Origin of the sequence: Nocardioides sp. NPDC051685, assembly GCF_044453405.1 — a bacterium.
In the GTDB taxonomy this organism is placed as follows: Bacteria; Actinomycetota; Actinomycetes; order Propionibacteriales; family Nocardioidaceae; genus Nocardioides.
The window spans coordinates 10405-68075 of the sequence record NZ_JBITCR010000001.1; the positions used below are offsets into that span (position 1 = coordinate 10405).

Below are 57671 nucleotides of genomic sequence, written 5' to 3' on the forward strand. Positions count from 1 at the left end.
ACCGTCGACGTACGCGGCGAGCTCGCCGAGCTCAAGACCACCGTCAACACCATGGTCGACCAGCTCTCCGCCTTCGCCGACGAGGTCACCCGCGTCGCCCGCGAGGTCGGCACCGAGGGCATGCTGGGCGGCCAGGCCGAGGTGCCGGGCGTCGGCGGCCGGTGGAAGGACCTCACCGACTCCGTCAACTCGATGGCGACCAACCTGACCAACCAGGTCCGTAACATCGCCCAGGTCACCACCGCGGTCGCCGGCGGCGACCTGTCGCAGAAGATCACCGTCGACGTACGCGGCGAGCTCGCCGAGCTCAAGACCACCGTCAACACCATGGTCGACCAGCTCTCCGCCTTCGCCGACGAGGTCACCCGCGTCGCTCGTGAGGTCGGTGGCGAGGGTCAGCTCGGTGGCCAGGCGGCGGTGCCGGGCGTCTCCGGCACCTGGCGTGACCTGACCGACTCGGTCAACTTCATGGCCGGCACGCTGACCGCCCAGGTCCGCAACATCGCCCAGGTCACCACCGCGGTCGCCCGCGGCGACCTGAGCCGGCAGATCACCGTCGACGCACGCGGCGAGATCCTCGAGCTCAAGTCGACCATCAACACGATGGTCGACCAGCTGTCGAGCTTTGCCGACGAGGTCACTCGCGTCGCCCGTGAGGTCGGCACCGAGGGCCGCCTCGGCGGCCAGGCCGACGTGCACGACGTCTCCGGCACCTGGAAGGACCTCACCGACTCGGTCAACTCGATGGCCTCCAACCTGACCTCCCAGGTCCGCAACATCGCCCAGGTCACCACCGCCGTCGCCCGCGGCGACCTCACCCAGAAGATCACCGTCGACGCACGCGGCGAGATCCTCGAGCTCAAGTCGACCATCAACACGATGGTCGACCAGCTCGGGTCGTTCGCCGACGAGGTCACCCGCGTCGCCCGCGAGGTCGGCACCGAGGGCGCGCTCGGCGGCCAGGCGCAGGTGCCCGGCGTCGCCGGCACCTGGCGCGACCTGACCGTCTCGGTGAACTCGATGGCCTCCAACCTGACCAACCAGGTCCGCAGCATCGCCCAGGTCTCCAAGGCGGTCTCCCAGGGCGACCTGTCTCAGAAGATCTCCATCGAGGCCCGCGGCGAGGTCGCCGCCCTGGCGGGCACCCTCAACGCGATGGTCGACACGCTGCGTACGTTCGCCGACGAGGTCACCCGTGTCGCCCGTGAGGTCGGCACCGAGGGTTCGCTGGGTGGTCAGGCGCACGTACGCGGCGTGGCCGGCACCTGGAAGGACCTCACCGACTCGGTCAACTCGATGGCCTCCAACCTGACCTCCCAGGTCCGCAACATCGCCCAGGTCACCACCGCCGTCGCCCGCGGCGACCTCACCCAGAAGATCACCGTCGACGCCCGCGGCGAGATCCTCGAGCTCAAGTCCACGGTCAACACCATGGTCGACCAGCTCTCCTCCTTCGCCGACGAGGTCACCCGCGTCGCCCGCGAGGTCGGCACCGAGGGCAAGCTCGGCGGCCAGGCCGAGGTCGCCGACGTCTCCGGCACCTGGCGCGGGCTGACGGAGAACGTCAACCAGCTCGCCTCGACGTTGACGACCCAGCTCCGTGCTATCGCCGAGGTCTCCGCCGCGGTGACCCAGGGCGACCTGAGCCGGCAGATCACCGTCGGGGCCGAGGGCGAGGTCGCCGAGCTGAAGGACAACCTCAACGAGATGATCGACTCGCTCCGCGAGACCACGCGTGCGAACGAGGACCAGGACTGGCTCAAGACCAACCTGGCCCGGTTCACCGGCCACATGCAGGGCGGGCGCGACCTGCTCGAGGTCGCCCGGCTGATCGTCTCCGAGCTCACCCCGCTCGTCGGCGCCCAGCAGGGCTCGATCTTCCTCACCGACCAGACCTCCGAGCACGGTGGCCCCAAGGTCCTGCGCCGGATCGCCTCCTACGGCTACCAGCCGAGTGCCGACGTCCCCGACGTCTTCGCCGTCGGCGAGGGTCTCGTCGGGCAGGCGGCGTACGACCGCCAGCCGATCATCGTGCGCGACGTTCCCGCCGGCTTCCTGCGGATCTCCTCCGGCCACGGGTCGGCGGCGCCGACCTCGATCGTGGTGCTCCCGGTGGTCTTCGAGGAGAAGGTGATCGGCGTCGTCGAGCTCGCCTCCTTCCGGCCGTTCAGCGCCGTCCACATGCAGTTCCTCGAGCAGCTCGCCGAGTCGATCGGGGTCTCGCTCAACGCGATCATGGCCAGCTCGCGCACCGAGGAGCTGCTGGTCGAGTCGCAGCGCCTCGCCGCCGAGCTGCAGGACAAGCAGGACGAGGGCGAGCGCCAGCAGGTGGAGCTGCAGCAGACCAACGCCGCGCTCGAGGAGAAGGCCCGCCAGCTCGCCGACCAGAACCAGGCGATCGAGATCAAGAACCTCGAGATCGAGGAGGCCCGGCGCGGCCTGGAGGAGCGCGCCGAGCAGCTCGCCCTCTCCTCGCGCTACAAGTCCGAGTTCCTGGCCAACATGTCGCACGAGCTGCGTACGCCGCTCAACTCGCTGCTCATCCTGGCCCGGCTGCTCTCCGACAACGTCGACGGCAACCTCAACCCTCGCCAGGTGGAGTACTCCCGCACCATCCACGGCGCCGGCACCGACCTCCTCCAGCTGATCAACGACATCCTCGACCTCTCCAAGGTCGAGGCCGGGAAGATGGATGTCCACGTGACCGACGTGGACGTGACCTCGGTGGTCGAGTACGTCGAGGCGACCTTCCGGCCGCTGACCGCGGAGAAGGACCTGGACTTCATCGTCGCCGTCGACCCCGACGTCCCTCGCCTGCTGCGCTCGGACCAGCACCGTCTGCAGCAGGTGCTGCGCAACCTGCTCTCCAACGCGGTGAAGTTCACCGACAGCGGCGGCGTACGCCTGCTGATCCGCAACGCCTCCGGCGAGCGCTTCTCCACGCGCAGCCTGCAGCAGGCCGACGCGGTGCTGGCGCTCTCGGTGGTCGACACCGGCATCGGCATCCCGCCCGAGAAGCTGAAGGTCATCTTCGAGGCGTTCCAGCAGGCCGACGGCACCATCAGCCGCAAGTTCGGCGGCACCGGACTGGGCCTCTCGATCAGCCGTGAGGTCGCCCATCTCATCGGCGGCGAGATCCAGGTCAAGAGCGAGCCCGGGCACGGCAGCTCCTTCACCCTCTACCTCCCCAGGATCAGCTCCGAGAGCGTCGACGCCCAGCCCGCACCCCCCAGCTCCTGGGAGCAGGAAGCGGTCGGCCGCAGACCTGACCAGCTCCTGCTGGTCCTCAGCGACGGCAGCGACGAGCCCGGCCCCGGCACCAGCGCCGTCGTGGAGGCCCTGTTCGGTTCGGCCGACGAGGTCGAGACCGTCTTCGGCTCCTCCCCCGAGGAGGCCCAGTCCGTCCTCGCCGACCGCGAGGTCGACTGCGTCCTGCTGGATCTGCCGCTCGCGGACGGTGGCTTCGAGGTGCTCCGCTGGATGCGCACCCACAAGCGCAGCAAGGACATCCCCGTCGTGCTGAGTAGGGTCGGCGAGGTGACCAAGGCCCAGCAGAGCCGGCTGGACAGGTACGCCGAGGCGATGACCCTCAAGATGCCGGCCACCATCGAGGAGGCGATCGACGACGTGAGCGTGCTGCTGGGCCGCACCGGGGTGCAGCTCCCCAGGACGTACGTCGCCGAGCCGCCCGACACCACCGGCCAGTTCGTGGGCCGGCGGATCCTGATCGTCGACGACGACGTACGCAACGTCTTCGCGCTCACCAGCGCGCTCGAGCAGCACGGCATCGATGTCCTCTATGCCGAGTCCGGCGAGGCCGGGATCGAGGCGCTGCAGCGGGAGCCGGGTGTCGACCTCGTGCTGATGGACATCATGATGCCGGGCATGGACGGTCTGACCGCGATGCGCCTGATCCGCGACATCCCGCAGTTCAAGAGCCTGCCGATGATCGCGCTGACCGCGAAGGCGATGACGGGTGACCGGGAGGACAGCATCGCCGCCGGCGCCTCGGAGTACATCACCAAACCGGTCGACGTCGCCGACCTGCTCTCGCTGTTCCGGGTGTGGCTCTCGTGAACGAGACATCTGCTGCCCCGATGGGGGTCGCCACGAGCTCGCGGGCCAAGATCCTGCTGGTCGACGACCGGGCGGCCAACCTGGTCGCGCTCGAGGCCATCCTCGGTTCGCTCGACCAGACCCTCGTCCGCGCCGGCTCCGGCGAGGACGCCCTGCGCGCCCTGCTCCACGACGACTTCGCGCTGATCCTGCTCGACGCGCAGATGCCGGGGATGGACGGCTTCGAGACGGCCACCCGGATCAAGGCTCGGGAGCGCACCAAGGACGTCCCGATCATCTTCCTGACCGCCAACGACTTCGACACCCATCTCGCCTATCGCGGCTACGCGACCGGTGCCGCCGACTTCCTCGCCAAGCCGTTCGACCCGTGGCTGCTGCGCGCGAAGGTCCAGGTCTTCGTCGACCTCTGGCACGCCAGCCGCAAGCTCAGCACCCAGGCCGACCTGCTGAGGCGGTCACTGGACGAGCGCCTGTCCTCGGTGCCCGGCCTGGTCGACGTCGATGTCGTCGCCGATCTCCGTTCCCGCCTCGCCGGCGTGGAGGAGGCGGTCGCCGACCTGGACGTAGCCGCCGACATGGGCCCAGGTGGCGATGCCCGCCGTCGGCTCGGACAGCGGATCGACGACCTCAGGCAGGCCCTCGAGGCGCTGGGCTGATCAGACCGGGGTCAGATCTTCGACCGGTACTCGGCGAGGATCTTCTCCGCCTTCTCCTTGTCGGCGTCCTGCAGCGGGATGAGCAGCTCGGCGATCACGTCGGTCAGCTCGGCGACGCGCCGGTTGAGCTGACGCTGCTCCTGCACCTCGGCCTCGAGCGCCTCGATGCGGCGGACCAGCGAAGCACGCGTACGAGCCGCGTCGCGGGCACCGCGGGCGATGTTCTTGATGCCGGAATCGTCGGACATGTCAGTTTCCTTCTGCAGACTTGAGGGAGGGCCAGGAGGCACGCATCCGCGCGACCCGCGGCAGCGGGTCCTCGAGCATGTCCCGGCCGTCGATGATCTCGAGATGCTCGACCACACCGCCGGCCGCCTCGATCTCGGCCTGGACGAGCGCGGGGTCGACGCGGCGTACGAGGCCTTCGGGCTTCGGCTCCGGCAGGTTCTCACCGGTGGCCGCGAACTCGAGGTAGAGCTTGCCGCCGCCGGGGCGCAGCGCCATCTTCGACAGGGTCCAGAGCTGGTGCCGGGCCGCCTTGTCGAGGCAGCCGATCAGGTCGCGGGCATAGAGGTGGTGCGGGTCGCGGGCCAACCGCGCGCCCAGCGTCAGCGTCGAGCGGAGCTCGCCGAGGATGAGCTGGTCGGAGACCAGCGGGAGCTGGTGGCGCTCGGCCCGGCGGCGTACGGCTGCCACCGCGGCGCGGGAGAAGTCCACCGAGCGCACCTGGTGTCCCTTGCGGGCGAAGAAGCGACCGTCGCGGCCGACCGCGCCGGAGCCGAGATCGACGATCTTGGCGTCCTCGGGAAGCTGCTTGGCGACCTGCGTCGCGAAGTAGGACTGCTTGGTCTCGAGCTCGCTGCCGTGGGTGTTGTGGAACTCGGTCCAGAACCCCATGTCGGTGCGGAAGCCGCGCAGCCAGCCGTCCAGGCGACGTACGCCGGCCGGCGGGTCCGCGTACTTGAACGACGGGTCCGGGGTGCGCCACTTCGGGCCGTAGATGAAGGCCAGCATCTCCTCGGGCTCGGCGGGAGCCGGGAAGTCGTAGCCGTGCAGGTTGATCGTCGAGACCGGCACGATCGCCTCGCGGCGCAGCCGGCCGGAGCGGTTGCCGAGCTGGTAGAAGACCGGCTCGCCGTCCTTGTCGGGCACGTAGAACGCCACGAAGATGTCGATGTGCACCTTGCGGCCGTCGGAGACCGGGAGCAGCACCTTGATGTCGCCGCCGGACATCCGCAGGATGCTCCAGCCGCGCTCGCGCATGGTGCGCTCGATGGCGTACGACTCGGTGATGATGTCGGCCGGGACGGTGTGCTTGGAGAGGTAGCAGACGTCGGTGTCGGAGTCGTGGCCGAGCATCCGGCCTTCGCGGATCGCACCGAGCAGCGCACCATAGTTGAGGTAGGCCTCGACGCCGACGACGTCGCGGAGGTCGGCGAGGACGCGCTGGGTGCCCTCGAGGATCTCCGCGCGGATGCTCTCGTCGGTGGCTTCGAACGAGCGGGTCAGGTGGCCGACCTTGTCGACGCTGAGCGGGTGGCCGCTGCCGTCGACGATCGAGATGGCGCCTTCCCCGGTGCCGAGGGAGACCTTCTCCTCGAAGAGCACCTCACCGTCGTAGTCGGTGATGGTGACCGTCGCCGAGCCGTTCAGGAACCGGGTGAGGACCGTCGGCCACGGCACCATGGTGCCGCCGGCGACCGAGTGTCCGTCGCGGTCGGGGGTGAGGGACCAGACGTACTGACCGTCGACGGAGAGGATCAGGACCGACGTCGAAGAGCCCCGGACGAGGACCCCCTCGTCGGAGACCTCGAACTGTCCGCCGGAGGTGGGGGCACTGACGGTCACGAGACCTGGGCGCCTTCTCGCGCGATCGCCTTCCGCAGGGCGGTGCTGCTGGTCTGGAGCGTGTAGGGGAAGTAGACGACCTCGACACCGACCGACGCCATCTTCTTCTCGAGCGCGTCGCCCTTCTCGGTGCCCTTCCAGTCATCGCCCTTGAAGAGGTGGGTGAACCCGACCTCACGCCAGGAGTCGACCTTGTCGGTGGTGCGCTCGGCGTAGACCGCGTCCACGATCCCGATCGCCTCGACGATCTCCAGCCTCTCGACGAGCGGGACGGTCGGGATGATCCCCTTCGTCGTCTCGCAGACCTCGTCGGAGACCACACCCGCGATCAACGTGTCGCAGCGCTCACGCGCCTGGCGCAGCATGTTGAGGTGACCGATGTGGAAGAGATCGAACACGCCAGGTACGTAACCGATGACCGGCCCCATGCCCACGCTTCCTCCAAGTGTTTGTCGATTAGTTTGGGCGACTTTACACCCTGCTCCCCCACGACCTCGAGATGAGGCCAGTATCCATACCACCGTGCGCATCCCTGCAATCACCAACACGACACGCGGGCGTTCGCAGGAAGCCCGGTGACCTTACACGAAGATGAACGGCGAATGGCCATTGTTGCCCGATGTGTCAAGCCGAACCGCGGCTGCTGAGCTAGCGTCGGGTCCATGGATGTCGTCGAGATCGACGGGTCACGCATCGCCTTCCGGCGGGCCGGGAACGGCCCTGCGGTCGTGTTCGTCCACGGCGGCGCCGAGGACGGTCGCACCTGGTCCCCACAGCTCGACGCCCTCGCCGACGAGTTCACCGTCATCGCCTGGGACGAGCCGGGCGCCGGCGGCTCCTCCGACGTCCCCGCGGGATTCGGGCTGAGCGACTACGGCGACTCCCTGGCCCGGTTCCTTCGCGCCCTGGACGTCGCCCCCTGCACCCTCGTCGGGCTCTCCTGGGGCGTGACCGTCATCCTCGAGCTCTACCGCCGCCATCCCGGTGTCGTCGGCGGCTTGGTCCTGGCGGACGGCTACGCCGGCTGGCGCGGCTCGCTCGGACCCGATGAGGCCGACGCCCGCCTCGCCGGCCTCCGCAACCAGCCCGAAGGCACCTTCGACCCGACCCTCCCAGGTCTCTTCGCCGGCCCTCCGCCCGCGGAGTTCGTGCCGTTGCTGGAGGCGATGTCCGCCGACGTACGCCGCCACAGCATGCTCACCGCCCTGACCGCGATGGCCTCTGCCGACCTGAACGACGTGCTCGGGACGATCGCCGTGCCCACCCAGCTCATCTGGGGCGCCCTCGACGCGCGCTCACCCCTGTCGGTCGCCCACGAGTTCGAGCGCCGCATCCCGGGCGCGGACCTCGCCGTCATTCCCGGCTGCGGCCACGTCAGCAACCTCGAGGCTCCGGAGACGTTCAACGACATCCTCCGCTTCTTCCTCCGCCGCCACAGCTGACTCGGTGACCCGCCTCTCACGCGCGGGCGCTCATGGCATCCTCAGCCAACGGCGAACAGCAGGACAACGAAGGCCACCAGGCCGGCCCCCGCGATGGATAGACCGATCCGCCCGCGCCGCCGCCCCGAACCGGTACGGGCGAGCACGTAGCAGATCGGCGCCCCGAAGAAGCCGACCGGAAGCCATACCAGGCCCAGGACCCTTATCCAGTGCGGAGGATTGAAGTCCTCGCTCAGACTGAGCACGTACACGAACACTGTCGCGGCGCCCGCGAGCAGACCCAGCACGAACGTGACCGTTCCGAAAATATCCGACACCCTGTCGCGGGAGCCCCCGGCATCACGTGTCAACGCGCTCGCTCCCTTCAAGCCCATATCAAAGACAACTGGAGACTGCAGGAAGGCTGCCGGATCTCCTTGCGAGATACCTCAGATTGTCGAGCCTCCCCGACGGCCCGTACAGGGCAGGTTGTCCCGGATCGCAGCGAGGTCGGCCATGCGGGCTTCGACTTCGACGAGCTTCTCTCGGGCGCGCGCCTGGAGCCCGGAATCACGACCGCGCCGACGGCCCACCTCGATCAGGTCCGCCACCTCGTCGAGGGTGAACCCGAGCCGTTGGGCGGCCTTGATGGTCCGCAGCGTCTGCACGGCCCGTTCGTCGTAGAGGCGGTGGCCGCCGGGGCTGCGGTCGGGCTGCTCGATCAGACCGCGTCGCTCACCTATCTGGTGGTCAAGAGCGCCTCATTGCTGATCGCGCCACGTACCGGTCCAGTCATAGAGCGGGGCGGTGGTGGCGTACTCGCGGAGGTAGGCGATGCGATCGTCGTGGAGCCTCGCGACGGAGCATCCCTCGAATCGGCCGGCCTGGCCTCGCCAGGTGCACTCGAAGCTCCATTCGGCCATCAGGAACTCACCGGCGGCGGCATGTGTCGTGATGTCCCAGGCGTCGACGCGGCCGCCAGCCGCAAGCCACGCGTTCATCCACTGCTCCACGCGAGCCCGGCCCCGGTAGACCGGGCCATAGGACTCGATCACCACGCAGTCATCGGACAGCGTCGTCAGCACCGCGGCGACGTCGTGCAGCCGCCATGCATCGATGTAGCTGTGCAATTGAGTCACCACACGGTGAACTTAGCGTGGCGTCCAGTGCGCTAGAGGGAGGTCAGGGTCGCCGCGCACCTGTGAGGATGCAGACCTGATTCAAAGGCACGCTCTCACCCGTGGCTGAGCGTGAACGAGTGCCACTGAGTAGCGCCGAAATCGCCCGCGTTGGTGTGTCTTCTGTGTGCCACCCAGGCAGGGCAGGTGGACTACGCCCCGGGAACGATGCGGATCTCACGCACGACGCCGTCGCCGAGTGCCGCGAGGGCCTCTTGATAGGCGGGACTGTCGTGCGCGGCGGTCGCGGCCTCGACGGAGTCGAACTCGATGATGACCGTGCGCTGATTGATGCCGGCCTCATAGACCTTCGCCGGAAGGTCGCGTGCGATGACCCTGCCTCCCGCCGCCGTCAACGCCGGTCCAGCCAGTGCCGCGTAGGCGGCCATCTTCTGCTCGTCGCGCATCTCCTGATAGACGCTCACCCAGTACGCAGTCATGGCCGTACTCTGCCATGCTGCGACGAACCCGAACTTCGCCGATCAGCTGGCGCGCGGGGAGTACATGATCACGGCAACCCCGACCAGGCAGATCAGAGCACCGGCGACGTCGTACCGATCGGGCTTGAAGCCGTCGAGCGCCATGCCCCAGGCGAGAGAACCAGCGACGAACACGCCGCCGTAGGCGGCGAGGATGCGGCCGAAGTGCGCGTCGGGCTGCAGGGTGGCGACGAAGCCGTAGATCCCGAGCGCGACGATGCCGGCCCCGATCCAGATCAAACCTCTGTGCTCGCGGACTCCCTGCCAGACCAGCCAGGCACCGCCGATCTCAGCGATGGCGGCGACGACGAAAAGGGCGATCGATCGGAGCGTCTCCACGCAGCAATCCTGTCATCGCTCGGCGCGTACGTCGTCGTGGCCATCGAGGGCACGAGCGGTGATGGTCAGGTCGATGGGCCCGTCGTCCGCGCACGTGGTCGCGCGAACCGAGTTCGATGGTGGCCGCAAGTCCTGCCCCTGGCAGGTGTCGTTCCTTGAACTTCGCGCTCATGCGTCGGCCTTCCGGGTGGTGATCTCGACGAAGGGCAGCGGGCAGCAGTCGCTGCTCGCACACTGGTGGAGGTCATCACAGCCGGCGTCGAGCGCGGCGCGCAGGTTGTCCCGGATCGCAGCGAGGTCGGCCATGCGGGCTTCGACTTCGACGAGCTTCTCTCGGGCCCGCGCCTGGAGCCCGGAATCACGACCACGCCGACGGCCCATCTCGATCAGGTCCGCCACCTCGTCGAGGGTGAACCCGAGCCGTTGGGCGGCCTTGATGATCCGCAGCGTCTGCACGGCCCGTTCGTCGTAGAGGCGGTGGCCGCCGGGGCTGCGGTCGGGCTGCTCGATCAGACCGCGTCGCTCGTAGTAGCGCAGCGTCTCTCGATTGACGCCGGCCGCCTGCGCCACCTCGTTGATCCGCAGGCTCACGCCGACAACTCCCGGGCTCGCTCGGCCAGCGCATCGAGGATCTCCTGGTGGGCCGGCGGCACCGAGACGTCAAGGGTGAGGTCCTCGTCGGTGCCCTCGACGGTGAAGGTGAAGAACGAGCAGCACGAGGTCTCTCGTGCCGTCAGGTCGCGGACCCGCGCCACGAGGCCATCCGGGCCCGCGAGCCGCATCCGCACGTCGTCGCCGCGCCTCTCGACGCTGCGCACCGCGGAGGCGAACAGCGCATCGAACTCCGCCAGCCGCAACGGCCGCTCAGCCGTCGGCATCGTGCACGCATCCGTGGTCAGCAAGGTCTCCATGCCTACACGTTAAACCTGGACCTAAGTACAAGTTGCAAGCTTCTGCTCCCGGGTGCGCGCCGACGGGGTCGCCCGCATCGAGACTTAGGGACCATCCAGTTCTGGGAGATGAACATGTCGCTCCTGCCCCCACCACTTTGACGACTCAGAGATCCACTGCTCCAGGTGCCAGCCAAACTCGAACGCTCGGTTAGAGATCTCGTTGACGTCGGCGATCTCAATGACCTGGCATATCCGCCACGTTCCGGTGTCGCCAGTGGAACGGATCTTCAGCGACAGCCAGACGTAGTCCTCAAGTTCTGGGCTGGGTCCCCCGTACTGACGGGTCGGACCGAGTTCCGTACCCAGCATCGTCGAGACCTTCAGCCCTTGTCGCTCTGCCGAGCTGAATACGCTGCTCAAGATTGGCTCGACGACGCTAGACATGAGCCAGTCGATCAAGTCCTCCTCCACGGACATCACCATCCCGTACGCCGCGACCAGATCGCCAACCTTCTTGCGTCTCGACACTCAGGTTGGAGTCGACCAGGGTGAGCAACCGGGACCGTTTCTGAGCCGCCATGAAAGTCCTTGATGTCGCAGAGCGGCCGATGACAGGGCACGCCGGTTGGCGCATGCTGTCTAGCGTGACAGCCGCGAACGATCGTGAGGAACTGGTAAGCCTCGTGGCATACCTGATGTCGGCGGAGGGCACCGAGGACCAGCAGAACGCCGCGCTCGGGAGGCTGGAGTCCCGCGTGCTTCATCCTCGGGTGTCGGACCTGATCTTCTGGCCAGACCAAGAGGGGTACGAACGCGAACTGACGCCGGACGAGGTGGTGGACATCGCACTCGCTTATTGCCCAATCGAGCTGTGACCCCGCTCATGTTGCCTCGAGAGCAGCCTAGGTGTCGCGTGCCGGTTCACGTCGTCGCTGCTCGTCTCGGGCACCGCGACCCCTCGATGACCCTCCGCGTATACGCGCACGTTCTGAGCGACCAGGGCGCTAGCGCTGCTCAGACGTTTGCAGACATCTTCATCGAGGACGACGAGGACGACAACGAGGACGGGAATCAGTGATGGGTTAGCAACGGCGTTAGCAAGTGGGCCGGTTCCGGCTCCTCGCTCCCCCGCCAGATGGCGGATTCACGCTCAGGAGTGGCTCCCCGGGTAGGAGTCGAACCTACGTCGCTAGTCCTGATTCAAAGTCAGGCGGGCCCTGCCGGCAGACCAACCGGGGAACGTACGCCGAAACGCACGGGACAACTGTAGACGTCAAAGCCGACTCACTACGCACTGACCACGCACCAACTCCGCAGCGCCGGCTGGCGTCGCGCCCACCTCATGCACGACCGAGCGGCCGCTCGACCACAGCATTTGTACCCGCAAACGAGTACAAGTGCTGTTTCACCCGCAACGTCTCCGAGGCTCGGGCTGGGTCAGCCCTGCCACCCTGGGTAGCTGCTGCAGGCAGGTGTCGGGGCAGGAGTTGACCCGGCTGGACCACCACACGAGAGCCAGTGATGGCCCGGCCGAGGGTCTATACGGCTGGCTCAACAACCAGCTCGGCCCACGCGACGGCGGCGGCGATCTTGATCTCGTCGTTGGTGGCTCCGCATGCTCGGAGCACGGTTCTGGCGATCGTGTGGCGATCGTGTTCGTCGACGATGAGGCCTTCGGCACGATTGGTCACCACGACTTCCACCAGGTGCGCAAGGAGGGTACCCCCGACGTCGTGGCCGGCGACCTGGACAGCGAGCCGGGAGTACGCATTGACCAAGTCGCGGTGGATCAGCTTGTATGGCTTGCTCCCCTCTTCGGAGAGCACGTCGGGGAACTGCGGCAGTCGGCCGCAGTTGTGCGGCGCCTCGGCAAGAGTGCCGGTGTCGATCATCACCAACGCGTACAAGGCACTCGCCGCCCCGTGCTCCTGCGCGACCGTGCCGATCTTGTCGAGCTGGTCAAGGGTCGGGCGCACGGTTCGCGCCAGCAACTCCTCGAGGATGCCGGGCTTCCCGGCGAAGTGATAGTAGATCGAGGCCTGACGGATCCCGACCGCGTCAGCGATGTCCCTCGTGGAGGTCGCGACATAGCCGTGCTGGGTGAAGAGGCGGGCGCACACGTCGAGGATCTGGTCACGGGGCGACAGCGTTTGGTCGACTACCGGGATGCGCCGCGGGCGACCCGGGCGAGAACGTCTGGCTGCGGAACTCATGGTGCTCCGAATGTGGTTGGCGGGTTGGAGCCCGGGACGACCGCACAGTGTTGGAAACCCTCGGCGCCCCGGGCTCCGCCAGTCTCATTCGGCTCGCGCGCCAGCTACCAGAACATTGCTTCAGATTTCTTGAAGGCGGGAACGCGCCGCCTCGATCTGCTCCGCCGCGGCGGCACCGAAGACCGCCTGATCCTTCAGCGCATCGAATGTACGCAGGAAGTAACGGATGTCCTCGGGGCGCGATGTTCGCAGCAAGCCGGACCAGAACTCCTGCCGAACGAGTTGCTCGTCGAAGATGTAGAAGCCCTCACCCTGGAAGAGGCTGCGGGGTTGCCCAAGCGGGATGATTCCGATCGACACGTACGGCATCGCGGCGACCTTGAGCAGATGGTCGAACTGCTCACTCATCACCTCGGCTCCGCCGACGTTGCTATAGAGGGCAGATGCCTCCATAACGAACACGAACGAATTCATGCCCGTGCCGAGGAAGCGCTGCCGCTCCAGCCTGTTCCGCGCCGCCTGCTCGACATCCTCGAGACGAGTGCCGAACTGGTGGGCATGGATCGTGAACTGAGCGGAGGCGTAGCCGAAGGTCTGCAGGTAGCCCGGGATGTGCACTGCTTCGTAGACGCGGAGCAGCTTGGTCCGCTCGAACAACGGCATGTCGCGGATCTGGATGTGCTTCATCCCGGCGCGTTGATCGCGCTTGACCTCGATCCACATCTGCTCGATCTCGCGGTGCGCGCCGATGAGAGCTGCGACCTGGTCCTCGGCGCCGCACGCCGTCGCCCACGCTCTGATGTCGGCCTCGGACGGGTTCTGGGTGCCGTGCTCGATCTTGGAGACCTTGGACGCACCCCATTCGCACCGCTCGGCGATCGCGGCACCGCTCAGGCCCGCGTCCATTCGCAGCTCGCGGAGGCGGACGCCGAACGCCTTCTTGGCGGCGTCTGACGGCTGGAGGTCAGCCACAGGGATCTCAGGCCGGCTTGAACTCGCCGTGCGGTGTGGCGAGGTCCCAGGCCGCTTCGAAGGCATCGCGGCAGAACTTCACGGTCTCGGGTTCGCGATGCAGCTGGATCTCGACACGCTCGTCGTTGCCGTCGAGCACGTTGAAGATCACGAAGTCATCGAAAACGAAGCAGTCGTTGCCGGGCAAGGGCAGGTTGGACACCAGCCGCCGGGGAAGCCAGCGCAGCTCCTCGCCTGCGTCGACACCGAGGTCGCTGACTTCGAGCAGCGTTCGCTGGTACTCCGAGAGTGGCTCGGAGACGATCCGGACCCTCCGGAGGCGGCGCCCCGCGGCGACTTCCGCAGCAACCTGATCCAGCCAGGGGGCGAAGTACTCGATAAGCACCTCCTTGTCCCCGCGACGCCAAGCTGAGAACAGATCATCGTCGATGGCGTACCTGTCTCGGAACTCGAGCTTGAGGAACGATCGCCCGGCCCACATCAACTCGTTACGCCGCTCAGGCGAGATCAACTCCATGGTTCTCCTTTACGTACTTGCGAACGAATGCATCCATGGTCCGGTTCGAGACTTCCAGGTACGTCTCATCGTCGGCAAGGCTGACGAGCTGCGCGGCCACCTGCGGCCCGCAGCGCTTACCCTGGACCAGCCAGGAGTCGCGATCTGTCGAGTAGAACGTTTCGCAGTCTCCACTGACACCCGAGTCGGGGTCCTTGATGAAGAACGTAGCGGTGAGGTCGTCATCCTGAGTCCGGGTGTGTTCCATGTTCTTCCTCCTGGTCGAACTGCCGAGATGCCCCAGCCTGACGGGGGCGCCCGTCTGGTGTGGTCGTCGCGGTGATGACGGGAAGAAGCTCTTCTTCGACGGCCGCGGGCCTTGCCATTCTTGTCCGGTAGGCGAACGGGCGACCAGGATGTTGCTTCAGATTTCTTGAAGTCAGGCCCCTACGGTCTCGATCCGCTTGGACGCCGCGTCCCCTCGCTGCGCACGGTCGCCATCAAGGCGACCCGCGTCATCGGGACGTGCAACTAGACTCACGCCGTATCGCGGACCGGCACGAACTGGAAGTACTGACATGGACTCCTCGACGCACGGACCAACCTGCCGACCTCCTGATTGTCCACACGTAACGCAATCGGTCACGGATGAGCGGCGGTCAGAGCTGGAGCCGCGCGAAGAGATTCTCGACGCCGCGGCGTGCCTGTTCGTGGAGCGCGGCTTCGCAGCGACCCCGCCGCGCAAGATCGCTGAGGCGGCCGGGATCCGGGAGCCGTTGATCCGGCATCACTTCCCTGCCGGGAAGGACGAGATTCTCGCCGAACTGTTGCAGCGTTCGATCCGACCCAGGCTCGACAACCTCGAGAAGATCGAGGACCTACGCGCCGCGACCGGTGCCGGCCCGGAGGCGCTGCTGTACACGTTGGCAGTGCTCGATGCGCGCACCCTGGCACGTGCACCGCACAACCTCGGCGCGCTTGCCAGGCAGCCGGAGGCGTACCGCCAAGATGTCGGCGCCCATTTCCGGGCTGCGCAGGATGAGCTGCTGGCCACATACATACGACTTGCTGATCAGGTCAGCGACATCGTGCCGTCGACGGTGGTGGCGGCTCCGTCCGGCTATTTCCTCGGCACCATGTTGCTCCAGCAGGTCGACGGCGTCGTCGAGATGCGCTCCGAAGGATCCCAGATCACCCCGGAGATCGAGGCGTCGGTGGCTGCGACATGTCTGCGAGTCTGTCTATCCGACCCGACGCGCGTCAACGAGATCGCCGCCAAAGCGGCCGGCCTGATCAGGATGCTGGACGCCTGATCTCAACGAATCGGCCACGCGATCGGCCCAATGACTATCTTGTCAGGGTGGACCTTCCCGTGATGCCGCCGATCCTGCCGATGCTCGCGAAGCCCGTGAAGGGCGTGCCGACCGACGGCGGCCATGCATTCGAGCCGAAGTGGGACGACATCGGTTCTAGTTGCACGTAACTGGCGCTACGATGCAAGCGTGAACTGTTGGATAGGCCGAGCAGGCGGCCCCTACTCGGCAACCCACGAATCTCTGTGAGTGAGGTCCCGACACGCAACCTCTCGCAGGACACAAGCGGTCACGTCATACCGTCCAGAGGACCGCGGAGTCCATTATCCAGTTTTCCGGCTGCACCCTCTCCCAGAGGCTTCCCTTGCCGAGCTCACGCCCCAGCTCGTCCTCCCGAAGGAACCACTCCTCGGCGCTCCTGATCCGATGGGGGGGTGGATCTCGTCGAGCAGCGCGTAGGTCCTGGTGATGATTCCGTGCTTCCACACGTTCCAGAAACCCGTGAAGTTGTCGCGGAAGCTCATCGTGCTCTTGTCGTCCGTATCTGCGTTGTACCCGGCAGGGTGGTCGGCGATCCCCTTCAGATCCGGGCTGTTCCAGTACGTCTCCAGATCGATGTCGACGTACTGTGCCGGATGCCCGGTGACCTTCTCGAACGCCGCAGCCATCTCCGCGTAGGTCACGTGCTCGATCGCGACCTCGAGGTCCATACCGTTGGTCCGCTCCGGATGATCGAAGAGCCATGAGGCCCAATCGCAGGCTTGCGCTCGCGCCAGGTCCCACGGAAAGCCGGTAGGCTAGAAGGGTGCAGAGGGACAAAGACACCGACGTAAAAGCGCGTGACGGCAACCAAACACTTGCGCGGGGCCTTCGCGTCATGCTTGCGATCGCGGACTCGGGTCGCGGGCTGAGCGTGCAGCAGGTCGGGGATCTGCTGGGTGTACACCGATCGATCGCTTATCGCATCATGCAGACCCTCGCAGATTTCGGCCTGGCCACGAGGAACCGCGCGGGACTCTATGTTCCAGGGGCTCGCATGGCCACCCTTGCCGGCGCTTACCTTCCAGCTCTACGCGACGCCGCCGAGCCCGTGATGCAGCAACTCGCGAACAAGTTGCAGTCGACCGTTCTCCTTTTCGTCGAGCAGCACCGCGAGGCGCAAGCGGTGTCGATCATCGAGCCGACGAATGCGTCGTACCATATTTCATTCCAACCTGGAATGAAGACCCCACTCGACCGCGGCGCATCCGGCTATTCACTGCTTGCAGCCAGACCCCCCACGCCAGACGAACCGCCAGCGGTAACCCTTGCCCGTCAAACTGGATACGCTCGTAGCCACGGTGAGGTTCGCCCCGGTGCGTTCGCCGTGTCTGCATGGATCCCGACGGATGAGACGCCGACTCGAGCCACACTGAGTATCGTTACCTACACGGAGGAGATTGCAGACAAGGCAGGTGTCGAGATTCGGCGCGCCGCCGACAAGATCGGCCGTCTTCTCGACCGCGCCTACCTCGAAGCGGGCTGAAGCGCCCCAGGTTTGATGCCGCTGCTGTTTGAGTCCGGAAAGATGGGCAGCATGCCGAAGAAGATCGATCCTCCTCTGTGGGGAACGGCTGTGCGATGCCGGTGACTGGCCCGGGGTGACCTCGAGTGAGTTGCCTGAGATCAAGCGGCTCAAGGCCGAAGGTTTCGCCGGTTGCGTGAGGATAACGAGGCCTTGAAGGCGGCCTCGACTTTCTTCGTATCAATGCCACATTGACGCCTGCCCGACCGGCGTTCGCTCCCTTCTTCGCTGCCGGGGCTCAGTCAGTTTGGGTCCGTGGCTTGTCCTCGATGTGCGGCTCCGGCCGAGCGTGCTGGCCGTCGCGGGTGCTTGGCTTGATAGGAGCCCGCTCGCGGATGCTGTTCGCGCTGGATTGAGGCGTGCCCGCCTCGCGGCTGCCAGGACGCCCCGCTCGATACGGACGTCTGGAAGATCCACGGCATGGTCATGATCGGCACCGACTCGCACAAGAGCGTACCCACGCGGTCGTCGCGCTCGACGACGTTGGCAAGCAACTCGGAACGAAGACAGTGCACGCCAACAGCGAGGGCCACCTGGCGCTGATGGAGTGGACGGCCCATTTCACCGACCACGACGACGCCGGCGTGCGGTTCGCGCTGGAGGACTGTCGTCACTTGATCCGTCCACTGGATTCGGACCTGCTGGCCGCTGGGCACCGGGGGTCCGGGTGCGAACCCAATTGATTGCCGGCGCCCGCAAGGCGAGTCGAGAGCCAGGCAAGTCCGCCCCCATCGACGCCGAGGCGGTCGCGCTGGCCGCTCTGCGGCACTCTCGGACCCTGCCGGTGGCCGAGTTGGACGGGCCTTCACGGGAAGTGAAGCTGCTGTCTTGGACATCGTCGTGACCTGGTCGTTCAGCGCATCAGGATCGCGGCACAGGTCCGTTGGCACCTCCACGAGTTCGACCCAGACTTGCGGGTTCGGAGCCGTGGTCTTCGCCTGCAGCAAGCGGTGAGCGAGTTGCTGGTCGAGCTGCCGGTTCGACGGAGTGGTTGCTCGGGTCGCTCGGTGGCTTCTCGAGAAGTGCCAGGATCTCAACGCTCAGATCAACCCATTCGAGAACGAACTAGAGGTCTCCTCCGCGTCCTGTCCCCACCCATCCGCAGGTTCCGGGGTGTGGGGCTGTTGTCCGCGGCCGTGATCGCAGGGGCGACCGCCGGCGTGCACCGCTTCCGCGACAAGGACGCGTTCGCTCGAACACCGGCACCGCTCCCGTCCGGTCTGGTCGGGCTCCAGGAGGGGCAAGGTCCAGCTCAACCGCGGCGGAACCACTCGATGAACTGCGCCTGCACATGGTCGCCGTGACTCAGGCTCGGGGCGTGGGCCCAGGACGCAGGCACGTCAACAAGCAGCTTGCTCGAGGCAAGGACCGTGTCGCCGCAGTCCGGCTCCTGCGTCGCCGTCTATCCGACGTCGTCTTCACCACCCTGTGCGCTGACCAACGCGCGGCAACCGTAGAAGCGCCCGCCGAGCCGCGGCGGCACGCCGCTTGACATAGGAGCATCGGGGGCTCGGTCGATCCCCGATGTCGTTGATCGTCGCGTTCGCTGACGATCAACGCGATCGAGTCGATCTGTCGGGTGCTGTGTTCACACGCCCGCAGATCGCCGCGCGCACCAACCGCGCCTGGCGCCGCGCCAATCAACCTGTCGCCGAGCGGGTCGTGACCGACGCTGTGGTCATCGACGCGATTCGTGACATCGCCTGGACTCGCAACGCCCACGGACAACGGGAAGGCCCCAGAAGCGCTCTACGGGCGCGGCAAGATGTTTGCCTATCTGGGCCGCACCGTGGTCCCTGACGCTCCGCCGGCGTAGTCGATCAGGGCATGTGCACCCTGCGCATGGAAGCGGCACGACGGCCGAAAGGTCCGCACCATCATTCCTGCTCCGCAGCACGCTCGGGATGATCACCACGGTCGAGCACGAGACCGCCTACAGCCAGGTCCTCAACCGAGAGCCACAACCCGCATAGCGGCCGCAGAGAACCTTGGGACGTTTCACCGCAATCCCATCGGCAAGTTTCAACCGCGGGAGGGCGCCCACATGGAACGCGGGACCCCCGGCCGCGGCCCTACTCGCCAGTGGCCACAGGGGCGCGTCCGTCGTGCAGCGAGGCGTCGGCAATGTGCTGTGCCGCAAGAAACCCGAACGTCATGGACGGGCCGATCGTTGCGCCGGCGCCAGCATAGCTGCGGCCCATAACAGAAGCGGCCGAGTTGCCGGTGACGTACAGGCCCTCGAGTGGGGAGCCGTCGGGTCTGAGCGCGCGGCCGTGTTCGTCGGTGACCACGCCGCCATTGGTGCCAAGGTCGGACAGGATAATGCGGAAAGCGTAGTAGGGCCCTTCGTGCAGCGGTGCAAGGCTGGGGTTGGGCAGAGTGATGTCACCGTAATAGCGGTCGTAGGCATTCTCGCCACGGTGGAACTGGGTGTCAGATCCGGCTCGGGCGTCAGAGTTGTATCGCTCGACAGTGCGGCGCAACGCATCGCTAGGGACGCCGATCTTGGAGGCGAGGTCCTCGAGGGTGTTCGCCGAGTGGAACGAGTCAGAGCTGCGCCAGGCATTCGGTGGCTGGCGTCCGGTCGGCGCTGGCGCAAATGGAATGCGCGGAAGGGGCAGATGACCGAAGATGACGTAGCGACGCCAAGACCAGTCGTCAGTGATGTACCAGGAAGGGATGTGCTGGACGCCGGTCTCGTGCTTGGCGATCATCTCGAAGCCGAAGTCCTCGTAAGGTGCGGCCTCATTGATCCAACGTTCACCCGCTCCGTTGACGATCATCTGGGATGGCAGCATGCGCTCGTTGAGGCTGAACTGGATCTTTCCCGGACCCCATTCGACAGCAGGGAACCACCAGGCACTATCCATGAGGTCGACTGCCGCACCAGCCTCGACGGCCGCGTTGACGCCGTCGCCGGTATTGGTGGGGGCACCGAGGCTGGCATCAGCCCGGGCGGCCGGTTGATAATTGGATCGCATCGCCGCGTTGTGGTCGAAGCCGCCGGCAGCGATAACGACGCCCCCGTTCGCACGGACACGGATCGTTCGGCCTTCATGCTCGACGACCGCACCAAGTACGCGGCCGTCCTGGGTAATCAGGGACTTCAACGGCGAGGAGAGCCACAGACCGATGTCGCGCTTGCGGAAGGCGAGCATGAGCCGTGCCATAAGGGCCTGACCGATGGTCGTGATCCGCTCACCGGTGACCCGCGCACGCAGCATCCGCCAGATGAGCTTGACGAAGAGTCGCTTGCCGGCCCAGGTCTGACGTAGCCGGTAGAAGTCCGGCAACTCTGTGGGCCCGATCCACATGCCGCGCGGCATCATGCTGATCGGCGGGTGGAGCTTGTCGGCGTCCTCGCCTAGGGATCGCAGGTCGACGGGTGGGACGTTGATGGTGCTGCCCAGTTCAGATGCGCCGTCGAGGTTGGGGTAGTAGTCGGGGTACCCCGGCTTCCAAACGAACTGGAGGTCGGGGTCGAGACTTTCTAGGAACCCCAACATCTTCGGTGCGCTGTCGACGTACGCGCGCAAACGCCCGTCGGAAACCAAGCCCTCGGTGATCGTCTTGAGGTAACCGAAAGTGTCCTCAGGGTTGAGGTGATGTCCGGCCTTGATCTGAGCCGGCGCGCCAGGAACCCAGATCCCTCCCCCCGATAGAGAACTCGAACCGCCAAACCACGGCGCCTTGTCGACGACCAGGGTACGTAGCCCACGCTCATGGGCAGTCAAGGCAGCAGTGAAGCCACCGGATCCCGCACCGACCACCAACACGTCAACCTCGTGGTCGTACTCAGTCTCGCTCAACGCAATCAACCTTTTCATCTACGAAGTCCTCGACCAGGCGGACGAGGTCATGGGGTCGCTCGATCTGGGGGCAGTGCCCGGAACCTTCGACGACTACGGCCTTGCCGTCGGGCAACTGTGCGGCAAGCCGACCGGCCCACCCCGCGGGCTTGAGCTTGTCGACGCCGCCCTCGACCACTAGCACAGGAACGGCAATGCGGGCATAGTCCAAGGCTCCCTGGCCCGATGATTGATGACCGGGGCGGCGGAACCGCGCCGCAGCCACGGCCTCCCACGCCCCAGGGAGCATGCTCGAGTTGTAGCGTCGGCCAACGTATGCGTCGTCAGCTGCATAGCTGGGATCCGCGAACATCGCAGCCACGATCGCGCGCATTCCCTCCACCGTCGCGTCGTAGTCCATCAACGCGGCCATGTGTTCGTTGTCCTCTAGCTCGCCGCCGCCACAGATGGTCACGAGGGTACGGATAGGCAGAACCGACTCGGGCGCGGCCGCATCGGCTAGCAGCATCGCTCCCCCCATCGAGTTACCCACAAAGTCTGCGGACTCGACGCCCAGGTGTGCACAAAGGTCGGCTAGATGCCGAAGCCGCCACCCCCGGCCGTCGACAAAGTCCACCACCTTGGCCGACCCCCCGAACCCCAAGATGTCGGGCGCGATGACGCGGCGCGTCTCGGCGAACAAGTGGATCACACGCTCCCACGCAATCTCGGAGCTTCCGCCGAACTCGCCACCGTGAAGGAGCACCAGAGGCGGCCCGCTGCCGGCCTCGAGATACCGGGTCCGCAGGCCATTTATCGAGACAGTGTTCTCAGACCATCGGACGTCAGCCACCGACGAGCCTTCTTGGGCGCAGGCTTCTGTAGCCAAGCTCTTAGCCTCTCCATAGTTCAGAGTATGCACACATCATGTGCAGCATACAGTACAGCGGGTGTTCAAGGAACCACTCCGCCACCCAAACCGTGACCACAGGCGCCAACCCACCCGGCACCAGCACTCGCGCCAGCCGCGAAGGCCGTGGCATTCACACTACGAGTCTGAATGATGCAAATAATGCTGATTCCGTTGACGGCCCGAGCCGCAGTCACTAGACTGAAGACGCGGACCGAGGCGCAGCGTGTTTGCCCAAGATCCGCCAGTCGAATATAGAAGCAGGATAGCGCTGTGGTCTGTTGCAGTCGCCGGAGCAGGTTGCCGATCACCTTGCGGGGACGCGGTTTTCACACTTGCTCTAATCCCGAAGAGTTGTGTAGCCATCCGGCGACTCCGACGCCATAACGCGCAGAGGTTCGACGGAACACCTGCACGAGCCGTGCTCGCGGCCGCGAGCAAAGAGTTTGATCCGTCGAATTAATTGCCAAATCTCCCTAGCGGGTTGGAGGTCACAGTGAAGGTTCTCGTCGATCGTTCAAAGTGTGTAAGCCTTGGTGTGTGCGAGACGGTGTCTCCAGCCTTCGAACTGGATGAGAGCAGCGAGTTGCTCATCCATGAGGAGCAGATTTCCGAAGACAGCGCGGATCTGATCAATGAGGCCGTCCAGTCGTGTCCGGTCAAGGCCCTCAAGGCGATCGGCTGACGGAACCGGCGATGACGCAAACCTGCCTGCTGGATGGGTCGTGGCCGAGATTCGCGCTTCGAGAGAACGGTGCTATCGTCGCAACGCCCGTCGCAAGAGCGAGGCGCCCTAGTCGGGCGTAGTTGAAGACGCTGCCGTTCCGCGCCGGCCCAGAAGCCTCTCCAACCGACTGATCCAGTCGCCAACTCGGACCATTGCGGTACCTCCCTGAGCCGAATTTGGCCTATGAAGCCGTCGCTGCAGCCCTCCCATCCAGGGAGAAGGTAGCTCAGCCTCGAGGAGGCTGTGTCGACGCGTTCGACGCCGCTACGTACGACACGCACGATCAACCGGCATCAGCACTTGGTCCACACGCGGATGCGTCTCAATAATTAGCGCATCCCCAGCTGGTGCTTAGATGCACCGGCTCATTCAGACCAGCCGGACCAGCGTCTATGGTCAGCACGTCAGATCCCGATTGCCAATGCTCTCGGTCGCAGAAGGCGGCCATCCGGCGTGGTCTCCTAGTGCGCCGTGGTGGCAATAAGTGCTCGATCTGGGTGATGTCGTGGGCGGGCGAAGTAATCGATCCGGCATCTCCGCTGTGGGCACGCGATCGACGTTCCAGCCAAATCATTTCTGCATAACCGCGTGAACCAGTTCGCCGGACCAATTGCGTTCATACCGCATCGCGATCTGCTTCGAGGAACGGACGACCGTTCGCCGAACATCGCATCACATTCGGACAGGTAACGCACGCGATTGCAATCCGCGCCACCCATCCGCGTGGCTCTCACCCCTCGGAGGACGAGGGGCCCTTCGCGGAACTCGCCACGAGCAGTGAGAAACTTCTGCTCGACCTCGGGACGTTTCGAGGTGGCCAACGAGAGCAAGACGGGCCCACTCGCCGCGCCTTCGCTGGCGTAGCCGATGGCTCCAAGCCTTCATCCCCGCTTGCGAGGCCCGCCATCCCGGCGGCGATACGAGCGACTCTCGAGCCGGCTTGGTAAAGTTGAACAATCAGGCGTCGACCGCGACCGGCCTGCCCTGCCCCATCGTGGGACACGAGAACCTCCAGGTGGAGTGGGCCTTAGACAATCCACATCCACCCGGAGGTTCTCGTTCGTCAGCCAGGCCCGGCGCTACCAACATCCTGGCCGGGCACATCTAGGCAGTGCCAAGCTTCTGGCGATGCCCGTCGCGCGGCGGGTGCGCGCTCGGCGATCTTGACACCCCCGACCCGAGCGAAAGCTGCGACCGAATCGCACCACTTCCGTGCAGACGGATTCAATGTCGCATTGCTCAGCGCCGACCCCGACACCGCTCCATCTCAACGCCTGCAAGGGGCCGCGAGAACTCGTCGTGCCATCGACGATGACGCGAGAAGCCGGCAGCGACCGCGGCATCGATGAGGTGATCAGGAGGACACGTCATGCACCGCGAAGGCAACGCCTCGAGGTGACCCGGGAGCCGGATCTCAGGTCGCAGAAAACGTCGGCGTGACTGCGATACTCACCGCGTTCGCGCCCTCGACCTTGCCTTGCAGCGTGTCGAGCGCCAGCTCGAATTGGTCGAATCCGAAAGTGTGCGTGCGCATACGCTCGAGGGGCACGTCAGATGTGGCGAGGAAGTCGCATGCCCGCTGATAGGCTTCGTTACCTTGAGACGCCGCGCCGATCATCCGCAGTCCCTTGTAGAGCATGAGATCCACCGGAAACTCGTCCATCACCGCCGCTTTGATACCCGCGTGCACGAGTGTTCCACCGCTGCGAAGGATCGCCAGCCCGTCTCGGAGCGGCTGCAACGCACGTGGTGTCGTGTCGACCACCACATCGAAGCCCCGACCACCTGTTGCTTCCATTGCGCGATCGATGAGACTCTCCTGCTCCACGTCCACGGTGACGTCCGCTCCGAACTCCCGCGCCAGGGCCAGCTTGTGAGCGTCGTTGCTGAGGCCCGTGCTCAGCACGAGGCCCGCGCCCGCGTGTCGTGCAGCGATCACGCAGGCGATGCCCCGCTGGCCAGACCCGAGGATCGCGATGCTGTCGCCGACCTTGAGCTCCGGCGTGAGCACAGCCCAACTCATGGCGTTTGCCAAGGGGTTGTAGAGCGTGGCGGTAACTGGATCGATCGTCGACGGAAGCTTGTAGAGGACGGTCCTAGGATCCAGATAGGCGTGCGTGGAGTACCCGCCCCATAGACCCGCGCCCCTGTAAAGCGGTAGAAACCCGTACAACGCCGGCGCCCAAGCGTGATTTCGGCACATGTGCGAGTCACCTCGAAGGCATACGCGACAGTGCCCACATGCGATAAACGGGTTGACTGCCACGCGGTCGCCGACCGTGATCCCATTAGGAGGATTCGGGCCGAGATCTTCGATGACTCCGACGATCTCATGTCCGAGGATCCGTGGATACGGGTCACTCCCATCCATGGGGTTCGCACTGGCGACCCCTGCGAACGACTCGACATCTGTTCCGCAGATGCCGTTCGCCTCCACACGCAGCAGCCCGGCTCCCTCACCTAGCACCGGGAGAGGGATTTCACGGAACTCCTGTTTGAACGGAGCAGTCTGAACGAGAGCAGTTGCTGTAGTGGCCATGCGTATCTCCAGTCTATTGGGCCGAGGCGATATCAGTCGGTCGGAAAGTAACCCGCGGCGATCTCATCGACCTTGCGCCGCATGGCATCGACGGTGGCGGGGTGGGTGACGCAATACGACGCGCCGGCCTCGATGGCGCGGAGCAGCATCTCGCCGACACGATCCGGGGGCAGCGGTTCGTGGAACTCCTGATCGAACCTGCGCTTGATCTCATACGGAATAACCTCTCGGTCAGCGCTGCCGCGGCGGGGGCGCAGCCCAGCACTGGTCGTGCCGATGTCCGTCGTCACCCGCCCCGGGAAAAGGACGGTCATCCCGATATCGTCGCCTTGGTCGACGAACTCCTCCCGCAGCACGTCCGATAATCCGTTCACAGCTGCCTTCGACGCGGTATACATGCTGTGGCCGGGTGTGTCATACAGCGTCGCGAATGACGACGTATTGACGATGTGTCGTCGACCACTTTGCGTTCGCATCCTCGGCAGGAACGCCCTAAGACCATTGACGACGCCGTAGAGGTTCACGTCAATTACAAATTCCAGATCGTCCTGCGAGGCGTTCCACAGGGCGCAGAACGGCCGCGTCGTCACCCCCGCGTTGTTCACGAGGATGTCGACCTTTCCGAAGGTATCGAACGTTAGGTCTGCCATCGCTTCGACCTGATCCGACCGGGAGACGTCGACCGCGACGGGCAGGCTGCGGGCCCCACGGTCGACGGCCTCCCTCGCCACGGACGTCGCCGCCTCCTCCCGGATGTCGGCAACGACGACCGTGGCTCCCCGAGCGGCAAGAGAAAGGACGATGGATCGCCCAATCCCATCTCCACCGCCAGTTACGACGGCAACGGCATTCGAATATTCGATGGTGCCCATGAGTCGCCCCTTCAGGTGTTCGGATCCTGGCTCACGCAGACATTGCTGCGGCGGGGTTGCCCCGAGCGGTTTCGGCGCCAGCCTGGTGGACGTCGGTGCCGAGCGCGGCAGCACAGGACGGGCAGAAGTACTCCGTGAGCCGGACCGATTCGTCGTCCTTGCGCTGACGGCTGTGCATCTCAAGCTCAGCGAACCTTTCGAACACCGTCTTGGTCCGTCCGACCGCGCCGCTCCGCCATCCGTCATCGAGAGCAGCCAGATGACTGTCACAGCTCGTGCACGACCAGCCGTCCGCAAGCCGCCTTACCGAGATACCCGCCTGTGCAGGCGGCCGCTGGGCCAGTGACGGTTCACGGCCGATCCGCTCCCGCCGGATTTGTGCGCGTAGTTCCGTTGTCGCCGCCGAGTCGACACGGCCATCTTCGGTCAGTACCACCCCATAACCCGCCCTGGCGTTCTGCGGCGTGATGTAAAGGTCGACCACATCGCCGGCGACGAGCTCGGGGTCCCGCAGCAGCGGATCCCCAAGGCCAGCGCCGCCGCCTCCGCGCAGAAACACAACGTCTCCGGTGCGTCCGACGAATCGGCCTTCATTCGACGGGTACGGCGGCGTCGTGCCATCGAGCATGGTCTCCAATGTGAGCTGCCCCGAGGAAAGCCGCTCCAGGACGTTCGTGTCGTGCATGGCACTGACGAGCCCGTTGGCACCTGGAAAGCCTCCACCGACACCGTTCGACGGTGTTTGTGCGCACAGCATGATCAGTGCGCCTCGCGCGATGTCCGTGTCGTAGAGCGCGAATGCCGACTCGAGGGATTGTCCGCCGCGGTAGAGTCCAGGTCCTCCCGAGTTCTTGACGAGTCGCCGCCAAAGGTAGATGGCGGGGTTCTTCGCCTCATTCGTCTCGACGCTCGACAGGCTCACGCCGAGCATGATCGCCGAACCGTAGATGTCCTGGCCGTCCATGCAACTCTGGGCGCCGCCTCCGATTCCGGTGTTCGTGTCCATGAAAAACATGACGACGGGCATGCCCCCGCGGCCGACACCCGCGAGCGGCGCCATCGCTCCGCTGGCGTCACCGATACCAGCGACACGCGAACGGATTGTAGGGTCGTCACTCAGCGAGAGCGCCTCGTTCAGCGCTCCCTTGAATGCGCGGAAGACGGCCGCTCCGGTCGCACCGTGACCAGCGCTCACTGGAACCGGCGGCACGGCGTTGACGATCGAACCTTCCCGTCCGACCTCGATCGAGAGCGGACGCCACAAACCGGCGTTGAAAGGCAGGTCCCCGTACCCCAGAGTCGTCAGGATGGCGGTCATGATCCATCCATGCGCAGCGCCATGGGTGGTATTGATCAGCGCCGCGATCTGGTCGTCGCCGTCCAGTTCCAATGTCATCTCGGAGCCCTCGACCGTGAGGGTGATGGACAGGTCGAGGAACTCATCCGTCCCCTGGCCGTCGTACTCCACGATGTCATGCTGTACGTACCTGCCGTCGGGGATGAGTTCGATCCGTGACCGCAGTGCCTTTTCCGAGAGGTCCTTGTTGATCTCGCAATACTCGAAGAAACGCTCTACCCCGTATTGATCGATGACTGCAGTGAGCTTCTCCTGAGCGACGTTGCTCGCTGCGATCATGCTGCGGATGTCGTTGATGACGATGGGCGAAACGCGCACGTTATTGCCGATGAAGCGCTCCCAGTTAGGGTCGAGCACACCGTTCTCGATCACACGGGTCGCGGGGAACCGCAGACCCTCCTCATAGACCGACGTGGCCGCAGGCGCGAAACCGGACACACCGGAACCGCCGATGTCCACCATGTGCAGGTTGGAGAAGGCCCAGCCGACGTGATCATCGCCGTAGAACGTTGGGGTGATGATGCCAACGTCTCCCTGGTGCAGCGCACCACCCTCGAACGGGTCGTTAAGAATCCACCCGTCGCCCCGTCGCACGTCGACGTCGCCAAGGTTCTCGATGACGAGACGCGTACCCATCAGCGATGAACCAGCGTGGAACAGCATCGTCGAGGACATGGCAAGTTGCTCCCCCGACCGGTCCGTCAGACAGGTTGCGAAGTCCTGCACCTCGTAGACGACCGGTGAACCCGACGTGCGTGCAAGGGTGATCGCCATCTCGTTGACGATGTTGTCGAGCGCCTTGCGGTGAATCTCGACGGCGATCGGGTCGTGGGCGGTCGCGATAGACATCTCATGCCTCCTTGGCAAAGGTCAGGACAAAGTTCAGGAGTTCGTCGCGTTCGACCGCAGCCCCGTCCGGGACGAGCATCGTTGTGTCGATGGACTCCACCAGTGCCGGACCTTCAATCCGGCTTCCATGGGTGAACAGCGCCTCGTCATACACAGGGATCTCGGCATGACGGCGCTCGGAGGGGAGGAATACCTTCCTTCGATGCTTCAGCATCTGTTCCGACGACCGAGGATCGCGCTCAGCGACCGCGGTCTGCGGGTGAGGAAGCCGCCCACGCGCCGTGACCGTGTAGTTCAGAATCTGGGGCGGAACCGGCCATGCCGTGCCCTTGCCGTAGGTTCGCTCGTAGACCTCGAGGAACTGGTGCTGCAGGGCCGGCACATCGTCCTCGGTCAGGTTGCGTGCTGGCAGTGACATCTCCAGCGCATGCACCTGGCCAGCGAACTGCAGATCGCCGCTGTGCTCGATCTCGATCTCATCCGCGGCGAAACCCTCGGCCTCCATCATTGATCGACACAGGTCCACCAGCTCCGCAGATACAGCGTTTACGCGGTCGATCTCCTCTTTACCGAGGAGCATGGACTGCACGGTGCGATCCTGCCGGATCACGAAGTCCGAGACGAGCAGGCCCCTGGCGCAAAAGACAGAGCTGTTGTGAGGGATGATCACCTTGCTGATGTCGAGCGAACGCGCGATCTCAGCGGCAAACCACGGCAACGTGCCACCGTAAGCGTAAAACACGAAGTCCCTCGGGTCGTGGCCTCTCGAGACGCTCACCTCGTGCAGAGCATTCGCGCTGTTGGCGACGACGAGGTCGTGAATCGCGACGGCGGCCTCCTCAACCGTCCACCCCATCGGATCCGCAATCGCGGAACGGATGGCACGCTCGGCAAGGCTTGGCTGGAGCTTGACCCTGCCGTTCAAATAGTTTTCTGGATCGATGAGGTTCATCGCCACCATGGCGTCGGTGACCGTTGGTTCCGTGCCCCCAAAGTCGTAGGCGGCCGGACCCGGCGTCGATCCGGCGCTTCGCGGTCCGACCTGAGGCACGCCCCGATCACTGACCCATGCAATGCTGCCGCCTCCAGCGCCGACAGAGACTACGTCGACGAGCGGCAACGAGGTACGAAACCTGCCGACGCGGATGTTCTTCTCCACTTGAATTCCGCCATCGAGCACCAAGCCGGTGTCGAAGCTTGTTCCACCCATGTCACCGAGCAGTACTCGGTCGTGGCCGAGGCGACGCGCCATGTCACGAGCTCCCGCAGCGCCCCCCGCGGGTCCTGCGCCCAACAGTGCCAGCGGGTTCTGCGCGGCACGATCTCGGCTGATGCCTCCACCAAGACCTTGGAAGAACACCACCTCGCCCGCCAGCCCCGCGTCTTCGAGCTTCTGCCCCATGGAACGGAGGAACGTCATCGCGTCCTCGTGGACGAACGCGCTGAGCACCGCCGTCATCCAACGCGCGTACTCTCCGCGCACAGAACTTGCCTGGCTCGACGCGATCACAAACACGTCGGGGTATCGCTGCGCGATCAGCTCGGCCGCCCGGTCCTCGTGCACAGAGTTGGCATAGCTGGACAGGAAGCAGACCGCGATTCCCGTGACCCCGCGCTCTTCCACCAGCACCCGTGCGGCCTCGAGCACGTCGTCCTCGGAGAGGGGAACCAACTCGCGCCCGAGCGCATCGATACGCTCCTCGACCTCGAAGATGTCACGCCGCGCGAGGATGTCGGGGACGTTCGTCTGCACGTGGTCGTCTGTGTGCCGCAGCCGCGGCCCGCCCGCCATGCGAAACTCGTCCCGGAACCCAGACGTCACCAAGGCGCCGACCTTCGCCCCCTTGAGCTGGGCGATTACGTTGGTTACGACCGTGGTGGCATTGACCAGCAGTCGAGTCGACCCCAGCAGTGACTCCCGAGTCACCCCGAGGTTCTCCGCAGCGGCCCCGATGGCGTTGAGGACCCCCACACTAAAGTCGTCGTACGTCGTCAGCGCCTTGCCACGCGCTTGCCGCTCGCCATGCACTACCTGCACGTCGGTGTGGGTCCCGCCCACATCCACGCCCACGAATGCCTCGGCTACACCGACGTTCGCGGATCCACCGGTTTCCATACAGCCTCCAGTGCCTGTCCCAAATTTGGGTGGTTATGCATCAATTGCATCCTTCAGAGACGTACGCTACGGGACCTGCATGCGCCGGCCCATTCGAAATCTGGCCATCAACCTTCGAGTTTGTGACAATGGACACACGGCCCGACAGACGCCGAGACCGTGCATGGCGTAAGAACCTGGAGGCTCAACGATGCGCCTGGCGACATACGAAGACGTTCGCCTTCCGAACATGAGTGTGCATTTGATGCACGACGTCCTCGTCGAGAACGGCATCGATCCGAGCCCGGCTCTCGAGGAGTCTGCGATCGACCCCGCAGCCATGAGCGCGGTCGGCGTCTCGGTCACCGGGCGGCAGGAGGTGGCCTTCCAGTCCGCCTTCGTTCACCTGACCTCGAGCAGACGAGACCTGTGGTCGACGCTCGGCCTGCGATACACATTGCCGACACTCGGGACTCACGGCTTCGCGCTGATGACCGCCCCGACGATGCAGGACTGGGTGCGCGCGGTCGTGATCAATTCTGACCTCTACTACTCAATGTGCGATCTCACGCCGATCGAGGGAACAAGCGCCGTTGTCGGCCTTCGGGTCGACTACACAGAGACACCGCCGGATCTTGTCGAGTTCTCGGTCCACCGAGATCTCGCCATCGCGATCGGCATGCACGAGCAGCTGTACGAGGCCGCATTCCCGTATAGTCGGGTCGCGGTACCTATCGCAGGAATCGACGCGCGACTGCAAGAGAAGATGGATGTGGCGGTCGAACTGAACGCGGAAGCGCTCTGCCTCGAGTGGTCTGAGGCAGTATCGAATCGCAATCTACCCCACGGCGATGCACATCAGTTCCAGACCTACCTCAACGAGTCGCGGGATCGCGCGCGTCAGTTCCAGTTCGCCGACGACTGGATGAGAGCCCTAACCACGGCCATGACCCGTTCGTCACCCATGGTGACCGGACTGAGCGAACTCGCACGGTTGCTCAACGTATCCGAACGCACCTTGCAGAGACGTCTCCGTTCTCTCAACATCAGTTTCCGGGACCTGCGCGACCAAGCTCGCTTCGCGATTGCGCGTGAAGCGTTGGCGAACAGCAACGTCTTGATCGCCGACCTCGCTTTTCGCCTCGGCTATTCCGAACCGACTGCCTTCGCCACCGCATTCAAGCGCTGGGCCGGCTGCAGTCCAACTGCCTTCAGGTCTGATCCGTCCTCCTGGTCGTGCGACGGAGCGTCGTCCCGGCAGCTCTGGCTCGAGCCGCGCAGCGAGTACGCAGGTTGAAGACCTGTGTCCCGATCTTCCTCTAAGACCAGCGCACGACCCTCGCAGGATGCGCTCCGTCTACCGAACCTTGTCATCAGGCGCTGGCGCAGATCCGGTGGACCGCTGGGTTTCGGCGTTCTCGATGTTCGGTGAGCTGGATCGAGGTGCTTTGACTCCAGCCCCGGCCGACAAATCGAAAGGCAGCACACCGCGGTCATACCTTGGCCGGGTCAGACCGGTCCAGTGCAGCGCCGAGCCGAGTCTTCACAGACCTTGCCGTTGATCTAGGGCCCGTACGCACGAATGCGGCAGTGCTTGACTGTCTTGCCGACGGGCTTAGCTCGCAGGCGGGACACGGATACCGGCGCCAGTGTCGGTGGACACCGCCTCACTGTGCCGTGCGCAGCGAAGAACGCCCGAGCCCGGTTCCAACACGCTGCTGCTGTCTCCTACCGTTCATCGGTGAGGATCTCGGAGTAGGCCAGACAGGAGCGGGGCGTGCACGGCAGGCGTGTAGGTACACGCAACCACGCAAGGGTGAGGCGCCGCTGCTGCTCGATCGGTCGGGTGATGCGCCGGCGCATTGGTCCTGTATCGACCCGCGTCGGTGCACCTGCCACCCGCCGTTGGGGATGCGGCCGAACCTCTTGATGTCGGGCGCGGACACCAGGTCGCTGGGCGCGAGGCGCTCGTAGCGCTGCTTCTCGCGCCATGAGGTCTTGGTCCTGGACCCGGTGGCCGGGTCGGCCCAATTCAGGCGTGGGCAGCCATAGCCCAGCGGGACCGGGTCGACGGTGGAGGGGGGCACCGAGGTGAAGGGCGAACCCCGCCGGTCCCAGCGTCTGGTCACTTGACGCCTCATGATCCGACGCTCGATGCCACCGGGTAGGTACCCCCTGGACAGCGGAACGCGCGGGAGGAGCGGTGACGCATCTCAGATGAACGCCGGTCTACACAATAAGCTCGGCCAGACACAGTCGTCCGGCCGGGGTGTGGGTGGCGTTAGCGAGAAACCACGAGGGCCTCCGAGGTGAGGAAGTGGTTGCGTGGTAACTCCACACCTCACCCGGAGGCCTTCGTCATGGTCCAGCCGACCCGCCATATATATAACGTCAGCGATCAGAACACCTAGCGATTTGTCAAGCGATGTCGGATGGCTTAGATCCGGCCATCTGCCCGAACGCGTCAGGACGCAGGGGCGTCCTTACCGTTGACCGCCATCACGTAATGGGTAGTCGCACTTGCCTTTCGGTACGGCACTGCTTCCTGGTACTCAGGCGAATTGTAGAAGCGATCGATTTCTTCCATGGAGTCAAACTCCATTACCACGAGGTGTCCTGGCGCCTTACCCTCCAGAACGACAGGCGGTTCCTCCAGCGGAGACACGATGTGAGACCGGATTCGGAAGGACTGGAGGACCGCCCTCGCCTTCTCGCGATAGATCGCGTATCCCTCCGGATCGTGGACATCAATCGATGTGACGATGAATGCGGACATGAAGTGATACCTCCCTGTTGGGTGCGCCAATGCCTTCAGCGCGATCGGCTGATCCCTGCACGCTAGCCGTCTAATGCGAATAGTGCAACACTCTGGAGCAGCATTTGCCACTCATTCGGTCCCTGTCAGTGACGCGCGTGGCTCGCCCAAGCTCGTCGTTGTCACGCGACGCAAACGGTCGGTGCGCATCCCGATGTCCTGATCGACACGTCGGAGGGGGATCTTCGGATCCCGTTCGTTGCCGTAAGCCGCTCGTCACCCTCCCGCGTCGCGATCTCGCAGATTCGCACTCGGACCTGCCATCGACGCAGAGCCCGCTTGGATCAGCAGAAATCATCGACGGCGGCGAACAGGACTCCAAGAGCGCCAACGTGGTGGCCGCCGAGGTCGAGGGCGTACCTGGACCCAGGTCACACCGCCGACCGTCCGCGCCTGCTCCCGTTTCCCGTCAACGGAGTCATGACACAGGAAGACGACGAGCGGCTTCCCGGCGTTGGGAACGCCTCCCGGATGCGCTTGTCGGGCTGACCCTGTGTCGCATGGGGAAGGCGTTCTTGACCAACGGAATGAGCATAGTTCTCGCCAGTCATTCTGACTTGGCAATCACAAAGTCCGTACGCCTAGGCGCTTACGCGCGCAAGGCGCGTACTTGCCTTCCGACGGAATGAACGATCGGGACTAAATATTCACCATGGATGGCGCGTTGTGGACCAGTGGCCCCGATTATGTCCGACCTCACCACTCAACCGGAAGCCGATTTACCCCGAAGATGAACGGATCGAATCGGTACTCCGGCTCGTCGCCCGACGCGATCGTCAGGTTGGGAAGTTTTTGGAACAAGCGAGCGAATACGGATCGCAATTCGGCGCGAGCCAGGTTCATTCCCAGGCACGAGTGGATGCCCGATCCAAAGCCCACGTGGCCAACGCTCATGTCGCGGTCGAGATCGATCTCGTTCGCGTTCACGTACACACGGGGGTCACGGTTCGCGACCTCGGGCACTACCGCTAGGCCATCGCCAGGCTCGAGGATCTGGTCGCCTACAGAGATGGGCTTCGTCACGGCGCGGCAAATGACTTGGCCGGCAATCGCCTGCGTGCGCACCATCTCCTCAACCAGCACCGGCAACTTACCAGGGTCCTCATTGATCTTCTGCACGAGATCAGGACGCTTCATGAGCTGCAGAGCGCCCAGACCGATCGTGAAGGCCGTTGTCTCCTGTGACCCAACCGCAAGAACGAACACGTTTCCTACGGCGGCCTCGTGCGACAGCTTTCCTTCATCGACCCATCTGACGAGCTCGGAGACGATGCCTTCCGTCGGGCTCTTGCGCTGCTCAGCGAAGATCCCCTCGATGATCTCGTACAGCTCCGCGATCGCGGCGTTCCGTTCCTCGGCGCTGACGAGCGAAGACGCGTTCCCCTCGGCAAGTCGGCGGAAGTCCGCCGTTACGGCGTCATCAATCCCCAAGAGCATGCAGGTCACCGATGCAGGGATTCTGTTGGCGAAGTCCGCCATCAGGTCCGCCGGAGGACCAACCTCCAGCAGGTGATCAAAGGCAGACTCCGTGATTCGGTCAATCTCTGGCTGCCAGTTCGCAATTCGCTTCGCCGTGAAGAAAGACGCGAAGTACCTTCGTACCTCGGCATGCTTCGGCGGATCCATCCGCGGCAGCATGTTGCCCGGATTACCCGATGGCTTCCCGGCGCGGAACAGTGGAAACCCGGGCGCCGTCATGTCAGATGTGAGTCGGTCGGTCTGACCCAAGATCTCCTGCGCAGCTTCCTGCTGAAGGACGAGCCACGTATCCTCACCGTTTGCGCGCCGAACCAGCTTTACCGGCCCCTCCTCGCGCCATCGCTCGTACTCGGCGAGCGTCTCGAACGGTTCCTTCCTCACCCCGGGATAAGCGTCAACTCCGTGCACCGAGGGCCTCCTTCTCTAAATCTCAGCTGGTTCCATTTAGCTTGTCAGTTTCGCGCAATGCCCGCTGTCAATCCTCCATCGACGATGAACTCGGCTCCCGTCGAGTAACTCGATTCGTCGCTCGCCAGGTGGAGGACCAATTCAGCAACCTCGTTCGCCTGCCCGTGGCGATGGAGGGCAACTTTCTCCATAGCCTTGAGGTCCCGGCCGGCAGTAATGGACGTCTCGATCCGACCGGGGTGCACCGAGTTCACTCGTATGCCGTACTTCCCGAGATCAAGAGCCGCGCTCTTCGTTAGTCCGCGCACGCCGAACTTTGACGCTGTATATGACGGAAGCGCCTCGAATCCTTGGATCCCCGCAATCGATGAGATATTCACGATCGAACTCTTTCCGCTGCGCTTCAGCGGCTCGATTGCTGCCTTCATCCCGTAGAACGCACCAGTGAGATTCACTGCAATGACGAGGTCCCAGTTCTCAAACGAGTGCTCCTCGAGAGGCTGCCACCGCGCGATCCCCGCGTTGTTGACTAGAACATCTAGTCCACCGAACGCGTTCACCGCGGTCTCGATGGCATGCTCCCATTCGGCATATATCGTGACGTCGAGATGCACGAACTGGGCCGCTTCGCCGAGTTCAGCCGCGAGCTCCGCACCGGCGTCGTCATGGACATCGGCGATGACGACCTTCGCCCCCTCCTCGACGAACCGTCTCGCCTGAGCTGCGCCAAGCCCGCCCGCGCCGCCGCTGATGATTGCGACCTTTCCAGCCATCCGTTCCACGTTCATGGTCCTTCCATCATTTCTCCAACGGCGCAAGCGGCTGCCCGCAGCATCAAACGCGACGATCGCCGACCTCAAGACGGTCGGACGACGCCAGCGCAGAACTGATGGCGCACGCCACCGGTTCGAACGTCGCGTACGTTCCGCCCCAACGATCGTCTCGTCGAGGTAGCGGTGCCATTCGTACCTGTCCTGCCGCAGACGAGACGGGACCAAAGCACGCAAGATCTCGCCTTCGGTGCGCTCGCCAGCCGCGTGGAGGAAGAAGCCCCGCATCGACCACCATGTGGTGACCGCGACGGGCAATACTCCCCGTTCGATCGACGATGAACGACTTCACTGCTTCTCCTTGATGCCACCTGTCCTCCATGACCGCGTCGGCCTCACTCCAGCGCACACCAAGGACTCGACCCGACTCACGTCAGCGTACTCGAAATTCCGTTATATGCAAGGCCGAACTTCACTATGTGAGGACGAGGCGCGCGTCGCGCCGCATCATCGGGTCGCTAGTACAAGCATCCGGCAGATCGGCAGCGTCGTGCTCGACTGCACGACAGCGGCTCCCAACCGATCGCCGCAGCCTCTCGGAGGGATGGATAGCGCGTCACGTCGCCCACCGCTTCTGGGGGTCAGCGCCATCTCGCGTGTGACCGCGGATCAGGTGAGAGGGCGAGCCGGAACGCGACAGGGATGCAGCAGCCGTCTCATTCTCGGATCGACGCGACAGGGATGGGGAGCACAGGGGCACCGATCATCAGTGGAACGTCGCCTCGATGGCCATCGCACTCTCGCGCGCGAGCTTTCGCATCTTCGGCCGCGGGCTCAGACCCTTGCCCCCGAGATATGTCAGCGCCGCCGGCCCCCATGGGGCATCGATTCGAATGCACGTGGCGCGGCGCGAGCGAACCGACCAGTCGTCGAGGATCAGGATGTCGTCCTCGCAGGATTCACGAGCTAAGGCGAGCACCTCCGCCTCCGTTGGCGGGATGTTTCGGGTCGGGCGAGCCCAGCCGAACCGCGCTCGCGAATGCTCGAGCGCCATGAGAGCTTCGTTCTCGGGCTGTTGAATGAGCGCGATGAGGGCGTGTGATGACAGGTGGAGCGGCATCGACGACACCGACAGCGGAAAGGGCTCCTCGGTACTGGACACCCGATACAGGTGAACGAGTGTCTCATCCCACAAAGCGCCCAGAGTGATGATGTGGTGAGGGGATTGGCGGCTCAACTCTCGCATTGCGCGCTGCGTCTCCTCTGTGGGGGCGAATGCCTTGGCAGTGTTCGCCGCGAGTGAGAACACCCCGACGTCCGGCGCGAAGCCTTTACCACGCACCTTTCGCACGTAGCCGGCAGTTATGAGGCCCTTGAGCAGCCTGGAAGCGGAGCTCTGATGGGTGCCCGATTGCGCGGCGATCTCCGTCGCAGTCACGGGTGCTCCGCTTTCGACAAGGTACTCAAGGATGGCGAGCCCGCGGGCGAGTGTCTGTGCTCCTGGCGGGATCGCTTCCTGCGATGAGGCCGAGACAGTCATGGTCCCCATTCTGATCGATGGCGCTTCCGGTGGCGGCGAGTACTGGAAGCAGGCAGGTGCGGTCGCAGGAGGCGAGCATATCGGGTATGCCAGACACCCCTCACCTTGCCGAGCATGCATGATGAATCTAATCGAGATTCTGCTGAGCCTGCGAAGGTGGGCGGCGTCGGGACCCTCCGCGTGGAGTCTACGCGATGGTCAGGAGCCCGCGCTCCCGTGCTCACACACAATCGCCTTCGCCTACGTCGGGACGGGGATGCGTACGTCGAGGGGATCGAAGGCGGTACCAATCGGGTAGTTTCCTTTGAACAGCTCGGCGCCCGTCACACCGATACTCGGCAGCAGCCCGTCCCAGCGAATAGTGCCATCGACGGACGCGGCGCGCGGGACGTCAGGGATCTCGAAGAGCGTGCTTCGAACCCCGTGGGCCGTGTCCCCGGGTGCGCCGAACGACAAGGATCCGACGTGCCCGTCGAGATGCAGCCATGGCTCGGCGAGTGTCACGTCCATAGTCCCGAAGTGGCCGTGCAGATGTATTACACCACCGAACTGAAGGACTCCCGATCCGGTGGTGGGGTCGAACGAGTCAGAGTTGAGCAGCGGGAAGAGGAAGGCGTACGTGCTCGTGAATCTCGCGCCACGGTCGATTGAGACCGCACCGTCTGGAATCCGCTGGAGGTAAGCGAGCAGGCTTCGCTTGAGCCCCCACACCAATCCGGTTTTGACAGGCGTCAGGTGGCCGTTTTCGGCAGCAGCGTTCATGGCGCACCAACACTATCCGCGTCGTGCCTCGCCGGCATGTACAAAGTCGCGCTGCTCGACAGGCGGCCGGAACGGAGGAGAATGAACGTGCGCTCATCGAACCATCCTTTCGCTGTCCTGCTGGTGTCTGCGATGACCTCGGGGCGTCGCTTGCGTCCCGCCAGCGCCGAGGGGTGCCCCGTGCCTCGACGAAGGCGACCTGGGCGCTCCCAGAGCAGGTCATGACCTACGAGGCGTCGCATACCAAGCACCCGCGGCCGCTTCGCGTCGGCACCCTGAGGTTCGGCAGTCGATGATCGCGTGGTGCTGCGGGCAGTCTCGCCTGGACGGCGCAGGCGAGTGAAGTCGTTGCATAGCTCTGCATTCGACGGGCGTTGATGCCGTGCCCGATGGCCCGCTTCAAGTACTCGCGGCGGTCCGCCCTGCGCCGACCTCGAGTCACTCGGTGGAACTCCTCCTTCCGGCGGCGCGCAGCATTGGCGACGTTGGGCGCCCTGATCATGGCGATCTGGTGCTGGTCGCATACCACCTTGTGGTGTGAGCGCCCTCGGGTGCCTGCGCTCGGCGATATGGCCCGGGACCCCGATGAGTACCGTAAACACCGCCCCGAGCCGATTCACCCTACACCTTTACTGCTGCCCGCCGGGGTATACCTCTGCCGAGCGGCGAGCAGTGCATCTCGGGCCGTGGACCGGAGTAGGTTGAGGTCGCTCCCCGCGGTGCCCCATGTGGTTCCCTCGAGGCCGGAACCGAGAGGCATGCCGAGTCGCACGCCAGCGCCCGCGGCGATCTGCTTCATCTCTTCCCAGAGAGGCTCCAGCTGGGCGCGGTCGGCGTACATGTCGACGCCGAGATCGAGAGCGAGGTCTGCGTACCCGAAGAAGGCGAAGTCGATGCCATCAACAGCGGCGATCTCGGCGAAGTTCCGAACGCCCTCCACAGTCTCAATGAGCGGAACGACGGTGACTTCCCGGTTTGCGATCTCAACGTACTCCGCCCAGTTGTCCTGCGACCAGGTGGTCGCGGGCACGACTGGACACATTCCGCGTCCCGCTGGTTCGTAGCGGCTCGCCTTGACAGCTCGCTGGGCTTGTTCGGCTGTGCCAACCTTGGGAACGATCACGCCATCTGCGCCAGTGTCGAGTGCCCGCTGAATGGACCGTAGATCGTTCGCGCCGACCCGCTGGAGCGCGGGAATCCCGGTCGCCCATGCGGAACGAACATGGTTGAGGATGTCTCTGGGACCGAGCACCCCGTGTTCGTCATCGATGACAAGGAAGTCGTACCCGACGCTACCCAGGATCATCGAGGTCGACGGGTCGCTCGACGTGATCCAGGCACCGAGTGGTGTCTGCCCTGAGTCGATCATCGAGGTGAGCTTCGTTCGGATTCCTGGTACGTGCACGTGCTTTCTCCTTCATTTCTTCAGCGGGCCGAGCCTGATTGGTCAGGCCCACGCGGGTAGTCCCATCGATCTCGTCGGCGAGACCCAGTGTTCATTCACGCCACATTGCGCGGTCGGACTAAGGCGGTCGCGGTTCAACCCGTCGTCAGGCGCGGGTTGTCGCGTCGGACGAGGAAGGAACCCTCAGAGTCACTCGTAGTCCTCGAGGTCGCGCAGATACTCGTACATACGTTGACGATAGGCGTCCCAGTCGAGGTCTTCGGCAACGTATTCAAGTGCGGCGAGCATTGACTCGGGCGACCCGTCGGTCTTCGGGACGCCGAACTCGTCTGTAAGGATCCTCACCCACTCTTCGTACACCGACTTGTAGCGCTGGATGATTGCCTGCGGGTCGGCCACCGAATCCGGCGCGCGCTCGGCGAGCGTTGCCGCCTCCTCCTCCCGGAACTCGGCGAGAGTGTCGGCTAGATCATCCGCTGGCCGCACGAACGTGACTCCGAACTCGTCCTCGGCAGAGCCATACCACTCAACGTACCGCTCAACTAACGCACTGCTGTTTCCAACTCCGAAGAGCGGACTGGCCTCCCGGAAGACTTCCTGGACTGCCGCCGGAAGCGCGTCGAACTTTTCCTTGTTCATGATGTAACCAGGTCCGGTGTTGGGACTGAATGACAGTGGCGTATAGAACTTCGCTACCTCGGCCAAGCCTTCCTTTGCGAAGTTCTCGAGGCTGCCGACGTGGCAATCGACGGTGCCTCGCTGCAGTGCCTCGTACACCTCGTTCGAATCGACCAGCGTAGGTGTCATGCCAATCGCCTCCATCTCCGCGTCGTAGGTGCCGCCCGCGCTCCGCCCGAGCTTTCCCTTCGCCTCCGCGAGCTTATCCAGAGGCGACCGGCACAGTGGTGTATAGCTGTCGGACGTAAACCCACCGAGATAGACAGCGTTATGCTCCGCCAACTCATTCACCACCGGTCCGCTGGTGAATGTCGCGGTTGCGGCGACGGAGCCGGCGAGCATGTCCATCGGCATGGAAGTGGTCATCCCCGAGAGGCCTGCCTGCCACGCACCGGTAGGTACGTCGGAGCCGAGGAGACCCGGAATATATAGGGTAATGTCTGAGAGTCCGGACTCCATCGCGGAGATCGCCTCTTGCATCGGGTGCAGCGTGCTCGTGTCATAGACGTCAAAGGTGACCTTGCCATCGGTGTGCCCGGTCACATACTCCATGAACCGCTCGGTGCCCCGGTTGTTTGTCGAGGTCGGCGGAAGCGGCTCGGAGACGATCAGCGTGATCGGCTCCATGGACGCGATATCGTCGCCATCCCCGGTCGACCCTGCTGTTCCTCCCCCGCAGCCCGCTACAGCTAGCATTAGAAATGCTGCCCCAAAGGCGCTCGTCCGGCGCCGACGCGTCATTGGGTTCCTTAGAGTACTGCTACGGACAGAGACACTATGCGAATCATCTTGGCGAGTCACTTTGCCTTCAATCTCCCTAACTACTTACATAGCCTATTTGCTTGACGACACACTGGGGAGCCATGTCGCGATCTCCGGGAACAGCACCAGGAGCACTAGGAAGGCGATGCAGGCCAGGATGAAAGGAGTGACCCCTTTAAAAACGTCAATGATTGTGATCTCGGGATCGCCCGGTTGTCTGACCGATCGCGCAATTCCGAGAACCACGAAGTTGAGGATTCCTAGCGGCGGAGCAATAAGATCGATCTCAGCGAGCACGATGAGGAATATCCCAAACCAGATCAGGTCGACGTCGAGAGCGACGAGCGGCCCGAGGAACACGGGAATTGTCAAGAGCATCATCGCGAGAGTGTCAAGGAAGAAGCCCAAGATCAGATAGATCGGGATCAAGAGCAACAAGAAGCCCATCTTGCTGAGCTGGAGATCGATCACAAGGTCGGCGAGGCCTCGAGCCAGCCCACTGATTGCCATCACCCTGGTGAGCATGTTCACGCCGATGAGGAGCGCAAAGATCGAGGCAACCGCAGCGATGGATTCCAGGAATGTAGAAGACAAGTATCGCGCGGCCACCGGACCGAAATCCTCCGGCTCACCCCTGGAGCCTGCCCTGCGGACTTGGAACAAGATCGCGGCTCCCCCGATCAGGAGCGCCACCACTGCACCCAGCGCTCCGGACTCGGTAACCGTGAAGAACCCACTGAAGATTCCCCCGAGAACGAGAGCCGCGATAAGAACCACCGGAGTGAGTCCAATAAGCGAAAACAATCGCTCACGCAACGAAAAACTGCCGCCTCGTGAGGCCGCGCCAGGCACGACGATCCCCCAGCCGATGATCACCAGGACGAACAGAACGGCGAGTAGTAGCCCGGGAATGACGCCGGCGATGAGCTGGGGACCGACGGGGGTACTGGCCACACCCGCATAGATAACGAGCATGACACTCGGTGGGATCACCTGGCCGAGAGTCCCCGCGGTCGCGACAGACCCAACGGCCAAGCTGGGCCTGTAGCCTGCGCGAATCATCTCCGGAATCGCGACCCTCCCGATCGCGTAGGTGATCGCCATGGTGCTACCGCTGATCGCAGCCATTCCGGCACCCGCAAAGCTCGTAGAAACCGCGAGTCCACCCGGTACATTCCCGAACCACTTCCTCGCCGCGTCGTAGGCACCAGCCATGATTCCGGTCTTGCTGAGAGCCACACCCATCAGCACGAACATCGGAATGACACTGAGGGACCACGACCCGAAGGACGTGAATACGACGTCGCGAACTGTGCCCCACACGGGTCTCTCCCCGGCGAGCACGAGCATCCCGACCATCGCGGACGCGATCATGGTGATGAAGATCGGCACCTCGAGGAGCATGAGCGCGATCATCAGGAGCACGACGGCCACACCCACCAGCAGCCGGTCGGAGGGCACCAGGAACAGGTAACCGACGATCAGTGCCACGGCAACGGCGGCGGCACTCAAGGCGAAGACACGACGGCGCGCACGCGCCTTCGAGCGTGGGGCCGGACAGTCGGCTTGAACCCGGCCAACGCTTCCCGTAGTGATCGTGTTCATTGAAGGGCCCGCTTTGACGTGAGGGGCGTCTTCTCAAGCACGTTCGGCGTGAGCGACGTCTCGCCTATCGCAGGCGCGGGCGCGGAGTCACCGGGCATGATCAGGTATTGGTCCGCGTTCTGGAACTCGTTCCGGAAGGCCCGCATGAGCTGCGCGAGGACCTGCAGCACGAGCACGACGAGACCGATAGCCACAAGTGCGCGTCCCGGCCAGATCGGCACCCAGTCGGAGCCAGCAGAGTGTTCGAAAGTGCCGACCGAGGCACGCGCCCGATCTACGCCGGCCCACGCGACAACGACGAGCACGGCCAAGGAAAGGAACGCTCCGCCGATCTCAACGACCCGTCGGGTCCGGGTTCCCGCTCCCGATGTGAGCAGGTCTACTCGGATGTGCTCGCCTCGGTACATGGCGTAGCCGAGCGAGAGCGAGATCATCGCTGGCATCCAGAGATATTGAGTAATCTCGAGCGTGCCGGGCAACGGGTCGCGAAAGACCGAGCGTGCGACCGCATCCACCACAATGTGCAGCGCCATCACAGCGGCGAGGACTGCAGCTATAGCTGCGGCGCCTTTGCTAACCGCGTCAATCCAACGTATCCAGGCCATAATAGTATCTACCCTTTCGCCCGAGATCTCTCGCAATTGTCAGCGCTTCCTACCTAGTTCCCTGGCCAATGCGCCACGACAACGTCACATGACCAGGCGCTGGAACCTCTGCGTACCAATTTAGGTCCGCATTCGGGCTCGCCCTCGGTCCACCGCAAGACAAGGCAGCCCGCGCACGGCGTAACCTCGTCGCTACGGATCCACCCCCTAACCGGGGATCCAAATGTCGTCAGGATCTATGACGTGGCTCCAATGAAACAGAGGGCCCGGGCGTACGATTGAGTCCACGTGCCGTCACACCACCACGACGAACATGCAGTGGAGATCACCACCGCCTCGAGACAAAGGATCTCGCCGATTTCGCGGGATCAGGAGTCGTGCGCGAGTAGCGCGAAGCCATCGCGGACAACGAGTGGAGGCTTCCCACTTGGCAGCGTCGTCGCGTTGTTCGAGCGCAGCCAACTGGGCTGCCGGACGCGCCTCACGTTCGGCCGCCGAGTTCCCGAGCTGCACAACGCCGCGTTCACTGAACCAGTGCACCGATACCCGCCTCCTCCCAGCCTCTGCTGCGAAGACGACGCTACCCCCGAACAGGCGTGATGTAAACCACATCCTCTCACTATTTGAACAAGACACGTTCGATAATAAGGATCGCGCCGCCGGCGACGAAGTCACATACGCATGTCGACCCACCGGGCTCCGGGCCTACTCATGAAAGGATCGTCCGCATCATTGAAGGGCGCCAACACGGCTCACGTTGAAAGTCGACACCCCTCGCCACAGCGCCCACTCTCGCAGGGTAAGGGTCCACACGCGGTCTCCCTAGATGCTCAACCGGCAAGCAGATGCCCGTCCAACGCCGACGAGAGGGATTTGTCATCGGATCCATAATCTGGACCACTGTGTGCAAATGATGCAGTACGCCGATGAGTGCGCTCCGACTCCACCGACGTGGGTCGAGAGGGGCGGGACGAGCCCTCACCGCCGCCCGGCGAGCTTGACGTGGATGTGAGATCGGCGGATTGCTAGTCGTGGGCTTTGCCTTGAAACGAGTGGCGCTGCGGATTGGTCGCGCGGGCAGGTCACTCGCTTCGGGGCTGGCAAGAAATCAACCGCACCGCCGCGTCGCCAGCAACATTCACCGCCAGCCAATGACCAGTTCAGATACTCCTATCGGCGACCGGCGCCTACGGCGTCCAAGCGTGATGGGCCGTGGAAGTTGCACAGAACCCGGAGCGGTCACACCGTCACCAATCACATTAGTCGTTGACCCAACGAACTACCTGCTCGAGGCCGGCTCGGTTTGTGCGATAACTGTTGGCGGGATGATCTTGATCCGGGTACCCAAACGAGATGCCTAGCAGAACTGAGCGGTCATCGGCGATCGCGAAGTAGTCTCGAATGAAGGGCGAGTAAAGCGCGAGGGCGGCTTGCGGAATCGCTGCCAGGCCGAAACTGTGCGCCGCAAGCAGGAAGTTCGCGACGTAGACTCCAGTGTCGAGCGCGGCATACGCCCCCAGGCTGGTGTCGATGGTTATGATTGCGGCGTGCGGTGCTCCGAAGAGTTCGAAGTTCTTCAACGCCTGTTGCGCCGAAGCCTCGCGGTCGCCGCGGGCAATCCCGACGGCTTCGTAGAGCTGCCACCCACTCTCCCGCCGCCGCTCCAGGTGCACGCCAGCGTATTTCGCCGGTATCGGGATATCGGGTTCGGGAGTGGAATCCCGATCGCTGGCATGCGCGATGAGTGCCCGCCGGAAACGCTCTGTGCCTTCACCTTCGGTCACGATCACCTCCCACGGCTGGGTGTTGCACCAGGATGGTGCTTTCTGCGCCAGTTCGAGGAGCTGCACGATCGTGTCGTGGGGCACGCTTCCGTCGCGGTAGGCACGGCAGCTCCACCGCTCGGTTACAAGATCTTCTAGAGTATGGGTCTGTACGCGGTCAAGCGTTGTCATTCATTGTCCTCTGTCTGGCTTTTCGGTGCGTCGATAGCCGCCGGGCCCTGTCTCCAATTTAGGGGCCTCGTCTCGGCTATTTTCGATTAGCTCCCCGTCCCGGCCACGGATGCAACCTCGACCGTCTGGTGTAGCGGAAAGTCGATGTCGGCGAGTTTCTCTCGAGATACTGCAACCCGTTTGCCGATCGTCTTCTTACCTTGAGCGAAGTCACGGATAGAATTGACCGCATCGACCGCTATTATGCGCCCTGCCTTGAGGTAGACCACGCTGAATTGCCCCGTGGCTGGATCACCCCGAACGACAAACTCGTCATGGCCGGACAGCAATCCGGCGGTCTGCAGCTTGTCGTCGTACTGATGCGACCAGAACCACGGCAACGAGTCATACGGCTGCGGTGACCCGACGATCGCGGAAGCTACGACCTTGGCCTGGTCCACTGCGTTTTGAACCGATTCCAGTCGCACGCGCTCGCCGTCTGCGTAGCCACAGGCGAAGTTCGCGCAATCACCGATGGCGTAGACGTCGGGGAGCGACGTTCTGCAGAACTCGTCGACATCGATACCGTTGCTCGCCTCAGCCCCGGCGTCGGCCAGCGGCGTGATCGCTGGAACCAACCCGACACCGACGATGACCATATCGGCAGGAATAACCTCCCCAGATGTCAGCCGGATCCCTGCCGCGCGGCCGCTCTCGCCGACGATCTCGGCGACTGCACTGCCCAGCCGAACGTCGACACCGTTAGCTCGATGACGGGCGGCGACATAGTCGGCAACTACGGAGCCTGATACCCGCGAAAGAAGACGATCAATAGTTTCGACCAGCGTCACCCGCACGCCGGCCCCGACCAGCGAAGACGCCGACTCCAACCCGACATAGCCACCGCCGACGATCACCGCTGTTGAGACCTCGCTCAACTCTGCACGCAGCGCCTCAGCGTCGGACCTGGTCCGCAGCGTATGGATACCCGCCAAGTCACCGCCTGGCACTGTCAACGATCGCGCCACGCCGCCTGCCGCCCAGACCAACGTCCCGTATCCGATCGTGCCACCATCCGCCGTGGTCACAGTGTGTGCGCCCGGCTCTACCGATGTCACCTCGGTAGACAAAAGCAGATCCACGCCCGAGTGTCTCCAGAAATCCGCCCCGCGCAACTCAAGATCTTCGTCGGCGACGTCGCCGACCAGCAATCCCTTGGTCAACGGCGGGCGCTGATATGGTAGGCAATCCTCTAGTGTAATCAGCCCGACCGATCCCTGAAACTTCGCCAGCATCAACGAAGACGCAACCTGAGCGCCGCCGTGACCACTGCCCACGACCAGGACGTCATACGAGCGTGCCTGCATCACCAAGTCCTCATTCCTTCCAGCCACGCCTATCCTGATTAGGCTGGCAAACGCGCGATCAAGCCTTCGAGAGCATTGCTCACCCCTCATCTGCCCCCAGACGACTCTCGTCAGTAGACCTGTTGTCCGTCTCCAACGGATCCACTTCCTGCGAGCAAGGACGGATCTTCGTCGCCATTCATCGCTGATGTACACATGACGGGTCGCACACGGCATCTCCACACTGCACTCACCATCGGCACCCGGAATGTTGCTCGAATACCCAAACTCATGAGCGTCTCGCCATCCGCCGCGGTCAACTCATGCTCGCCTCCACCAGCGTCGATATGCAGAGGCACGAGCAGTGATGCTCCAAGGCGAACGAACTGAGCTTCGACAGCCCACCCAAGGCGCGGGTGCGCTTTGAACCACTCCGTCCGTCTCCAATACTGATCGCCATTTGTTCATATATTGCAACAATCTTAAGTAGGCCGCGGCGCTCTGTCAAGAGCGCCGCAAACACCCACACGCGTTAAGTGTCGCCAGAGCTGGCTCTCTGGACGATCGCAACCCAGACTGGTCCGAGCCCTGCCGCCTTCAATCCCAGGCACCTCACAGGAACAGGCAATCTGGCGAATCCAGGTGCCCGGGATGCTCCGCTTCCCTACAGTCGCCGGCGAATCAGAAAACCGCGATCGGGTTGACAGGTGAAGATGTACCCCGTTCCAGTACGAGCGGCGATACGAAGATCATGAACTCATCCTGGCCCTGCTCGAGACACGCCACGGCCAGCGGCTCAGTGAGTGCGTTGTCGAGAATGGCCAGGCCGAAAGCATGGATCGCGCCATGGATGGTCCAGGTGACGTCATATCCGAATGGCTTCGCGTCGAGCATGTCCCAGACCAAGACACCGACATCATACTTGCGCAAGAATGGAAGGCACGATGCGTGCAGACCCGGAGCCTCACTGATGCCTTCCGCGTTGTTGTAATGTCCATATGGTCGATCTGGGTTCGCCTCCTGCCAGGCTTCCCGCCCGCAATTCACCACGAGCGCATCGCCTGGCCGCAGCTCGATTTCGCGCTCCACGAGGATGGCTTCGAGCTCCCATCCATGCACCGGCTCGTTCTGGGCAACGAAAGCACTGCCGCGGTGGCGGGGGACGTCGAGCATCACGCCGCGGGTCACGATTCCGTCAGACCAGGCGTCAATGGCCCCGAAGTTCGCGCCCCCGATCTCGATCGTTTCTTCCGGGTCTCGGCCGTTGTAGATGCCATTCTCGTCCCACACGTGACACAGGGCATCGAGGTGTGTGGTGGCGTGACCGTGGCTTTGCACGCCAAGAAAATCGCCGGCATGACCACCGCGGCGAATCGGACTCCTCGTCCAAAACTGTACTGCCGGCTGCGGGTTCCTCGGTCCCGGCACCGTCGCCAACGGCCGCCCCAGCGAAACGGTTCGACCGGTGCGCACCAGTTGGGCGGCTTCTACGCGCTTCCGTGCGGTGATCAGGTTGATCGTTCCACGCTGGTCGTCTCTTCCCCAACGGCCCCAGTTGCTGAGTTCGGTGAGATATCCGCGCACCTCATCGGGGCTCGGCAGTTCTGATGTCATACGTTGACTCCCTTGCGATTGTGTGAGGTCAATCGCCGATCGAACCCGAATCGGCAAATGTCTCTGCGAAACCTCGGTGCACCGCAGGGGTCGGCACGCCGCGCGACGGCACTCCTCAGCATGGGTGGGTCCGGCTCATCTTGCTGTGAGACCGCCGTCCGCGACGATCACCGTACCCGTGACGAACGAAGATTCGTCGGAAGCGAGAAATGCAATGACAGAGCCGATCTCCTCCGGCCGACCCCACCGACGCATCGGAACACGGAGCTTCTCGTTGATCAGCTGCTGGCTCTCCTCCTCGCTGGAGAAGAACGGCCTCGTCATCTGAGTAAGTATGTAGCCGGGAGCCACCGCGTTCGACCTCACGTTATCGCCGGCGTGGCGCAACGCAATGTCCTTCGTCAATCCAATCACCCCGTGCTTCGAGGGACCATAACCGTCAGCGCCGATAGAACCTGTGATGCCGGCGATCGAGGAGACATTGATGATGCTGCCTCCACCAGACTTGACCATCAGCGGAAGCCCGAATCGAACCCCACGCCAGGCACCGACCAGCAGCATGTCGAGGTTCTTCTCGAAGGCGCGGTCAGTGGCGTTCTGCACCACCACACCGGCTGAGTTGACGAGGATGTCGAGCCGACCGAACCGACGCTCGACCTCCTGAAAGCTTGCCTCGACCGACTCGTCACTCAGAACGTTCGTCGACACGAACACCGATTCGGCCGCGTGCGCTGACAGCTGCTCGGCACACGCCTGACCGCCCGCCTCGTCGAGATCCGCGACGACGACCGTCGCGCCACGCCTCGCGAGTGCTTCGGCTCCTGCCCGGCCCAAACCGTTGGCGCCGCCCGCAGCCCATGCCACTCGACCAACTAGATCCTGCATTTTCGCACCCTTCGTCAAAATACTTGGCTGTGACGCACAGGTTCACGCCGCGAGCTGACCAGCCCACAGTTTGGATAGCCGCAGCGTCATTGCCTGGTGACTTTCTGGACAGTTCGACATGCGAACGCCTCAACGACTATCCGGTCTCTGCACACACCTGCGGCCCGATCAACGCGACCGCACCGCTTGTCCATCCCCGTCGGACGCCGCCACCACCTTCTCATCGACGAGAGCGTCGACATCCAGTCCTAGTGCGTCTAGCACCTCGCGCGTATGAGCGCCCGTCGTGGGCGACGATCCCAAAGGCGGGGGCACCGTGCGATACCCGGCGATTCGCGGCGCTATACCCGGCTGCAACCCACCTGTCTCGCGCAGAATCGTGCCTCGCGCGAGCAGGTGCTCGTTGCTGGCTGCCGTAGATAGCGACTCAACCGCCGCGACGCAGGAATCGCTGCCCCTGAAGTCATCGATCCACTCGTTCAACGACCTGGACCGGATCCGATCAGTGATGGCCCTACGCATCGCCGGCCAGGCAGAGCGGTCATACTGTTTCGCCGGGTCGATGTCGACGCCGCAGACTCGTACGAATTCTGCAAAGAACTTCGGCTCGAGCGGTGCGACCGCGAGGTGTCGGTCGTCCTTGGTGCTGTAGACGGAATAAAATGGAGCGCCGCCGTCCAGGAGGTTGACTCCCCGCTCGTCAACCCAGCGTCCACCGTTCAGCATGGTCAGGGTCCCGGCGATCAGGCTTGCGGCCCCATCCACCATCGCCACGTCGACCACGGTTCCGGTCCCAGTGGCACGGGCCTGCAACAATCCAGCGAGCACGCCGATCACGAGGAACGTGCCGCCGCCACCGAAGTCACCCGCGATGTTCAGCGGCACTTGTGGCGGACCATCCGCCTCACCGATGGCATGAAGCAACCCGGTGACGGCGATGTAGTCCAAGTCGTGGCCCGCCGTCCGCGCATACGGTCCGTCCTGCCCCCACCCGGTCATCCGCGCGTAGACCAGCCGCGGACTCCAGGCGTGAACTACGTCCGGGGCGAGTCCGAGGCGTTCCATCACGCCCGGCCTAAACGGGTCAACAAGCACATCAGCGCTCAGCACAAGTTCGCGCACAACCTCGAGCGCCGCAGGATTCCTGAGGTCGACTGCAACCGAGCGCTTGCCCCTGTTGAGGATGCTCCGCTTCTCGCCGGAGCCGGCTTCTTCTGTCCGCTCGATCCGGATGACGTCCGCGCCAAGATCGGCCAACAGCATCCCCCCGTACGGGCCAGGACCGACGCCACCGAACTCAAGTACTCGCACTCCGCTGAGCACGCCTTCGGTCATGAACTACTGCTCCAATCAGAGACTGCGGGTGCTGGGTTGTTGTGTTCACCAGCCGGCCACCGAAAGCAACGACTACCCCCGAAGGGTCATCGAGGCCTTCGTTGTGATCTCGACCAACCTGTCGCGGGCGGCCTGCACCACAGCAAGCTCCGAATCCGGCTTGAAGCCGCTCACCGACAGGTGAAGGACCGGATCGTCTTCGCCCCGAAGCACCGGGACCTGGATCGAGCGCACCGACCCGACGTTCGTGGAGTCGAGGTCCGGCAAAGCACTCAGCTTCGCGGCCAACTCCCGCCCCGCGTCCTTCAACTGCCGCTCAAAGCGAGGCGTATGGCCGTACTGCGCCATGTCCTCGAGCAACACCGCGATCTCCAGTGTCGGCTCGTTTGCGTACGACACCACGCAGCCCTTCAGGCGGACGTTGTCCAACTGAGCATCCAGGGCACTCCGCTCCTCCGGCGACAGTGTCTGCGGTGACGCGTCATACCAGGCCGTCCGGGTCTCTGACGTCCCCCAAGCGGCGAAGCTCATCCCAAACGGAGGTGAGAACGGAACCACCATTCCAACTCGATCGGCCGGCCCGTCGTAGCCCGTGGTCATGACCACGATCAGCGCGTCCTCTTCTCGTGCGAAGACGCGACATTCGACGCCGAACTCCTGTGAAAGTTGCTCGAGTTCGGGGCGCAGGTCATTCGCGACCGTGACGAACTCGTTCAACCTTCCACGGGTCGCGAGTACAAGTGACCTCAGCGTGAACGTTCCATACCCACCTTCGTAGAACACGAGCGGCGTACCGCGCGACTCGAACTCCAGTTGATGTACGCGGCCGATGACGATGTCATGGTCGCCCGCCTCGTAGACGTCGACGATCTCACAGTCGACCCAGGCGAGCGCGCCATCGATGATTGGCGCACCCGTACCTGGCGCAGGGTGCCAAGGCACATCGGCAAATCGATCCTGACCCTTGGTCGCGAGCTTCTGCCCCACGGCCTCCTGTCCACTGGCCAGGATGTTCGCGCAAAACCTTCCCGTCTCCCGTACCAACGGAAAGGTGGAGGACGAACGGGCTGGAAGAAATGCAACCAAGGGCGGGTCCAACGAAACGGACGTGAATGAACCAACCGTCATTCCGATCGGCAGGCCGTCGTCGACTGATCGCGTCGTGATGGCGACCACGCCGGTGGGCAACTCGCCCAACACGTCGCGAAAATGGCGCGGCGCCACCTGCGTAGCGGGTACCGATGACATGAGACCTCCGTGTGCTCAGAACTCGTCGACGACGTCCATAGCGTCAGAACGGGGCGGTCGGCGCGATGTCCACGCGCTTCCCGAGGACATCGCGCAGATGAGGTGGAACCTCGCCCGAGGATGACTGAGATGCCAACGCCGGGACACTTGCGAACCGCCGATCCTGCTCCTGCCTGGGTGGACGGCGGAAGGAGTCGGGGATGAAACCCGCCAGGTCTGCCTTGATCAGCAGAGCCATCCGCTCAGACTGGGGCCGGGCGCTGTTGATGCCGCCTCCATTGATCCACAGACCGCGTTGCCCGCTCTGGCCCCAGAAACCGCGCCACTCCCCCGTCTCGTCGAGTACGGCGATCTGACCCAGCTTGGCAGCAGCCTCCTCGCCGAACTGGTCAGAAAGTTCGATCACGCGGTTCTCGTAACCCGTCGCGCAGACCAGCAGGTCCGCTTCGACGACGCGGCCGTCTGCCAGTTCCAGACCGTCAGGGACGACCTTGACAATTTGTTCGGCCTGCATAAGTCCAATTTGGCCGGACGCGATCAGTTCTGAAGCACCCTTGTTCAGGTAGTAACCCCCACCCCTGCTCCAATACAGCCCCAGCCAACCCATCCCGTTCGGGCCGTCCCACAACTTCATTCCGGCCTGCTCAAGCCCCCTGAGCATCTCAGCGTCCTTTTGGACCATGAGCTGATGCGACTTACGCGCATTCTCGACCCGCAGTGGGTAGATCCAGCCCATGCCGTACCTGACGTCGACAAGTTCGGTGGGCTGGTTCGGATCGAGGAAGCCAGCGTAGACAAGCTCATTAGCCGTTTCGAGGTTGCTCACGACGATCGGACCACGCTGCACCAGGGTGACATCGACACCGTTTCGGTACAGGTCCTCGGCGACATCGTGCCCGCTCGTCGCGACGCCCAACACCACCGCGCGCTTCGCCTCATAGTCGGCGGCGCGCCGATACTGCTCGGAATGAATGATCGTCCCCTGGAAGTCAGATAGCCCCGGGAGATCCGGGAATCGCAACCTTCCGCCGAAGCCGCCCGTGCAGTGAACAATGTGCTTCGGGCGAAGAACCCGCTCCGCCTGGTCGCCCCGGCGAATCGCCGCCGTCCAGGAGTGGGTCTGCTCATCGTACTGGGCCCCGACGAACTCGGTCGACAACCAGACGTTGAGGTTGAGGTAGCGCTGGTAGAGTTCCAGCCATTCGGCCATCGCGTCCTTGGGGAGGTATTCCGGGTAGTGGCCCGGGAAGTCCAGGAACGGGAAGTCGTTCATCTCGATAGGGTTGTGCAGGAACAACGACTCATAACGCTTACGCCAGTTGTCCCCCACCCGCTCGTTCTTCTCGACGACGAGCGCATCGACCCCAAGGTTCTTTAGATGCGCGGCAGTGATGAGCCCAGCCTGGCCTCCGCCGATGATGAGCACCTCGGGGTCGCGATCTCGATACTCCAGCAGGGCGGCCTGGCGGTCCAGCCAGTTTTCGTCGGGTCGACTCGGCTCGAATCCGATGCCACGCGGATAACGCTCCGAGGGCTCGTGGCCCTTGATGCCCTCAAGCCGAGTGAAGACGGCGAAGACGTCGAACCCATGGGGTGAATTCTCGTTCAGCGAGGCGTGGACGAACGCCGTCGCCAGTCCGTGCTTGGTCTGGAAGTCGGCGAACACCTCCAGCCGTGCCTCTTGCCCTTCACCAACCACGCGCGGCGCCGGCCAACGACGTGACAGTACGAATCCGTGCGGCTGGATTTCGTCTTGCGTGGCCAGCAGGGTTGTGACGACCGCGTCCCGACCGTGATACTGAAGGAAATCCCAGGTCAGAGCACCATTGTCTCGCAGATATGACGGATCGACGAAGAGACCCTCCAGTGAATCTCGATTCTGGGAGCTCAGCGCTTTCTCCAGATCTCTGAGCCAGTGCTCGGCGCCTGCAACGTACTCGTTCTCGCTCACCGTCACGTCCGATGTTCCCTTCGCATTTCGCCGTCCACTAGACCGTGTATGACCCCAGAGGGGCACCTTGCTCTTGCGCAACCTTGCCAACACGCACTCTGACCTACAGCGCAGCGAGCCGGCGGAACACACGCCCAGACGGCTACTGCGGCCCAGGAACTGCCCCGTTGAACCCGATACAAGGGCCAACCAGTTTGTGCAACATGTGTACCACGATGGTTCGCTAATTGCTCACTCTAAATGTGTCGACGATCACCCGTCAAGTGCTCCAGCCCTGCCGCGCCCCGACGGTCGCCAGCGTCGTTCGGAGCCAACAACGCAGCAAGGAGCCGCGGACCCGCCTGCGCCGAACGACCATCACTCAGGTCATCACTTCATATATAGAAGCACCGTGTCTCATATACAGGGCGGTAAGGTGGGATGGAGTTCTTGCCTACCGATCGAAACGAAGCGCCATACGAACCCCGATCGTGGGCGGGACCGGGATGTTCGGCCACCACGTCGCTGATCTGCTCGCATCGAACGGCCACGAGGTGACAATCGGAACGCGCCGCCAGCCCCGCCCGTCGCGGCGTATCCGGTGCTGCTCCGTGATTACGCCGCCGGCGAGTTCACTGAGACCGACTTGGAACCGTTCAACGCGGTCGTGTTCGCTCGACAGCGACACTGCGACCGCCACGAGCACGCTTGTTCGGATCGACCTCCTAGACGACCGCCCAGTCCTGCACAGCTTCGGCAGCTACGCCGACCGCCTCGTCCGTTGCGGAGATGGCATGTGGCGCTTCGTCCGCCGGGTGCCGATGCCGGAAGCATTCAATCCCGACTTGGGCATTGTGCTTTGAGCCGATCATCAGCCGTTTCCGGGTGCCAGCACCTGACTTGGACCGGCCCGAATCGCCGTTTCCCGTCGCGGTGTTCCTGGAACTCCTTAGGATAACGTCGGGGCGATGCGGGCGAGCGCCAGGGTCGGACTGATCCGAGCTAGGGGGTCGCACCTCCGGCTCGGTGAACAGCGTCAGGAAATCGGCGAGATGCGGACGCGGCTGCGGTGATGCGTGCTGTCGTCTCGGTGAACCCATTGACACTACGGTCGGCGATCCACCGAGAGTGTTCCAGATCGAGGACCTCCAAGTCGGACGACAAGGACCTTGGTGTATAAGGTCGAGTTCGAGTCGAGCGTGGTACCTGCCCAGGCACAGGTGCTCGATGACGAAGCGACTCGCGTCCGGAAAGACCCGCTCGTCCCAGTTCGCAGAAGCCAAGAACCGACAACCCAGTCGTTGACACAGATCCACCGGCCATGCCACTCGAAGTCCTCGACACTCGGTCGCGATCCGCAGGCGGTTCTTCGCCGGCGTCGCCCACGTCAACACCTCGTCGACGGCCCCAGGAGAACCATGCCCGGGTCCCCGAGCAGCCTCGCCCGCTGCTCGGGGTGTGTCAGGAGCAGCCACAGGCCCGTCCCCGCCGACCTTGCGCGGCGTCTCGATCCAAGCGGCAATTGCGCCCGCGAACCGACTCTTCAGGTCATGCACGGGGAATCGAGCGTGCTCGGGCCGACGTCATAGGCGACCTCGAGCCGTTCCTCGGGAGTCAAGCGCTTCGGGGTGCGTGGCACGCGGGTGTCCCACCGCGAGCTCAATCTGCGCGGGTTGAGCAGATACTCCTTGATGTCGTCATACCGACCGCCCAGTAGTACTTGCCGTAGCTGGTGTCCTCGGTCCAGTGGATTGGGTCCTCGCGCAGCACTTGGAACGTGGGCTGAGTGTCGCCCTTCGCGTACCAGGTCGGATCGAGAAGCTGGTTGTCGATCTCCGGCCAGTCCCGGCTCATCGCGCCCTCAACTGCCCGTTGCTGAGATCAAGCGGGAATTCGGTAATGTTCTACCGAAGCTCGGACTTCCTCACCACGACATCTCAGATCCGAGAGACTAGTCCGAGCGCTTCGGGAAGCCGAGTCGCTGGCGCAGCGGGCCGGGCTCGTACGACTCCGGCCGCACGAGGCCACGCTTGCGCAGCTCCGGCACGACGAGTCGGCTGAAGTCCTCGAACGCCCCCGGCATGAACGTCGGCAGAAGCACGAAGCCGTCGCATGCGCGGCTCGTGAACCACTCCTCGAGTTGGTCGGCCACCTGGGTCGGGCTGCCGACCATGCGGTATGTACCGCCCCGGGACTGCGACTTGGCAAGGTCATGAACGGTCGCATTCTCACCGAAGTTACGCTTCGCCCGGGCCACCGCGTTAGCGAACAGGCCCTGGCTGCCTGTCACGTCGGCAAGGATCTGATCAAGAATCGGCTCGTCGTGCGGGTACTTCGACAGGTCGACGTTCGCCGACTCGGACAACATGACGAGCTGCTCACCTGGATCGGTGTTGTCGTCGTAGATCTTTTGCTTGAGCAGAGCCAGTTCCTCGGTCTCCCCGACGATCGGCAAGATGGCCGGAAGGAGCCGAGCCGCACCCTCCGGCCGGCCGTGCTCCTCCAGCGAGCGCTGGTGGTTTGCGTAATGCGTGCGTGCACCATCGGCATCCACGGGCGCGGTGAAGACCAGGTCGGCCCAGCGTGCGGCGAACTGTTGACCTCGGCCCGACTGACCCGCCTGCAGCAGCAGTGGCCAGTCCTGCGGCGGCCGGGGCACGGTAAGCGGGCCCTTCGAGGACAGAAACTTGCCGTGGTAGTCGAGTTGGCGGACCTTCGCCGGGTCTGCAAAGGTGCGCGTCTCGCGATCAAGTTGCACGGCTCCGGGGCCCCACGACTCCCACAGCTGCGTAACGATCTCGAGAAACTCATCGGCGCGGTCATAACGCGCGCTCGGATCCATGTAGTCGGTGCCGAAGTTCTCCGCCTCGTCCGAGTTGAGGGAGGTGACGATGTTCCACACCGCTCGCCCCTGGGACATGAAGTCGAGCGTCGCGAACGCACGAGCCACGTGGTAGGGCGCGTAGTAGGTCGTCGAGTAGGTCGCGCCGAGACCGAGCGTCTTCGTGTGCCCAGCGAGCAAGCTCATGATGACCAACGGATCGAGCTTGATCACCCGCGACCCTCGACGCACCGCCTCCGCGGGGCTGTTGCCATACGTCGTAGGCATCGCCAGGCGGTCGTCGATGAACATCGCGTCGAAGCCGCCGCGCTCAAGGGTCCGCGCGACGCCAATGTAATAGTCCGGGTCGAAGATCCGCGCGTCGGTCGCCGGGTGCGTCCATCCTCCCATCGATGCCTGGACTGTCGACGCCGAAACAAACGCGACAAGGGTCATCGTGCGATCAGTCATTTGTTGTCCATTTCTCTCTGTCAAACGAGTGAAGCGTTGAGCCGAGGCCTACTCAGGTGCGTTATCGGAAACCGGCCCATGCAGGCTGGGAACCGGCATAGATTGCGGCGCCTCGATGTCCGCCTGGGTCAGGCCGATCAACCCAAGGATCTCTTCGTTGTGTTCACCCAGTCGGGGTGCCGCGTTCTCGCGGCGCTTCACGTCGTAGGCACCGAACCGCACCGGGTAGCTGGGCATAGTGATGTCCCCCAAGACCGGATGATTCAGCGGGACGACATAGTCGTTGACGCGTGCCTGCGGGTCGCCGAGAACGTCGAGAAAGGTCTGTACCGGGGCGAACATGATGCCCCGCGGCACGAACACGTCATTGGTCCACTCCGCAGCAGTCCTCGTCCGGAAGACCGGGGCGAGCTCATCGTAAAGCTTCTCGAGACCGTCCAGATCAGTCAGGTCGAGTCCGCCGCCGATCAGATCATTTCGACCAATCGCTTCGCAGAATTTCGGCCACGGCCGCGTCCCTGGGTTGGTGCCTACGATCCACTTGCCATCGGCGCACTCGAAGACGCTCAGCATCGGAGACCTCCGCTTGCGGTTGTAGCGGAGATCGGGATTGCGGCCGAGCGCGCCCGCCGAGGCGAGCCAACCGTAGAACAACCACGTTCCAGCGCCGTA

The 57671-nt window shown here is 64.0% G+C and carries 52 protein-coding genes and 1 tRNA gene (1 of these 53 running past the window's edge); 11 read left to right on the forward strand and 42 right to left on the reverse strand.

Translation table 11 applies throughout. The features are described from left to right. Positions 1–4077 (forward strand): HAMP domain-containing protein (locus ACIA03_RS00050; RefSeq protein ID WP_396978018.1); only part of this gene is annotated, 4077 nt, incomplete at its 5' end. After that, positions 4074–4733, forward strand: coding sequence for a two-component system response regulator (locus ACIA03_RS00055; protein WP_396978020.1), 660 nt, complete (start codon positions 4074–4076; stop codon positions 4731–4733). The genes ACIA03_RS00050 and ACIA03_RS00055, both read left to right, overlap by 4 nt. An 11-nt stretch (positions 4734–4744) precedes the next feature. Here ACIA03_RS00055 and ACIA03_RS00060 read toward each other — a convergent pair whose 3' ends face one another. From ACIA03_RS00060 to ACIA03_RS00070, 3 genes are read right to left on the reverse strand one after another with little or no spacing between them, the layout of a single operon-like run. Continuing rightward, positions 4745–4981, reverse strand: coding sequence for a DUF6752 domain-containing protein (locus tag ACIA03_RS00060; protein WP_141795224.1), 237 nt, complete (start codon positions 4979–4981; stop codon positions 4745–4747). 1 nt (position 4982) lies between these two features. Beyond that, positions 4983–6581: a class I SAM-dependent methyltransferase gene (locus ACIA03_RS00065; RefSeq protein ID WP_396978023.1), complete on the reverse strand. Its 1599-nt coding sequence runs from the start codon at positions 6579–6581 to the stop codon at positions 4983–4985. After that, positions 6578–7009, reverse strand: a complete 432-nt coding sequence (locus tag ACIA03_RS00070; protein WP_045550834.1) for an adenylyltransferase/cytidyltransferase family protein — start codon at positions 7007–7009, stop codon at positions 6578–6580. Before ACIA03_RS00070 ends, ACIA03_RS00065 begins: the two co-directional genes overlap by 4 nt. A 234-nt stretch (positions 7010–7243) precedes the next feature. Between ACIA03_RS00070 and ACIA03_RS00075 the strand changes: the two genes are divergently transcribed. Next, positions 7244–8023, forward strand: coding sequence for an alpha/beta fold hydrolase (locus tag ACIA03_RS00075; protein ID WP_396978026.1), 780 nt, complete (start codon positions 7244–7246; stop codon positions 8021–8023). Positions 8024–8064: 41 nt separating this feature from the next. Here ACIA03_RS00075 and ACIA03_RS00080 read toward each other — a convergent pair whose 3' ends face one another. The 8 genes from ACIA03_RS00080 to ACIA03_RS00115 all read right to left on the reverse strand — a co-directional run bounded on the left by ACIA03_RS00080 (position 8065) and on the right by ACIA03_RS00115 (position 11419). Beyond that, positions 8065–8373, reverse strand: a complete 309-nt coding sequence (locus ACIA03_RS00080) for a hypothetical protein (RefSeq protein ID WP_396978028.1) — start codon at positions 8371–8373, stop codon at positions 8065–8067. A gap of 78 nt (positions 8374–8451) precedes the next feature. Continuing rightward, positions 8452–8745: a MerR family DNA-binding protein gene (locus ACIA03_RS00085; protein WP_396979858.1), complete on the reverse strand. Its 294-nt coding sequence runs from the start codon at positions 8743–8745 to the stop codon at positions 8452–8454. An 18-nt stretch (positions 8746–8763) separates the two neighbouring features. Continuing rightward, entirely contained in the window at positions 8764–9132 is a 369-nt protein-coding gene (locus ACIA03_RS00090) for a nuclear transport factor 2 family protein (protein WP_396978030.1), read from the reverse strand. Positions 9133–9332: 200 nt separating this feature from the next. After that, a complete protein-coding gene (locus tag ACIA03_RS00095; RefSeq protein ID WP_396978032.1) occupies positions 9333–9620 on the reverse strand; it encodes a DUF1330 domain-containing protein in 288 nt (95 codons plus the stop codon). A 42-nt stretch (positions 9621–9662) separates the two neighbouring features. Next, positions 9663–9998 carry a YnfA family protein gene (locus ACIA03_RS00100; RefSeq protein WP_396978034.1) on the reverse strand — a complete coding sequence of 112 codons (336 nt, stop codon included), beginning with the start codon at positions 9996–9998 and terminating at the stop codon, positions 9663–9665. 168 nt (positions 9999–10166) lie between these two features. Next, positions 10167–10589, reverse strand: coding sequence for a MerR family transcriptional regulator (locus tag ACIA03_RS00105; protein WP_396978037.1), 423 nt, complete (start codon positions 10587–10589; stop codon positions 10167–10169). Continuing rightward, the gene (locus ACIA03_RS00110; protein ID WP_396978039.1) at positions 10586–10909 is read right to left on the reverse strand and encodes a hypothetical protein; all 324 of its coding nucleotides are present in this window, start codon (positions 10907–10909) and stop codon (positions 10586–10588) included. The genes ACIA03_RS00105 and ACIA03_RS00110 overlap by 4 nt, the downstream gene beginning before the upstream one ends. A gap of 84 nt (positions 10910–10993) precedes the next feature. Next, on the reverse strand, positions 10994–11419 hold the full coding sequence (locus ACIA03_RS00115; protein WP_396978041.1) for a hypothetical protein: 426 nt from the start codon (positions 11417–11419) through the stop codon (positions 10994–10996). A 116-nt stretch (positions 11420–11535) separates the two neighbouring features. Between ACIA03_RS00115 and ACIA03_RS00120 the strand changes: the two genes are divergently transcribed. Both ACIA03_RS00120 and ACIA03_RS00125 read left to right on the forward strand, forming a co-directional pair. After that, on the forward strand, positions 11536–11766 hold the full coding sequence (locus tag ACIA03_RS00120) for a hypothetical protein (protein WP_396978043.1): 231 nt from the start codon (positions 11536–11538) through the stop codon (positions 11764–11766). A 38-nt stretch (positions 11767–11804) separates the two neighbouring features. Next, positions 11805–11969, forward strand: coding sequence for a hypothetical protein (locus ACIA03_RS00125; RefSeq protein ID WP_396978045.1), 165 nt, complete (start codon positions 11805–11807; stop codon positions 11967–11969). A gap of 79 nt (positions 11970–12048) precedes the next feature. Here the strand turns inward: ACIA03_RS00125 and ACIA03_RS00130 are convergent. The 5 genes from ACIA03_RS00130 to ACIA03_RS00150 all read right to left on the reverse strand — a co-directional run bounded on the left by ACIA03_RS00130 (position 12049) and on the right by ACIA03_RS00150 (position 14840). Continuing rightward, positions 12049–12130, reverse strand: a tRNA-Gln gene (locus ACIA03_RS00130). Between the two features lie 299 nt (positions 12131–12429). Further along, positions 12430–13104, reverse strand: coding sequence for a TetR/AcrR family transcriptional regulator (locus ACIA03_RS00135; RefSeq protein ID WP_396978047.1), 675 nt, complete (start codon positions 13102–13104; stop codon positions 12430–12432). A 120-nt stretch (positions 13105–13224) separates the two neighbouring features. Next, on the reverse strand, positions 13225–14076 hold the full coding sequence (locus ACIA03_RS00140) for a helix-turn-helix domain-containing protein (RefSeq protein ID WP_396978049.1): 852 nt from the start codon (positions 14074–14076) through the stop codon (positions 13225–13227). Between the two features lie 7 nt (positions 14077–14083). Further along, positions 14084–14593 carry a DUF6879 family protein gene (locus ACIA03_RS00145; protein WP_396978051.1) on the reverse strand — a complete coding sequence of 170 codons (510 nt, stop codon included), beginning with the start codon at positions 14591–14593 and terminating at the stop codon, positions 14084–14086. Beyond that, entirely contained in the window at positions 14574–14840 is a 267-nt protein-coding gene (locus tag ACIA03_RS00150) for a hypothetical protein (protein ID WP_396978053.1), read from the reverse strand. Before ACIA03_RS00150 ends, ACIA03_RS00145 begins: the two co-directional genes overlap by 20 nt. Before the next feature lie 310 nt (positions 14841–15150). Here ACIA03_RS00150 and ACIA03_RS00155 point away from each other — a divergent pair, with 310 nt between their 5' ends. Both ACIA03_RS00155 and ACIA03_RS00160 read left to right on the forward strand, forming a co-directional pair. Continuing rightward, positions 15151–15885, forward strand: coding sequence for a TetR/AcrR family transcriptional regulator (locus ACIA03_RS00155; protein ID WP_396978055.1), 735 nt, complete (start codon positions 15151–15153; stop codon positions 15883–15885). A gap of 47 nt (positions 15886–15932) precedes the next feature. Then, complete coding sequence (locus ACIA03_RS00160) at positions 15933–16055, forward strand: hypothetical protein (protein ID WP_396978057.1); 123 nt, start codon at positions 15933–15935, stop codon at positions 16053–16055. A 153-nt stretch (positions 16056–16208) separates the two neighbouring features. Here ACIA03_RS00160 and ACIA03_RS00165 read toward each other — a convergent pair whose 3' ends face one another. After that, positions 16209–16595: a hypothetical protein gene (locus tag ACIA03_RS00165; protein WP_396978059.1), complete on the reverse strand. Its 387-nt coding sequence runs from the start codon at positions 16593–16595 to the stop codon at positions 16209–16211. A gap of 95 nt (positions 16596–16690) precedes the next feature. On the opposite strand from ACIA03_RS00165, the gene ACIA03_RS00170 reads away from it, so the two are divergent. Further along, complete coding sequence (locus tag ACIA03_RS00170) at positions 16691–17410, forward strand: IclR family transcriptional regulator (protein ID WP_396978061.1); 720 nt, start codon at positions 16691–16693, stop codon at positions 17408–17410. 2111 nt (positions 17411–19521) lie between these two features. On the opposite strand, the gene ACIA03_RS00175 is transcribed toward ACIA03_RS00170, so the two are convergent. Both ACIA03_RS00175 and ACIA03_RS00180 read right to left on the reverse strand, forming a co-directional pair. Continuing rightward, a complete protein-coding gene (locus tag ACIA03_RS00175) occupies positions 19522–21258 on the reverse strand; it encodes an FAD-binding protein (RefSeq protein ID WP_396978063.1) in 1737 nt (578 codons plus the stop codon). Beyond that, positions 21245–22090, reverse strand: a complete 846-nt coding sequence (locus ACIA03_RS00180; protein ID WP_396978065.1) for an alpha/beta fold hydrolase — start codon at positions 22088–22090, stop codon at positions 21245–21247. Before ACIA03_RS00180 ends, ACIA03_RS00175 begins: the two co-directional genes overlap by 14 nt. Before the next feature lie 553 nt (positions 22091–22643). Between ACIA03_RS00180 and ACIA03_RS00185 the strand changes: the two genes are divergently transcribed. Beyond that, positions 22644–22832 carry a ferredoxin gene (locus ACIA03_RS00185; RefSeq protein ID WP_396978067.1) on the forward strand — a complete coding sequence of 63 codons (189 nt, stop codon included), beginning with the start codon at positions 22644–22646 and terminating at the stop codon, positions 22830–22832. Positions 22833–24288: 1456 nt separating this feature from the next. Here the strand turns inward: ACIA03_RS00185 and ACIA03_RS00190 are convergent. Genes ACIA03_RS00190 through ACIA03_RS00205 form a run of 4 tightly spaced genes read right to left on the reverse strand, consistent with a single transcriptional unit; the run spans position 24289 to position 30607 of the window. Further along, positions 24289–25413, reverse strand: a complete 1125-nt coding sequence (locus tag ACIA03_RS00190; RefSeq protein WP_396978069.1) for a zinc-binding dehydrogenase — start codon at positions 25411–25413, stop codon at positions 24289–24291. Between the two features lie 32 nt (positions 25414–25445). Further along, positions 25446–26285 (reverse strand): SDR family oxidoreductase, encoded by an 840-nt coding sequence (locus ACIA03_RS00195; protein WP_396978071.1) that lies wholly within the window; start codon positions 26283–26285, stop codon positions 25446–25448. A 31-nt stretch (positions 26286–26316) separates the two neighbouring features. Beyond that, entirely contained in the window at positions 26317–28491 is a 2175-nt protein-coding gene (locus ACIA03_RS00200) for a hydantoinase B/oxoprolinase family protein (RefSeq protein WP_396978073.1), read from the reverse strand. A gap of 1 nt (position 28492) precedes the next feature. Beyond that, positions 28493–30607, reverse strand: a complete 2115-nt coding sequence (locus ACIA03_RS00205; protein WP_396978075.1) for a hydantoinase/oxoprolinase family protein — start codon at positions 30605–30607, stop codon at positions 28493–28495. A gap of 244 nt (positions 30608–30851) precedes the next feature. On the opposite strand from ACIA03_RS00205, the gene ACIA03_RS00210 reads away from it, so the two are divergent. Next, entirely contained in the window at positions 30852–31883 is a 1032-nt protein-coding gene (locus tag ACIA03_RS00210) for a helix-turn-helix domain-containing protein (RefSeq protein WP_396978077.1), read from the forward strand. Between the two features lie 1167 nt (positions 31884–33050). Here ACIA03_RS00210 and ACIA03_RS00215 read toward each other — a convergent pair. From ACIA03_RS00215 to ACIA03_RS00290, 16 genes are all read right to left on the reverse strand, one after another. Continuing rightward, on the reverse strand, positions 33051–33362 hold the full coding sequence (locus ACIA03_RS00215) for a DUF1330 domain-containing protein (protein ID WP_396978079.1): 312 nt from the start codon (positions 33360–33362) through the stop codon (positions 33051–33053). 735 nt (positions 33363–34097) lie between these two features. Continuing rightward, positions 34098–35288, reverse strand: a complete 1191-nt coding sequence (locus ACIA03_RS00220) for a cytochrome P450 (protein WP_396978081.1) — start codon at positions 35286–35288, stop codon at positions 34098–34100. 44 nt (positions 35289–35332) lie between these two features. Further along, a complete protein-coding gene (locus ACIA03_RS00225) occupies positions 35333–36076 on the reverse strand; it encodes an SDR family oxidoreductase (protein ID WP_396978083.1) in 744 nt (247 codons plus the stop codon). 748 nt (positions 36077–36824) lie between these two features. Continuing rightward, on the reverse strand, positions 36825–37598 hold the full coding sequence (locus tag ACIA03_RS00230; protein WP_396978085.1) for a helix-turn-helix domain-containing protein: 774 nt from the start codon (positions 37596–37598) through the stop codon (positions 36825–36827). 240 nt (positions 37599–37838) lie between these two features. Further along, positions 37839–38360, reverse strand: coding sequence for an HtaA domain-containing protein (locus ACIA03_RS00235; protein ID WP_396978087.1), 522 nt, complete (start codon positions 38358–38360; stop codon positions 37839–37841). Between the two features lie 616 nt (positions 38361–38976). Beyond that, entirely contained in the window at positions 38977–39765 is a 789-nt protein-coding gene (locus ACIA03_RS00240; RefSeq protein WP_396978089.1) for an HpcH/HpaI aldolase/citrate lyase family protein, read from the reverse strand. A 189-nt stretch (positions 39766–39954) separates the two neighbouring features. Continuing rightward, positions 39955–41070 (reverse strand): hypothetical protein, encoded by a 1116-nt coding sequence (locus ACIA03_RS00245; RefSeq protein ID WP_396978091.1) that lies wholly within the window; start codon positions 41068–41070, stop codon positions 39955–39957. Between the two features lie 207 nt (positions 41071–41277). Next, positions 41278–42810: a TRAP transporter large permease gene (locus ACIA03_RS00250; RefSeq protein WP_396978094.1), complete on the reverse strand. Its 1533-nt coding sequence runs from the start codon at positions 42808–42810 to the stop codon at positions 41278–41280. Then, entirely contained in the window at positions 42807–43343 is a 537-nt protein-coding gene (locus ACIA03_RS00255; RefSeq protein ID WP_396978097.1) for a TRAP transporter small permease subunit, read from the reverse strand. The genes ACIA03_RS00250 and ACIA03_RS00255 overlap by 4 nt, the downstream gene beginning before the upstream one ends. 1331 nt (positions 43344–44674) lie before the next feature. Next, positions 44675–45370 carry a nitroreductase gene (locus ACIA03_RS00260; RefSeq protein ID WP_396978100.1) on the reverse strand — a complete coding sequence of 232 codons (696 nt, stop codon included), beginning with the start codon at positions 45368–45370 and terminating at the stop codon, positions 44675–44677. A gap of 86 nt (positions 45371–45456) precedes the next feature. Further along, positions 45457–46716, reverse strand: coding sequence for an NAD(P)/FAD-dependent oxidoreductase (locus ACIA03_RS00265; protein WP_396979860.1), 1260 nt, complete (start codon positions 46714–46716; stop codon positions 45457–45459). A 660-nt stretch (positions 46717–47376) separates the two neighbouring features. Then, positions 47377–48309, reverse strand: a complete 933-nt coding sequence (locus ACIA03_RS00270) for a cyclase family protein (RefSeq protein ID WP_396978102.1) — start codon at positions 48307–48309, stop codon at positions 47377–47379. A 135-nt stretch (positions 48310–48444) separates the two neighbouring features. Next, positions 48445–49173: an SDR family NAD(P)-dependent oxidoreductase gene (locus ACIA03_RS00275; protein ID WP_396978104.1), complete on the reverse strand. Its 729-nt coding sequence runs from the start codon at positions 49171–49173 to the stop codon at positions 48445–48447. A 189-nt stretch (positions 49174–49362) separates the two neighbouring features. Then, positions 49363–50529, reverse strand: a complete 1167-nt coding sequence (locus tag ACIA03_RS00280; protein ID WP_396978107.1) for a CaiB/BaiF CoA transferase family protein — start codon at positions 50527–50529, stop codon at positions 49363–49365. A gap of 72 nt (positions 50530–50601) precedes the next feature. Beyond that, positions 50602–51777 (reverse strand): flavin reductase family protein, encoded by a 1176-nt coding sequence (locus ACIA03_RS00285; RefSeq protein ID WP_396978109.1) that lies wholly within the window; start codon positions 51775–51777, stop codon positions 50602–50604. A 43-nt stretch (positions 51778–51820) separates the two neighbouring features. Then, entirely contained in the window at positions 51821–53728 is a 1908-nt protein-coding gene (locus ACIA03_RS00290; protein WP_396978112.1) for a flavin-containing monooxygenase, read from the reverse strand. A gap of 242 nt (positions 53729–53970) precedes the next feature. Between ACIA03_RS00290 and ACIA03_RS00295 the strand changes: the two genes are divergently transcribed. Next, positions 53971–54570 carry an NAD-dependent epimerase/dehydratase family protein gene (locus ACIA03_RS00295; RefSeq protein ID WP_396978115.1) on the forward strand — a complete coding sequence of 200 codons (600 nt, stop codon included), beginning with the start codon at positions 53971–53973 and terminating at the stop codon, positions 54568–54570. A 796-nt stretch (positions 54571–55366) separates the two neighbouring features. Here the strand turns inward: ACIA03_RS00295 and ACIA03_RS00300 are convergent. The 3 genes from ACIA03_RS00300 to ACIA03_RS00310 form a co-directional block, all read right to left on the reverse strand. After that, entirely contained in the window at positions 55367–55561 is a 195-nt protein-coding gene (locus ACIA03_RS00300) for a hypothetical protein (protein ID WP_396978117.1), read from the reverse strand. 97 nt (positions 55562–55658) lie between these two features. Beyond that, a complete protein-coding gene (locus tag ACIA03_RS00305) occupies positions 55659–56999 on the reverse strand; it encodes an NtaA/DmoA family FMN-dependent monooxygenase (RefSeq protein WP_396978119.1) in 1341 nt (446 codons plus the stop codon). A gap of 48 nt (positions 57000–57047) precedes the next feature. Continuing rightward, positions 57048–57671, reverse strand: partial view of a CaiB/BaiF CoA transferase family protein gene (locus ACIA03_RS00310; RefSeq protein ID WP_396978121.1) — the 3' portion only. The gene runs 615 nt beyond the window's last position; the window shows 624 of its 1239 coding nt (coding positions 616–1239); its start codon lies beyond the right edge, outside the window; its stop codon occupies positions 57048–57050.

Excerpts from the sequence above, each read along its gene's own strand:
- ACIA03_RS00110 (WP_396978039.1), bottom strand. The coding sequence starts at position 10,909 with ATGGAGACCTTGCTGACCACGGATGCGTGCACGATGCCGACGGCTGAG.
- ACIA03_RS00265 (WP_396979860.1), bottom strand. The coding sequence starts at position 46,716 with ATGCAGGCACGCTCGTATGACGTCCTGGTCGTGGGCAGTGGTCACGGC.
- ACIA03_RS00245 (WP_396978091.1), bottom strand. The coding sequence starts at position 41,070 with ATGGAGCCGATCACGCTGATCGTCTCCGAGCCGCTTCCGCCGACCTCG.
- ACIA03_RS00145 (WP_396978051.1), bottom strand. The coding sequence starts at position 14,593 with ATGGAGTTGATCTCGCCTGAGCGGCGTAACGAGTTGATGTGGGCCGGG.
- ACIA03_RS00305 (WP_396978119.1), bottom strand. The coding sequence starts at position 56,999 with ATGACTGATCGCACGATGACCCTTGTCGCGTTTGTTTCGGCGTCGACA.
- ACIA03_RS00155 (WP_396978055.1), top strand. The coding sequence starts at position 15,151 with ATGGACTCCTCGACGCACGGACCAACCTGCCGACCTCCTGATTGTCCA.
- ACIA03_RS00285 (WP_396978109.1), bottom strand. The coding sequence starts at position 51,777 with ATGTCATCGGTACCCGCTACGCAGGTGGCGCCGCGCCATTTTCGCGAC.
- ACIA03_RS00260 (WP_396978100.1), bottom strand. The coding sequence starts at position 45,370 with ATGACAACGCTTGACCGCGTACAGACCCATACTCTAGAAGATCTTGTA.
- ACIA03_RS00095 (WP_396978032.1), bottom strand. The coding sequence starts at position 9,620 with ATGACTGCGTACTGGGTGAGCGTCTATCAGGAGATGCGCGACGAGCAG.
- ACIA03_RS00060 (WP_141795224.1), bottom strand. The coding sequence starts at position 4,981 with ATGTCCGACGATTCCGGCATCAAGAACATCGCCCGCGGTGCCCGCGAC.
- ACIA03_RS00200 (WP_396978073.1), bottom strand. The coding sequence starts at position 28,491 with ATGTCTATCGCGACCGCCCACGACCCGATCGCCGTCGAGATTCACCGC.
- ACIA03_RS00280 (WP_396978107.1), bottom strand. The coding sequence starts at position 50,529 with ATGACCGAAGGCGTGCTCAGCGGAGTGCGAGTACTTGAGTTCGGTGGC.
- ACIA03_RS00195 (WP_396978071.1), bottom strand. The coding sequence starts at position 26,285 with ATGGGCACCATCGAATATTCGAATGCCGTTGCCGTCGTAACTGGCGGT.
- ACIA03_RS00300 (WP_396978117.1), bottom strand. The coding sequence starts at position 55,561 with ATGAGCCGGGACTGGCCGGAGATCGACAACCAGCTTCTCGATCCGACC.
- ACIA03_RS00270 (WP_396978102.1), bottom strand. The coding sequence starts at position 48,309 with ATGACATCAGAACTGCCGAGCCCCGATGAGGTGCGCGGATATCTCACC.
- ACIA03_RS00255 (WP_396978097.1), bottom strand. The coding sequence starts at position 43,343 with ATGGCGCTGCACATTGTGGTGGATGCGGTCGCACGCTCGGTCTTTCGC.
- ACIA03_RS00250 (WP_396978094.1), bottom strand. The coding sequence starts at position 42,810 with ATGAACACGATCACTACGGGAAGCGTTGGCCGGGTTCAAGCCGACTGT.
- ACIA03_RS00075 (WP_396978026.1), top strand. The coding sequence starts at position 7,244 with ATGGATGTCGTCGAGATCGACGGGTCACGCATCGCCTTCCGGCGGGCC.
- ACIA03_RS00215 (WP_396978079.1), bottom strand. The coding sequence starts at position 33,362 with ATGTCCGCATTCATCGTCACATCGATTGATGTCCACGATCCGGAGGGA.
- ACIA03_RS00135 (WP_396978047.1), bottom strand. The coding sequence starts at position 13,104 with ATGAGTTCCGCAGCCAGACGTTCTCGCCCGGGTCGCCCGCGGCGCATC.
- ACIA03_RS00235 (WP_396978087.1), bottom strand. The coding sequence starts at position 38,360 with ATGAACGCTGCTGCCGAAAACGGCCACCTGACGCCTGTCAAAACCGGA.
- ACIA03_RS00165 (WP_396978059.1), bottom strand. The coding sequence starts at position 16,595 with ATGGACCTCGAGGTCGCGATCGAGCACGTGACCTACGCGGAGATGGCT.
- ACIA03_RS00070 (WP_045550834.1), bottom strand. The coding sequence starts at position 7,009 with ATGGGGCCGGTCATCGGTTACGTACCTGGCGTGTTCGATCTCTTCCAC.
- ACIA03_RS00150 (WP_396978053.1), bottom strand. The coding sequence starts at position 14,840 with ATGGAACACACCCGGACTCAGGATGACGACCTCACCGCTACGTTCTTC.
- ACIA03_RS00230 (WP_396978085.1), bottom strand. The coding sequence starts at position 37,598 with ATGACTGTCTCGGCCTCATCGCAGGAAGCGATCCCGCCAGGAGCACAG.
- ACIA03_RS00225 (WP_396978083.1), bottom strand. The coding sequence starts at position 36,076 with ATGAACGTGGAACGGATGGCTGGAAAGGTCGCAATCATCAGCGGCGGC.
- ACIA03_RS00205 (WP_396978075.1), bottom strand. The coding sequence starts at position 30,607 with ATGGAAACCGGTGGATCCGCGAACGTCGGTGTAGCCGAGGCATTCGTG.
- ACIA03_RS00210 (WP_396978077.1), top strand. The coding sequence starts at position 30,852 with ATGCACGACGTCCTCGTCGAGAACGGCATCGATCCGAGCCCGGCTCTC.
- ACIA03_RS00190 (WP_396978069.1), bottom strand. The coding sequence starts at position 25,413 with ATGGCCACTACAGCAACTGCTCTCGTTCAGACTGCTCCGTTCAAACAG.